This is a genomic window from Bradyrhizobium sp. HKCCYLRH3099 (assembly GCF_051167855.1).
In the GTDB taxonomy this organism is placed as follows: domain Bacteria; phylum Pseudomonadota; class Alphaproteobacteria; order Rhizobiales; family Xanthobacteraceae; genus Bradyrhizobium.
Genome location: NZ_JBNPTW010000021.1, coordinates 57,672 through 115,342, shown reverse-complemented (window position 1 = coordinate 115,342; position 57,671 = coordinate 57,672). Strand labels below are relative to the sequence as shown.

At 65.4% G+C, this 57,671-nt stretch carries 46 protein-coding genes and 1 tRNA gene (2 of these 47 cut by a window edge); 24 read left to right on the top strand and 23 right to left on the bottom strand.

Annotation, left to right across the window (positions count from 1 at the left end; all coding sequences use genetic code 11):
• Window positions 1–1,772, bottom strand: partial view of a 4-alpha-glucanotransferase gene (malQ, locus tag ACQR1Y_RS29885; protein WP_434860154.1) — the 5' portion only. It extends 181 nt beyond the left edge of the window; only the first 1,772 of its 1,953 coding nucleotides appear in the window; it begins with the start codon at window positions 1,770–1,772; its stop codon lies beyond the left edge, outside the window.
• A 373-nt stretch (window positions 1,773–2,145) separates the two neighbouring features.
• Between malQ and treS the strand changes: the two genes are divergently transcribed.
• Genes treS through treY form a run of 5 tightly spaced genes read left to right on the top strand, consistent with a single transcriptional unit; the run spans window position 2,146 to window position 14,233 of the window.
• Entirely contained in the window at window positions 2,146–5,448 is a 3,303-nt protein-coding gene (treS, locus tag ACQR1Y_RS29880) for a maltose alpha-D-glucosyltransferase (protein ID WP_434879158.1), read from the top strand.
• Window positions 5,445–7,583 carry a 1,4-alpha-glucan branching protein GlgB gene (gene glgB / locus ACQR1Y_RS29875; protein ID WP_434879159.1) on the top strand — a complete coding sequence of 713 codons (2,139 nt, stop codon included), beginning with the start codon at window positions 5,445–5,447 and terminating at the stop codon, window positions 7,581–7,583. Before treS ends, glgB begins: the two co-directional genes overlap by 4 nt.
• 4 nt (window positions 7,584–7,587) lie before the next feature.
• Window positions 7,588–9,663, top strand: coding sequence for a glycogen debranching protein GlgX (gene glgX, locus ACQR1Y_RS29870; protein WP_434879160.1), 2,076 nt, complete (start codon window positions 7,588–7,590; stop codon window positions 9,661–9,663).
• A complete protein-coding gene (treZ, locus tag ACQR1Y_RS29865; protein WP_434879161.1) occupies window positions 9,660–11,426 on the top strand; it encodes a malto-oligosyltrehalose trehalohydrolase in 1,767 nt (588 codons plus the stop codon). The genes glgX and treZ overlap by 4 nt, the downstream gene beginning before the upstream one ends.
• A gap of 2 nt (window positions 11,427–11,428) precedes the next feature.
• Complete coding sequence (treY, locus tag ACQR1Y_RS29860) at window positions 11,429–14,233, top strand: malto-oligosyltrehalose synthase (RefSeq protein WP_434879162.1); 2,805 nt, start codon at window positions 11,429–11,431, stop codon at window positions 14,231–14,233.
• On the opposite strand, the gene ACQR1Y_RS29855 is transcribed toward treY, so the two are convergent.
• Window positions 14,234–14,545 carry a polyhydroxyalkanoic acid system family protein gene (locus ACQR1Y_RS29855; protein ID WP_434879163.1) on the bottom strand — a complete coding sequence of 104 codons (312 nt, stop codon included), beginning with the start codon at window positions 14,543–14,545 and terminating at the stop codon, window positions 14,234–14,236.
• A gap of 171 nt (window positions 14,546–14,716) precedes the next feature.
• Between ACQR1Y_RS29855 and ACQR1Y_RS29850 the strand changes: the two genes are divergently transcribed.
• Complete coding sequence (locus tag ACQR1Y_RS29850; RefSeq protein ID WP_006614022.1) at window positions 14,717–14,881, top strand: DUF3309 family protein; 165 nt, start codon at window positions 14,717–14,719, stop codon at window positions 14,879–14,881.
• A gap of 67 nt (window positions 14,882–14,948) precedes the next feature.
• Here ACQR1Y_RS29850 and ligD read toward each other — a convergent pair whose 3' ends face one another.
• Window positions 14,949–17,678: a DNA ligase D gene (gene ligD, locus ACQR1Y_RS29845; RefSeq protein ID WP_434879164.1), complete on the bottom strand. Its 2,730-nt coding sequence runs from the start codon at window positions 17,676–17,678 to the stop codon at window positions 14,949–14,951.
• Between the two features lie 820 nt (window positions 17,679–18,498).
• On the opposite strand from ligD, the gene ACQR1Y_RS29840 reads away from it, so the two are divergent.
• Window positions 18,499–19,377, top strand: coding sequence for a Ku protein (locus ACQR1Y_RS29840; protein WP_434879165.1), 879 nt, complete (start codon window positions 18,499–18,501; stop codon window positions 19,375–19,377).
• A gap of 447 nt (window positions 19,378–19,824) precedes the next feature.
• On the opposite strand, the gene ACQR1Y_RS29835 is transcribed toward ACQR1Y_RS29840, so the two are convergent.
• From ACQR1Y_RS29835 to ACQR1Y_RS29800, 8 genes are all read right to left on the bottom strand, one after another.
• Window positions 19,825–20,127 carry a DUF6496 domain-containing protein gene (locus ACQR1Y_RS29835; protein ID WP_434860163.1) on the bottom strand — a complete coding sequence of 101 codons (303 nt, stop codon included), beginning with the start codon at window positions 20,125–20,127 and terminating at the stop codon, window positions 19,825–19,827.
• 250 nt (window positions 20,128–20,377) lie between these two features.
• On the bottom strand, window positions 20,378–21,067 hold the full coding sequence (locus ACQR1Y_RS29830) for a response regulator (protein ID WP_434860164.1): 690 nt from the start codon (window positions 21,065–21,067) through the stop codon (window positions 20,378–20,380).
• On the bottom strand, window positions 21,064–23,781 hold the full coding sequence (locus tag ACQR1Y_RS29825) for a DUF4118 domain-containing protein (RefSeq protein ID WP_434879166.1): 2,718 nt from the start codon (window positions 23,779–23,781) through the stop codon (window positions 21,064–21,066). Before ACQR1Y_RS29825 ends, ACQR1Y_RS29830 begins: the two co-directional genes overlap by 4 nt.
• Window positions 23,782–23,845: 64 nt before the next feature.
• Window positions 23,846–24,454 carry a K(+)-transporting ATPase subunit C gene (locus tag ACQR1Y_RS29820; RefSeq protein ID WP_434879167.1) on the bottom strand — a complete coding sequence of 203 codons (609 nt, stop codon included), beginning with the start codon at window positions 24,452–24,454 and terminating at the stop codon, window positions 23,846–23,848.
• A gap of 118 nt (window positions 24,455–24,572) precedes the next feature.
• Window positions 24,573–26,690 (bottom strand): potassium-transporting ATPase subunit KdpB, encoded by a 2,118-nt coding sequence (gene kdpB / locus ACQR1Y_RS29815; protein WP_434879168.1) that lies wholly within the window; start codon window positions 26,688–26,690, stop codon window positions 24,573–24,575.
• Window positions 26,691–26,706: 16 nt separating this feature from the next.
• Window positions 26,707–28,410 carry a potassium-transporting ATPase subunit KdpA gene (gene kdpA, locus ACQR1Y_RS29810; RefSeq protein WP_434879169.1) on the bottom strand — a complete coding sequence of 568 codons (1,704 nt, stop codon included), beginning with the start codon at window positions 28,408–28,410 and terminating at the stop codon, window positions 26,707–26,709.
• A 34-nt stretch (window positions 28,411–28,444) separates the two neighbouring features.
• A complete protein-coding gene (locus ACQR1Y_RS29805) occupies window positions 28,445–28,534 on the bottom strand; it encodes a K(+)-transporting ATPase subunit F (RefSeq protein ID WP_434860169.1) in 90 nt (29 codons plus the stop codon).
• Window positions 28,535–28,544: 10 nt separating this feature from the next.
• Complete coding sequence (locus tag ACQR1Y_RS29800; RefSeq protein ID WP_434879170.1) at window positions 28,545–28,709, bottom strand: hypothetical protein; 165 nt, start codon at window positions 28,707–28,709, stop codon at window positions 28,545–28,547.
• Between the two features lie 265 nt (window positions 28,710–28,974).
• On the opposite strand from ACQR1Y_RS29800, the gene ACQR1Y_RS29795 reads away from it, so the two are divergent.
• The 4 genes from ACQR1Y_RS29795 to dapA all read left to right on the top strand — a co-directional run bounded on the left by ACQR1Y_RS29795 (window position 28,975) and on the right by dapA (window position 31,077).
• Window positions 28,975–29,418, top strand: a complete 444-nt coding sequence (locus tag ACQR1Y_RS29795; protein WP_434860171.1) for a hypothetical protein — start codon at window positions 28,975–28,977, stop codon at window positions 29,416–29,418.
• Window positions 29,419–29,435: 17 nt separating this feature from the next.
• Window positions 29,436–29,720 (top strand): hypothetical protein, encoded by a 285-nt coding sequence (locus ACQR1Y_RS29790; RefSeq protein WP_434860172.1) that lies wholly within the window; start codon window positions 29,436–29,438, stop codon window positions 29,718–29,720.
• A gap of 140 nt (window positions 29,721–29,860) precedes the next feature.
• On the top strand, window positions 29,861–30,130 hold the full coding sequence (locus ACQR1Y_RS29785) for a hypothetical protein (RefSeq protein WP_434879171.1): 270 nt from the start codon (window positions 29,861–29,863) through the stop codon (window positions 30,128–30,130).
• Window positions 30,127–31,077 carry a 4-hydroxy-tetrahydrodipicolinate synthase gene (gene dapA / locus ACQR1Y_RS29780; protein ID WP_434879172.1) on the top strand — a complete coding sequence of 317 codons (951 nt, stop codon included), beginning with the start codon at window positions 30,127–30,129 and terminating at the stop codon, window positions 31,075–31,077. Before ACQR1Y_RS29785 ends, dapA begins: the two co-directional genes overlap by 4 nt.
• Before the next feature lie 34 nt (window positions 31,078–31,111).
• On the opposite strand, the gene ACQR1Y_RS29775 is transcribed toward dapA, so the two are convergent.
• From ACQR1Y_RS29775 to mobB, 4 genes are all read right to left on the bottom strand, one after another.
• On the bottom strand, window positions 31,112–31,357 hold the full coding sequence (locus tag ACQR1Y_RS29775; RefSeq protein ID WP_434860175.1) for a hypothetical protein: 246 nt from the start codon (window positions 31,355–31,357) through the stop codon (window positions 31,112–31,114).
• Window positions 31,358–31,533: 176 nt separating this feature from the next.
• Window positions 31,534–33,189 (bottom strand): OFA family MFS transporter, encoded by a 1,656-nt coding sequence (locus tag ACQR1Y_RS29770; RefSeq protein ID WP_434860176.1) that lies wholly within the window; start codon window positions 33,187–33,189, stop codon window positions 31,534–31,536.
• A gap of 737 nt (window positions 33,190–33,926) precedes the next feature.
• Complete coding sequence (locus ACQR1Y_RS29765) at window positions 33,927–34,160, bottom strand: sulfurtransferase TusA family protein (RefSeq protein WP_434860177.1); 234 nt, start codon at window positions 34,158–34,160, stop codon at window positions 33,927–33,929.
• A 131-nt stretch (window positions 34,161–34,291) separates the two neighbouring features.
• Window positions 34,292–34,819 (bottom strand): molybdopterin-guanine dinucleotide biosynthesis protein B, encoded by a 528-nt coding sequence (gene mobB / locus ACQR1Y_RS29760; protein ID WP_434879173.1) that lies wholly within the window; start codon window positions 34,817–34,819, stop codon window positions 34,292–34,294.
• 220 nt (window positions 34,820–35,039) lie between these two features.
• Between mobB and mobA the strand changes: the two genes are divergently transcribed.
• The 3 genes from mobA (at window position 35,040) to ACQR1Y_RS29745 (ending at window position 37,645) form a co-directional block, all read left to right on the top strand.
• Window positions 35,040–35,681: a molybdenum cofactor guanylyltransferase MobA gene (gene mobA / locus ACQR1Y_RS29755; protein ID WP_434879174.1), complete on the top strand. Its 642-nt coding sequence runs from the start codon at window positions 35,040–35,042 to the stop codon at window positions 35,679–35,681.
• Window positions 35,682–35,691: 10 nt separating this feature from the next.
• Complete coding sequence (locus ACQR1Y_RS29750) at window positions 35,692–36,282, top strand: cation transporter (RefSeq protein ID WP_434860179.1); 591 nt, start codon at window positions 35,692–35,694, stop codon at window positions 36,280–36,282.
• A gap of 157 nt (window positions 36,283–36,439) precedes the next feature.
• A complete protein-coding gene (locus ACQR1Y_RS29745) occupies window positions 36,440–37,645 on the top strand; it encodes an ABC transporter substrate-binding protein (protein WP_434879225.1) in 1,206 nt (401 codons plus the stop codon).
• A gap of 58 nt (window positions 37,646–37,703) precedes the next feature.
• Here ACQR1Y_RS29745 and ACQR1Y_RS29740 read toward each other — a convergent pair whose 3' ends face one another.
• Window positions 37,704–38,669: a TAXI family TRAP transporter solute-binding subunit gene (locus ACQR1Y_RS29740; protein ID WP_434879175.1), complete on the bottom strand. Its 966-nt coding sequence runs from the start codon at window positions 38,667–38,669 to the stop codon at window positions 37,704–37,706.
• A gap of 104 nt (window positions 38,670–38,773) precedes the next feature.
• Here ACQR1Y_RS29740 and ACQR1Y_RS29735 point away from each other — a divergent pair, with 104 nt between their 5' ends.
• Window positions 38,774–39,739, top strand: a complete 966-nt coding sequence (locus ACQR1Y_RS29735) for a Bug family tripartite tricarboxylate transporter substrate binding protein (protein WP_434879176.1) — start codon at window positions 38,774–38,776, stop codon at window positions 39,737–39,739.
• Between the two features lie 161 nt (window positions 39,740–39,900).
• Window positions 39,901–39,976: transfer RNA gene (locus ACQR1Y_RS29730), tRNA-Ile, on the top strand.
• A gap of 277 nt (window positions 39,977–40,253) precedes the next feature.
• Here the strand turns inward: ACQR1Y_RS29730 and ACQR1Y_RS29725 are convergent.
• From ACQR1Y_RS29725 to ACQR1Y_RS29705, 5 genes are all read right to left on the bottom strand, one after another.
• On the bottom strand, window positions 40,254–40,730 hold the full coding sequence (locus ACQR1Y_RS29725) for a response regulator (protein ID WP_434879177.1): 477 nt from the start codon (window positions 40,728–40,730) through the stop codon (window positions 40,254–40,256).
• A gap of 137 nt (window positions 40,731–40,867) precedes the next feature.
• Entirely contained in the window at window positions 40,868–41,584 is a 717-nt protein-coding gene (locus ACQR1Y_RS29720; protein ID WP_434879178.1) for a response regulator, read from the bottom strand.
• Entirely contained in the window at window positions 41,581–44,586 is a 3,006-nt protein-coding gene (locus tag ACQR1Y_RS29715) for an ATP-binding protein (protein WP_434879179.1), read from the bottom strand. The genes ACQR1Y_RS29720 and ACQR1Y_RS29715 overlap by 4 nt, the downstream gene beginning before the upstream one ends.
• 88 nt (window positions 44,587–44,674) lie before the next feature.
• Window positions 44,675–45,349, bottom strand: a complete 675-nt coding sequence (locus ACQR1Y_RS29710) for a LuxR C-terminal-related transcriptional regulator (RefSeq protein WP_434879180.1) — start codon at window positions 45,347–45,349, stop codon at window positions 44,675–44,677.
• Window positions 45,346–45,807 (bottom strand): response regulator, encoded by a 462-nt coding sequence (locus tag ACQR1Y_RS29705; protein WP_434879181.1) that lies wholly within the window; start codon window positions 45,805–45,807, stop codon window positions 45,346–45,348. Before ACQR1Y_RS29705 ends, ACQR1Y_RS29710 begins: the two co-directional genes overlap by 4 nt.
• Window positions 45,808–46,115: 308 nt before the next feature.
• On the opposite strand from ACQR1Y_RS29705, the gene ACQR1Y_RS29700 reads away from it, so the two are divergent.
• On the top strand, window positions 46,116–46,478 hold the full coding sequence (locus tag ACQR1Y_RS29700; protein ID WP_434860190.1) for a hypothetical protein: 363 nt from the start codon (window positions 46,116–46,118) through the stop codon (window positions 46,476–46,478).
• A 487-nt stretch (window positions 46,479–46,965) separates the two neighbouring features.
• Here the strand turns inward: ACQR1Y_RS29700 and ACQR1Y_RS29695 are convergent, their stop codons facing one another.
• Window positions 46,966–47,826 carry a response regulator gene (locus ACQR1Y_RS29695; protein WP_434879182.1) on the bottom strand — a complete coding sequence of 287 codons (861 nt, stop codon included), beginning with the start codon at window positions 47,824–47,826 and terminating at the stop codon, window positions 46,966–46,968.
• 545 nt (window positions 47,827–48,371) lie between these two features.
• Here ACQR1Y_RS29695 and ACQR1Y_RS29690 point away from each other — a divergent pair.
• The 6 genes from ACQR1Y_RS29690 (at window position 48,372) to ACQR1Y_RS29665 (ending at window position 56,097) form a co-directional block, all read left to right on the top strand.
• Window positions 48,372–48,764, top strand: coding sequence for a hypothetical protein (locus ACQR1Y_RS29690; protein WP_434879183.1), 393 nt, complete (start codon window positions 48,372–48,374; stop codon window positions 48,762–48,764).
• A gap of 158 nt (window positions 48,765–48,922) precedes the next feature.
• Window positions 48,923–50,887, top strand: a complete 1,965-nt coding sequence (locus ACQR1Y_RS29685) for a hypothetical protein (protein WP_434879184.1) — start codon at window positions 48,923–48,925, stop codon at window positions 50,885–50,887.
• 8 nt (window positions 50,888–50,895) lie between these two features.
• Complete coding sequence (locus ACQR1Y_RS29680) at window positions 50,896–52,770, top strand: glycosyltransferase family 2 protein (protein ID WP_434879185.1); 1,875 nt, start codon at window positions 50,896–50,898, stop codon at window positions 52,768–52,770.
• Entirely contained in the window at window positions 52,767–54,266 is a 1,500-nt protein-coding gene (locus ACQR1Y_RS29675; RefSeq protein WP_434879186.1) for a hypothetical protein, read from the top strand. Before ACQR1Y_RS29680 ends, ACQR1Y_RS29675 begins: the two co-directional genes overlap by 4 nt.
• Window positions 54,267–54,292: 26 nt before the next feature.
• On the top strand, window positions 54,293–55,252 hold the full coding sequence (locus tag ACQR1Y_RS29670) for a response regulator (protein ID WP_434879187.1): 960 nt from the start codon (window positions 54,293–54,295) through the stop codon (window positions 55,250–55,252).
• A gap of 98 nt (window positions 55,253–55,350) precedes the next feature.
• Complete coding sequence (locus ACQR1Y_RS29665) at window positions 55,351–56,097, top strand: hypothetical protein (RefSeq protein ID WP_434879188.1); 747 nt, start codon at window positions 55,351–55,353, stop codon at window positions 56,095–56,097.
• Between the two features lies 1 nt (window position 56,098).
• On the opposite strand, the gene ACQR1Y_RS29660 is transcribed toward ACQR1Y_RS29665, so the two are convergent.
• Complete coding sequence (locus ACQR1Y_RS29660) at window positions 56,099–57,085, bottom strand: glycoside hydrolase family 113 (RefSeq protein WP_434879189.1); 987 nt, start codon at window positions 57,083–57,085, stop codon at window positions 56,099–56,101.
• A gap of 417 nt (window positions 57,086–57,502) precedes the next feature.
• Between ACQR1Y_RS29660 and ACQR1Y_RS29655 the strand changes: the two genes are divergently transcribed.
• A protein-coding gene (locus ACQR1Y_RS29655) for a PAS domain S-box protein (RefSeq protein WP_434879190.1) crosses the window boundary here: on the top strand, window positions 57,503–57,671 show its start. It continues 2,573 nt past the right edge of the window; the window shows 169 of its 2,742 coding nt (coding positions 1–169); it begins with the start codon at window positions 57,503–57,505; its stop codon lies off the right edge, out of view.

The window sequence follows — 57,671 nt, the reverse complement described above, 5'->3', positions numbered from 1 at the left end:
AGCAGGCGCGACCGCGTCCGCGACAGGAAGCCGATCGCGGCATGCACGTCGTTGCTCTGAATCCCATTATGGCGCAGCACCTCGTCCCACAGTCCGAGCGCACGCCAGCGATCCTGGTCGGTCTCGCCGGGGTCGATGCCCAGACCACGCTTGGTGTTGAGATCGCCGAACGACCGCCAGCCGGCATAGGTCGAAAGATCATGCGTGTTCAGCGTCACCAGCGCGTTCGGGGGATAATAGTCGAGATCGCGGAAGCGGCCGCTGTCGTCGCGCTCGAAGATCATCACCTTGTAGGACCACAATCCCCAATCGGCCATCTGCTCGCGGAAACCTTCCGGGACGGTACCGAGATCCTCGCCGATGACGATGCACTGGTTGGCGACGCTTTCCATCGCGGTGGCGGCAAGCAGCGCATCGAACGGCATCAGGACATAGGCGCCCTGCTTGGCCGGAAAGCCGTGCGGGACCAGATAGAGCCGCTTCAGCCCGAGCACGTGATCGAGCCGGATCGCGCCGGCATGGCGCATCGAGGCCCGGATCATCTCCCGGAACGGCTCGAAATTCTTCAGCTCCAACCCCGGCGCGTTGAAGCCCGCCAGGCCCCAGTTCTGGCCGACCGTGTTCAGCGGATCGGGCGGCGCACCGACCGACAGCGTCCGCGAGATGGCGCCCTGCTCGTTCCAGGCATCGAAGCCGTCGGATTGAACGCCGACGGCGACGTCGAGATAGAGCCCGACCTTCATGCCGAGGCGATGCGCGAGATCCTTGCAATGGCGCAGCTGCCGCTCGGCGAGCCACTGCACATAGGCGACGAAATCGGCCTCGCGGCTATCAGGCCCGGCGAGCAGCGCCGCGCAGCGCGCCGGATCGGGTTGGCGCCATTCCTCGGGCCACTCCCACCACGGCGTCTGAAACCGGTGACGCAGCACCTCGAAGCAGGTGAAGCGCGCCAGGAGGTCGCCGCGCTCGGCGCGGTAGGCCTTGAACTCGGCGGCGTCAGCACTGCTCGGCGCGGCCATGAAAGCATCGAAGGCTGCGCGCAGCGCCGGCCATTTCAATGCAGCGACACCCTTGTAATCCACCAACTCGGCCTGCCGCAGCGGCTCGAGAGCCTTGCTGTCCGGCCCGTTGGCAAAACCCGGCGCCTGCTCGACGTCGACATAGAGCGCATTGAGAAACAGCCGGCTGTTCGGCGCATAGGGGCTGAAATCGCCGGGCCGGTCGTCGAACAGCGCGTGCAGCGGATTGAGGCCGACACCGTCGGCACCTAGCTTCGCACACTGCGTGATCAGATCCGCCAGGTCCGTGAAATCGCCCATGCCCCAGTTGCGGCGTGAGCGGATGCCATAAAGCTGAACCGCCAGCACCCAGACGCGATCGAAATCACCACTGAAGGCCTTGCCCGGCGTGACCAGCAGCGGCAGCTCATCGCGGCATGACGACGCATCGGTCAATTCGACCCGATAGCTGCCGACCGGAAGGTCGGCCGGCCATTCGAGCGAGAGCTCCTGCGCCTCGCCGCGCGCGACCACGACATCTCCGCGCTTGACCGCCCAGACCACCGGCAACTTGGCCGCCTCGTCCAATCGGCTGCGCGCCGGTTGCCCGGAGCGAATCACGACGGCGCCGTTCAGAAGCGGGTGCGGCGTGGCCCTTGGGAAGGCCTCGACGATGATTTTGAGGGCCGCCTCGTCGGTGACGCGGAGTTGTCCCTGACCATCGTAGAATTCTGTCAGGATTCCGAGACTGTGAGCTTCTTTGAAGAGATCCATTCGGCACGCGATTCTGGACGTGGCAATTGTCGCACGTCGTCAAATTGTTGTTGGAAGGCAACAGGATAGACCCCCAACGCGCCGCCCTCGCGCTCGTTCCCTGGGGAACAAAATCGCCCGTGGCAGCTTTGTTATGGGGTCGTCTCGGGTCCTAGCGAACCGGGACACTGTTTTCTTGTCAATGGCATCACCGTGAACAAATTCGCGCACACGTTCGAGAGCGTCCTCCGGCGAGACGCTTTCTCCCCTATTCTGCCCTCTTTTGAGGAGAGCCGCATCTCGCGGGGCCGATGCCATCACGACCAGAGCCGATGGGACCACACCCCGCGCGATTGCAGCCGCTTCGTTCTCCTCCTTCCCCGGTGAGGGCCTCATGAACCTGATGTCATCCCTGGACGCCCCGCTCCAGACCGAGACCGATGGCGACGGCCTCTGGTACAAGGACGCGATCATCTACCAGTTGCACGTCAAGGCATTCGCCGACAGCAACAATGACGGGATCGGCGATTTCGCCGGCCTCACCGAAAAGCTCGACTACCTGCAGGATCTCGGCGTCACCGCGCTGTGGCTGCTGCCGTTCTATCCCTCGCCCGGGCGCGACGACGGCTACGACATCGCCGACTACGGCAGCATCAATCCCGATTTCGGGACCATGAAGGATTTCAAGCGCTTCATCCAGGAAGCGCAGCGCCGGGGCCTGCGCGTGATCACGGAGCTCGTGGTCAACCACACCTCCGACCAGCATCATTGGTTCAAGCGGGCCCGCCGCAGTCCGCCCGGGTCGAGCGCGCGCAACTGGTATGTCTGGAGCGACACCGACCAGAAATATCTGGGCACGCGCATCATCTTCACCGACACCGAGAAGTCGAACTGGACCTGGGATCCGGAGGCCGGCCAGTTCTACTGGCACCGCTTCTTCTCGCATCAGCCGGACCTGAACTTCGACAATCCGCGGGTGGTCAGCGCGATCATCCAGGTGATGAAGCGCTGGCTCGACGCGGGCGTCGATGGCTTCCGTCTCGACGCGATCCCCTATCTCTGCGAGCGCGACGGCACCAACAACGAGAACCTGCCGGAGACGCACGCGATCATCAAGCGGCTGCGGGTCGAACTCGACAATTACGCCAAGGACAAGCTGCTGCTGGCCGAGGCCAATCAGTGGCCGGAGGACGTGCAGGAATATTTTGGCCAGGGCGACGAGTGCCACATGGCCTATCATTTCCCGCTGATGCCGCGCATCTACATGGCGATCGCGCAGGAAGACCGCTTTCCGATCACCGACATCCTGCGCCAGACTCCCGATATCCCCGCCACCTGCCAATGGGCGCTCTTCCTGCGCAACCACGATGAGCTGACCTTGGAGATGGTGACCGACGTCGAGCGCGACTATCTGTGGTCGACCTATGCCAACGATCCGCGCGCCCGCATCAATGTCGGCATCCGCCGGCGGCTCGCGCCGCTGATGGACAATGACCGGCGCAAGATCGAGCTGATGAACTCGCTCTTGATGTCGTTCCCGGGCACGCCGATCATCTATTACGGCGACGAGATCGGCATGGGCGACAACATCTATCTCGGCGACCGCAACGGCGTGCGTACGCCGATGCAATGGACTCCGGATCGCAACGGCGGCTTCTCGCGCGCCGACCCGGCCCGGCTCTACGCGCCGATGATCATGGACCCTGTCTATGGCTACGAGGCGGTCAACGTCGAGGCGCAATCGCGCAGCCAGTCGTCGCTGCTGCACGCGACCAAGAAGCTGATCTCGGTGCGCAAGTCGACACTCGCTTTCGGCCGGGGCACCATGACGTTCATCCGGCCGGCCAACCGGTCGGTGCTGGCGTATGTGCGACAGTACAAGGACGAGGTCATCCTCTGCGTCGCCAACCTGTCGCGTTCGGCGCAGGCCACTGAGCTCGATCTCTCGGCCTTCAAGGACCGCGTGCCGATCGAAATGCTCGGACGGTCGCGTTTCCCCGCGATCGGCGATCTTCCCTACATGATCACGCTCGCGCCCTACGGCTTCTATTGGTTCCAGCTCAAGGAGCGCGAGAAGTCCGAGCCCGTCATTCAACGTGCCGTTCCGGAATTCGAGACGCTGGTGGTGCCGCTCGGCTCGACCTGGGTCTCGCTGGCGCGCACCCGCAGCGTGTTCGAGCGCGACGTGCTGCCGGGGCATCTGGCGCGCACGCGCTGGTATCCCGAGCGCTCGGCCGACGCGATCCACCCGACGCTGACCTCGGCGATCCCGTTCTGCGACATCGGCGACAACCGTCCCTGGCTGATCTTCTTCAAGGCGTCCGAACGCGACGACAAGCTGCGCTACCTGTTGCCGATGCAGATCGAATGGGTGCGCTTCGATCGCGACCGTTATAATCCGCAGGCCCTTGCCGCCGTGCGCCAGGGCGCCCGTGAGGGCACCCTGCTCGACGCTGCCACCAGCCCGATCTTCCTCGCGCTGCTGCTGCACAATCTGCAGCGATCGCTGACCGTGGAGGAGAACGGCGTCCGCCTGGAATTCCGGCCGACCTCGAAATTCCCGGACAAGCAGATCCGTGAATCCGAGCAGGTGCGTGTGGTCGAGACCGACCGCTGCAGCAGCAAGGCGGTCGTCAACAACGAGTTCTTCGTCAAGATCCGCCGTGAGCTGGAGGCAGGTCCGCATCCCGAAGTCGACGTCGGCCGCTTCCTGACGGAGACGGTCGGCTTTGCCAACGTGCCGCCGCTGCTCGGCAGCGTCGAGGTGATTCAGGAGGGCGTGCGGCAGACCGTCGGCTGTGTCCACGGCTACATCGAGAACCAGGGCGACGGCTGGACCGTGAGCGCCGCCTATCTCGACCGCTTTGTCGACGATCAGCGCGTCTTTGCCGCCAGCGGCGACGAACGCCAGAGCGAGGAGCTCTCGCCCTATCTGCGCTACATGACCCAGGCCGGCCGCCGCTTCGGCGAGTTGCATGCCGCACTCGCGTCGCGCAGCGACCTGCCGGAGTTCGCCCCCGAACCGACCACGGCTGATGGTCTCGATCACTGGATCGACCGGCTGCGCGCCGAGGCCGGCCGGGTGGTGGCCGGGCTGGGCGAACGCCGCGACCACCTGAAGGATCCAGAGCGGGGACTGGCGGATCAGGTGCTCGCCAGACGCGGCGAATTGTCGGAACGGCTGAGCACCTTGATTCTGCACCAAATCGGCGGCTGCGACATCCGTCTGCATGGCGATTTCCATCTCGGCCAGATCCTGATCGTCAAGGACGACATCGTCATCATCGACTTCGATGGTGACGAGGGACTGCCGCTCGCCGAGCGCCGCCGCAAGGCCCCGCCGGCGCGCGACATCGCAGGCTTCCTGCGCTCGATCGATTGCTCGGCCCGCGTTGCACTCGAGCGCGCGTTGAAGGCAGGTCCTGACGATCACGGCCGGATCGCCGCCGCGTTGTCGGAGTGGCGCGATCAGGCGACTGCCGCATTCCTGGGCGGTTATCGCGAGGTCAAGGCCAACCAGCGCCTCTGGCCGGACGATCCGCACAGCGCGGAGGCGCTCCTTAACTTTTTCCTGCTGGAAAAAGCCCTCGGCGCGCTCGAATATGATCTGGCCCACCGGCCGGATTGGCTTCGCGTCGCGCTGGGCAATCTGCTTCGCGTCCTGTCCGTGCCAGCTCCTGCCAGCGAGTCTTCATGACACATCTTTCTCCCGAGGCGTTTGCGATCATCGAGGGCCGGCATGCCGACCCGTTTCGCTATCTCGGTCAGCACAATGTGGACGGCAAGACCGTCGTGCGCGCGTTCCTGCCGGAGGCTTCCCGGGTGGAGGTGGTCGGCGAGCATGGCGAAGTGGCACCGCTGGCGCGCATCCACGATGCCGGCCTGTTCACCGGGACGATGTCGTCGATGCAGCGCTATCGCCTGCGCGCCACCTTTGGCGATCAGGTCACCGACCTCGAGGACCCCTACCGCTTCCTGCCCATTCTCAGCGATTTCGACCTGCATCTGCTCGGCGAGGGCAACCACGAGCGGCTCTACGACAAGCTCGGCGCGCACCCGACGGTGATCGACGGCGTCGACGGCGTCGGCTTCATCGTGCTCGCGCCGAATGCGCGGCGCGTCAGCGTGGTCGGGGATTTCAACTTTTGGAATGCGCGGCGGCATCCGATGCGGGTGCGTGGCAACGGTTATTGGGAGCTGTTCATTCCGCGCGCCCGCGCCGGCGACCACTACAAGTTCGACATCATCGGCCCGCAGGGCGAGCACCTGCCGCTGAAGTCCGATCCGATGGCGTTCGCAGCCGAAGTGCGCCCGAAGACGGCCTCGATCGTCGTCGACGAAACGCGCCTGCCCCGGCCGCAACCGGCGCCGCACGACATCAACAAGCTGAACAGGCCGGTCTCGATCTACGAGGTGCATCTCGGCTCGTGGCGGCGCAAGGACGACAATCAATGGCTGACCTATCGCGAGCTGGCCGAACAGCTGCCGGCCTATGCGCGCGACATGGGCTTCACCCATATCGAATTTCTCCCTATCAACGAGCACCCGTTCGACGGCTCCTGGGGTTATCAGCCCACCGGCCTGTACGCGCCGACCAGCCGCTTCGGCAGCCCTGAGGATTTCTGCGCACTGATCGATGCCTGCCATCGCGAGGGCCTCGCGGTGTGGCTCGACTGGGTGCCGGGACATTTCCCGGACGATCCGCACGGCCTCGGCCATTTCGACGGCACCGCGCTGTACGAGCATGCCAACCCGATGCAGGGCCGGCACCTCGACTGGGGCACGCTGATCTACAATTATGGCCGCACGGAAGTCGCCAATTTCCTGCGCTCCAATGCGCTGTTCTGGCTCGAGCGCTACGGCATTGACGGCCTGCGCGTCGACGCCGTCGCCTCGATGCTCTATCTCGACTACAGCCGTCCCTCCGGCGGCTGGATCCCGAACAAGTTCGGCGGCCGCGAGAATCTCGAAGCCATCGAGTTTCTGCGCCGGACCAACATCGACGTGTTCGGGCATTTCCCGCAGGCCACGACCGCGGCCGAGGAATCCACCGCGTGGCCGCAGGTGTCGCGTCCGGTCGACATGGGCGGGCTCGGCTTCGGCTACAAGTGGAACATGGGCTGGATGCACGACACCTTGCGCTACATCAGCAAGGATCCGATCCACCGCAAATATCACCACGGCGAGATCCTGTTCGGCCTGCACTACGCCTTCTCGGAAAACTTCATCCTGCCGCTGTCGCACGACGAGGTCGTGCACGGCAAACGCTCCATCATCGGCCGCATGCCCGGCGACGACTGGCAGCGCTTTGCCAATCTGCGCGCCTATTACAGCTTCATGTTCGGCCATCCCGGCAAGAAGCTGCTGTTCATGGGCTGCGAGATCGCCCAGGAGCGGGAGTGGAATCACGACACCTCGCTCGATTGGCACCTGCTCGGCGACCGCAGATATGCCGGCATCCAGGCCCTGATCCGCGACCTCAATCATCTCTATCGCAACGTGCCGGCGCTGCATGAGCGCGATTGCGAGCCGGACGGGTTTGAGTGGCTGATCGCCGATGATTCCGACCGCAACGTCTTCGCCTGGGCGCGGAAAGGCTTTGATGATCACGCCCGCTGCGTCGTGGTCGTGAACTTTTCGCCCAACGTGTATTACAATTACCGGGTCCGCGTGCCGCTCGGCGGCACATGGAGGGAAGCTTTCAACTCCGACTCCCTCCATTATGGCGGCAGCAATGTCGGCAATGTCGGCCAGGTCCATGCCTCTGAAGATCAACACCTCAACCTCATCCTCCCGCCCATGGCAGCGGTATTTCTCGTCCCGGAAGCCTGATTCCATGCGCTTGGCCGCAGGAAGCCACGCCCGTCTCGGCGCCACCTGGGACGGACGGGGGACGAATTTTGCGTTGTTTTCCGCCAATGCCGAGAAGGTCGAGCTCTGCCTGTTCGACAGCCAGGGCCGGCGCGAGATCGAACGCATCGAGCTGCCGGAGCGGACCGAGGACGTCTGGCACGGCTACCTGAACGACGTCTCGCCGGGCCAGCTCTATGGCTACCGCGTCTATGGCCCGTACGAGCCGGAGCGCGGCCACCGCTTCAACGCCAACAAGCTGCTGCTCGACCCCTATGCCAAGCGCCTCGCCGGCCGGCTGGTCTGGAGCGACGCGCATTTCGCCTACCGCGCCGGCTCGCCGCGCGAGGACCTGTCGTTCGACCGCCGCGACAATGCGCGCGGCATGCCCAAGGCCGTCGTCATCGACGAGACCTTCAACTGGGGCCGGCGCGAGATGCGGCCGCAGATCCCATGGGAGGACACGATCATCTACGAGGCCCACGTCAAGGGCCTGACCAACAAGCGCGACGACGTGCCGCCGAACCTCCGCGGCACCTATGGCGGCCTGTCGTCGCCGGCGATGATCAAGCATCTGAAGCGGCTCGGCGTGACCACGGTCGAATTGCTTCCGATCCATGCCTTCATCGACGACCGCATGCTGGTCGAGAAGAAGCTGGTCAATTACTGGGGCTACAACACGATCTCGTTCTTCGCGCCGGAGCAGCGCTACGCGCAGGACAATCCGCTCGACGCATTCAGGACGACCATCGCGCGGCTGCACGACGCCGGCATCGAGGTCATGCTCGACGTCGTCTACAACCACACCGCCGAAGGCAACCATCTCGGGCCGACGCTGTGCTACCGCGGCATCGACAACGCCTCCTATTATTGGCTCAAGCCCGACAATCCGCGCTTCTATGACGACTTCACCGGATGCGGCTCGTCGGTGAATCTCACGCATCCGCGCGTGCTGCAAATGGTGATGGATTCCCTGCGCTATTGGGTCGAGGTCTGCCATGTCGACGGCTTCCGCTTCGATCTCGCCACGACCTTGGCGCGCGAGAAGCACGGCTTCGACCGGCGCAGCGGTTTCCTCACCGCGATCCGGCAGGACCCTGTTCTGGCCGGCGTCAAGCTGGTCGCCGAGCCCTGGGACGTCGGCCTCGGCGGCTACCAGGTCGGCGCCTTCCCGTCGCAATGGTCGGAGTGGAACGACCGCTATCGCAGCGCCATGCGGCGCTACTGGAGCGGCGAAGGCAGCCTGATCGGCGAAGTCTCGAGCCGCATGACCGGCTCGTCCGACATCTTCAACCATGACGGCCGCACCCAGCGCGCCAGCGTCAACCACGTCACGGTCCATGACGGTTTCACGCTCGCCGATCTGTTCGCCTACAACAGCAAGCACAACGAGGCCAATGGCGAGGACAATCGCGACGGCTCCAACGACAACCACAGCAACAATTTCGGTCACGAAGGGCCGACCGACGACGTCACGATCAATGCGCTGCGGCGGCAGTCGCGCAAGAACCAGCTCGCCTGTCTGTTCCTCGCACAAGGCCTGCCGCTGCTGCTCGCGGGCGATGAGGTCGGCAACTCGCAAGGCGGCAACAACAACGCCTATTGCCAGGACAACGAGGTCGGCTGGGTCGATTGGAGCGGCATGGGTCGCGAGGGCGACGACCTCACCGATTTCATCGCGCACATGACAGAATTGCGCCGTCGCTTCGGCCAGATCCGCGCGCGCCGCTGGTTGGATGGCCGCCGCTCCGACGGCAGCTTCGGCGTGTTGTGGCTGACGCCGGCGGCGGAGGAAATGACGCAGACCGACTGGACTTTTCCCGACGGACGATTTCTCGCCTATGTGCTCGGCCCGGTGGAACAGGAACAGGCTCCGATCTTTATCGTTCTGAACGCCGCCCCCGAAGAGATCGGATTCAAATTGCCCAAGCTCGCCGAAACCAAGATTTGGCAACAGGTTCTCGACACCACCCAAGCCCAGCAGAAGCAGGCCGACTTCGCAGCAGGGGCTGACCTGAAGGCACCACCCCGCTCTGTCCTGGCGTATGCGGGCCTGTCATGAGCGCGCGTCAATTCGGACCTCGCATCACCGCCAACGGCACGACCTTCCGGCTGTGGGCGCCCGCCGCCGAGCGGGTCGATCTGGTGCTCGACGGACGTCATGAGATGCAGGGCGGCGACGGCGGCTGGTACACGCTCGATGTCCCCGGCGTCGGCGGCGGCGCGCGCTACAAGTTTCGTATTGATGACGAGCTCGACGTTCCCGATCCCGGCTCCGACTTCCAGCCCGAGGATGTGTTCGGCCCGAGCGAGGTGATCGATCACAGCACCTACACCTGGCGCTCCAAGGAGTGGCGTGGACGGCCGTGGCAGGATGCGGTGTTCCTGGAAAGCCATGTCGGCACCTTCACCCAGGACGGCACTTACAGGGCGATGATCGACAAGCTCGATCACCTCGTCGAGACCGGCATCACCGCGCTCGAGTTGATGCCGCTGGCCGACTTCGCCGGCTCGCGCAACTGGGGCTATGACGGCGTACTGCTCTACGCGCCCGATCACGTCTACGGCCGTCCCGACGATCTGCGCGCGCTGATCGACGAGGCGCACCTGCGCGGTCTGATGGTGTTCCTCGACGTCGTCTACAATCATTTCGGTCCCGAGGGGAACTACATCGGCCGCTATGCCCCGACCTTCTTCACCGACGCCCACACGCCGTGGGGCAGCGCCATCGACTACCGCAAGCCGGAGGTACGCGCCTTCGCGATCGAGAACGCGCTGCATTGGCTGACCGACTATCGCTTCGACGGACTGCGCTTCGACGCCGTCAATCACATCCTCCACAACGAGGGTGAGATCCCGATGCTGCACGATCTCAGTGCGGCGGTCGGCAAGCTCGCCGCGCAGACGGGGCGACACATCCATCTCGTGCTGGAAAACGGCGACAACCGCGCCAGCATGCTCGACGCCGCTGAAGATCCGCCGCGCGGCAAGTTCCGCGCGCAGTGGAATGATGACTATCACCATGTCTGGCACGTGATGCTGACCGGCGAGACCGGCGGCTATTATGGCGACTACCAGCAATCGCCGCGCAGCGGGCTCGCGCGCGCCCTCGCGTCCGGCTTCGTCTATCAGGGCGAGCAGGCCGCCTTCTGGGGAGGCATTGCCAGGGGCGAACCGAGCGGTCATCTCGCCCCCGGCGCGTTCGTGAATTTCCTGCAGAACCACGACCAGATCGGCAACCGCGTGTTCGGCGACCGTCTCGAAGCGCTGGCCCCGCCCGAAGGCATCGCGGCCGCGCTCGCCGTGACCCTGCTCGCGCCGACCGTGCCGATGCTGTACATGGGCGAGGAATGGGGCTCGAAGCAGCCCTTCCCGTTCTTCTGCGACTTCAAGGGCGATCTTGCGAACGCCGTGCGCAAGGGACGCCGCAGGGAATATGAGTGGGCGTATGCCAAGTATGGCGACGAGGTGCCCGATCCGCTCGACATCGAGACGTTCAAGTCCGCGATCATCGATTGGGACGCGCGCAACGAGTCTCCTGGTCGCGAGCGACTGGCGCTGGTGCGCAATCTGCTCGTCGCGCGCCACCGGCATGTAGCGCCGCGACTGCCGGGCGCGAGCTTCGGCAAGGCCGACGTCACCGAAGATGGCCGCCTCAGCGCGCATTGGGTCATGGGCGACAGCACCACGCTGCGGCTGCTCGCCAACGTCTCCGACACGGAGATCGCGGGTGATGCGAGCCTGCTCACGAGCACGCCAATCTGGGGCGGCACGCCGGGCGATCGTCTTCCGCCCTGGTCGGTGTTCTGGAGCATTGGAGGATAGTCATGCCTCCAGCCATTCCGCTCGCGACCTATCGCCTGCAGCTCACCGCCGATTTCAACTTCGAGGCGGCGGCGCGCGTCGTGCCGTACCTGAAGGCGCTCGGCATCAGCCATGTCTACGCCTCGCCGTTCATGACGGCGCGCAAGGGATCGACGCATGGCTATGACATCACCGACCATACCAAGCTCAATCCGGAGCTCGGCGGCGAGGACGGATTTGCCAAGCTCAGCGCAGCGCTGAAGGCGTACGACCTCGGCCTGATCCTCGATTTCGTGCCCAACCATGTCGGCGTGCATTTCGACGACAATCCGTGGTGGCTCGACGTGCTTGAATGGGGCCAGGCCTCGCCGCACGCGGCCTCGTTCGACATCGACTGGGACCAGTTGCCGTATCGCGCCCGCGGCGGCGTGCTGCTGCCGATCATCGGCACCTCCTATGGCCATGCGCTCGAACACGGCGACATCGAGCTGCGCTACGATGCCGACGAAGGCTCGTTCTCGTGCTGGTACTTCGAGCACCGGCTGCCGGTCGCGCCCGAGCGCTATGGCGAGATGCTGCGCATCATCGTCAAGGACGCCGGCGAGGAGAGCAGCGAGGCTGGCAAGGCCATCCTGGAGCTCGCCTCGCGCTACACCGGCCTGCGCCATCCGAACCGCAAGGAAGCGCCGGGCTTCAAGGCCGCGCTCAAGGCCATTCCCGGTGCTGCCGACGTCATTGCTCGCGGCCTCTCGGCCTACAAGGCGGGTGAAGGCCGCCCTGCGCAGACACTGGCTCTGCACCATCTGCTGGAGCGGCAGCACTACAAGCTCGGCCATTGGCGGCTGGCATCCAGCGACATCAACTACCGCCGCTTCTTCGACGTGAACACGCTCGCCGGCCTGCGCGTCGAGGACGCCGGCACGTTCGAGGCGATCCATCGGCTCGTCAAGAAGCTGATCGCCGACGGCCAGTTGCAGGGGCTGCGGCTCGACCATATCGACGGCCTGCGCGACCCCGCGCAGTACTTCCAGCGGCTGCGCCGTCTCATTCGCGACGCGCGCGGACCGGCCGTCGGTCCGTTCTACGTGGTGATCGAGAAGATCCTCTGCGAGCACGAGAAGCTGCCGAGCTTTGCCGGCGTTCACGGCACCACCGGCTACGAGTGGATGAACGTCATCACGCAGCTCCTGATCGATGGCAAGGGGCTGGAGCCGCTCGACGAGATCTGGCGCCAGATCAGCAACAAGCCGCCGAAGCTTGCCCCCGTCATCAAGGAGGCCAAGCGGCGCGTGCTGGAGACGTTGCTGACCTCCGAGTTCACCGTGCTGACGCGCCTGCTCGCACGCATCGCCAACGGCCACTACTCCACGCGCGACTATTCCGAGTACAGCCTGCGCCAGGCACTCGAATTGTACGTGCTGCACTTCCCGGTCTACCGCACCTATCTCACCGGCGCCGGTCCGACCGAGGCCGACCGCAAGCTGATCGACCATGCCATCACCGGCGCCCGCGCCGAATGGTTCGCGTCCGACGGCTCGATCTTCGATTTCCTGCGCGACGCGCTGACGATGGACCTCATCAAGCGTGACCGCAACACCACCCACTCCGTCCCGCGCGTGCGCCGCTTTGCGCTGAAGGTGCAGCAGTTCACCGGGCCTGTCATGGCGAAGTCGCTGGAGGACACCGGCTTCTATCGCTTCCACCGGCTGCTCGCGCTCAACGAGGTCGGCGGCGATCCGTCGGCGCATGCGATGGCGATTTCCGACTTCCACGAGCTGATGCAGGATCGCGCCAAGCACTGGCCGCACGGCATGACGGCGACGGCCACCCACGACACCAAGCGCGGCGAGGACGCCCGCACGCGCCTTGCGGCGCTGACCGAGCTGCCCCACGACTGGACCTCGGCGGTGGCGCGCTGGAAGACAATGAATGCGCCGCATGTCGTCACCGACGGCTCCATGCGGGCGCCATCGGCGACGTTCGAATACATGCTCTACCAGACCCTGGTCGGCATCTGGCCCGCCACGGGCTGGGACGACAGCCTCCCCGAGCGCTTGCAGGCCTATGCGCTGAAGGCGGCGCGGGAGGGCAAGGAGGAGACCAGCTGGCTCAATCCGAACGAGGCGTATGAGGCCGGATTGCGCGCCTTCATCGAGCGCGTCCTGGACCGCCAGCATTCGGCGGAGTTCCTGCAGTCGCTGGAGATCGTCGCCAAACGCGTGGCGCTGCTCGGCGCACTCAATTCGCTGACGCAGGTCACGCTCAAGGCGACCATGCCGGGCGTGCCCGATTTCTACCAGGGCACGGAGTTCTGGGACCTGTCGATGGTCGATCCCGACAACCGCCGCCCGGTCGATTTTGCCGCGCGCGAGCAGGCGCTGCGCGAGAGCGAGGCCCCGGACTGGGCTGCCCTCGCCGACCACTGGCCGGACGGTCGCATCAAACTGGCCTGGACGCGGCAGCTCATCAAGCTCCGCAACGAGATGCCATCGATGTTCACCGACGGCGCCTACGAGCCGCTCGAGGTGAGCGGGCGTCATGCCGATCACATCATCGCCTTTGCGCGCCGCCGCGGCCGCGAGGCGGTGATCGTGGTCGCCGCTCGCACGCTGTCGCCGTTCACCGACGGCGGCCGCGTCTGGCCGCATGCGGATGCGTTCGACGCGACCGTGCATCTTCCCGGCTATTCCGCGCCTCAGATCCAGAACGGCGCCCTCCCCGTCTCCGCGCTGTTCACCCACCTCCCGGCTGCGGTGCTTGCGGCCCGCGTGGAAAGTTCCTCCGATCACAGTGCCAAGCCAGCGCCTGCATTGGCGCCGCAGAGCTGATCAGCTCTTCTTCGTCAGCAGCAACTGGCCGCGGCTGCGGATCGCGTTCTGCGCGGCTTCCGCAAAGCGCTGCAGCAGCCAGGGCAGCGTGACCTCGACCTGGACGCGATCCTCGGCCACCTCGACGTGCCCGGACGCCGCCTGCCCGAGCGCGCGAACGCGAAAGAACATCTTGTCGCCCTCCCAGCGCTCCTCGTCGACACTGAGCACGGGAATGCTGGTCGCAGCCCGACTCAGGCCGGATTGCAGCCGGCGCACGGCTTCGTCCTTGCCGAGGCGATGAGGAATGGAAACGACAAGCGGTCTTGACATCGCGATCTCCTGACTAACAACCGTCCTGATGTAGTCACGGCGGCTTACGACCGCAAAGCCACACCCCTTATTTTACCTGATCCACTTCCGGAACTTTCGAAGTTCCGACCAGTTTCCTCGGCGAAGGCAGAGTGACGCACCGCCCCGCTGCCGGGCTCTGGAGGGAAGTACATGTCCATCGGAACGATCATCCTCATCATTCTCATCATCGCCCTGCTCGGCGGCTTTTCCGGCATCGGCGGCGGTCCGTTCTACGGAACCGGTTACTACGGCGGCGGCGGCCTCGGCCTGATCATCGTCATCGTGCTGATCCTCGTCCTGCTCGGACGGATCTAATGAACTTCTGATCTTTCGCCGGGCAGACGTGGCACAGACCATGTCTGCCCGGCGAACTAACTGCCTCTCACAGTTTGTCCGTGAGCTTCTTGATCGCCGGCTTGATTGCTCCGGCCGCGTCGTCATAACCATCCCAAGCCTTCGTCTTTGCAAGCAGCGCGGGAACGCTGCGAACCGTGTAGCGCTTCGGATCGAGTCCGTTCTTCACCTGCGCCCAGGTGATCGGCATCGACACCGTCGCACCGTCGCGCGCCCGCGGCGACAGCACCGCGACCGCCGTCGACATCCGGTCGTTGCGCAGATAGTCGAGGAAGATCTTTCCCTTGCGCAGCTTCTTCGACATGTTGAGCAGGTAATCGTCGGGGCTGTCATTGGCCATCCACTGGCACACGCCCTGTGCAAACGCCTTGGCCTCCGGCCACGTCACCTTGTCGCGCGCGCCATGCAGCAGCGGCGTCACCACATGCAGGCCCTTGCCGCCGGTGGTCTTGCAGAAGCTCTCGAGGCCGAGCGTCTTCAGGCGCTGCCGCATCTCCTTGGCCGCGGCGATCACCTCCTCGAAGGCGACGTTCGGTGCGGGATCGAGATCGAACACCAGCCGTCCCGGCACATCGTAGGCGTCGGGCGCGCAATTCCACGGATGCAGCTCGACCGCGGCGACCTGCGCAACAGCGATGAGTCCCTCGACGCGATCGATCTGCAGATACGGTTTGCGGTCACCGGAGACCTTCACCAGCTCGAGCAGGTCCGACATGCCCTGCATGCCGTGCCGCTGGAAAAACCGCTCGCCGCCGATGCCGTCGGGCGCACGCACGATCGAGCACGGGCGCCCTTTGAGATGATCGATCATCCAGTCGCCGACGGCTTCGAGGTAGTTGGCGAGATCGAGCTTGGTCACCGGCTCGCCGTCACCTGCATCCGGCCACAGCGGCTTGTCAGGCTTGGAGATCGCGACGCCCATCACCGTCGCCGAACTCTTGGATCGCGACGGCGTCTTGTGCACCGTGGTGCCGCCGGTCGCGACCGTCGCCGCGGCACGCGCCACCGGCTTCGTCACCTTTGCCGTGACGACCGGCTCCTCGGCGACAACCTCATGCGCCGGCTTGTCCTGGCGCAGTCCCTTGAACGAGGCCTGCCTGACATTGTTGTCTGCGGTCCAGCCGGCGAACTCGATCTCGGCGACGAGCTCAGGCTTCAGCCAATGCACCTCGCGCGCCTTGCGCGGCGCATTCTTGCCGCTGAACGGGCTCTTGTCGGAGGCAGCCGCCTTCAACGCCGGCATGATCTCCTTCACCATATCCTGGCCGAAGCCGGTGCCGACGATGCCGACATAAGCGAGATGATCGTCCTTGTTGACGCCGACCATCAGCGAGCGGAATTTGCCGTTGGTCGTCTTCCAGCCGCCGATGACGACCTCGTGGCCGGGCCGGGTCTTGGCCTTGGTCCAGCTCTCGGTGCGTCCGGAGTGATAGGCGGAGTCGAGCTTCTTCGAGACGATGCCTTCGAGGTTCAGCTTGCGCGCCGAATCCAGCACGGCCTCGCCGTCGCTCTCGAAATGCTCGACATAGCGGATAACGGGCGTCCTGCCCTTCATGTTCGCCTTCAGCAGCTTCGCCAGGCGTGCCTTCCGCTCGCGCAGCGGCTGGCGGCGCAGGTCGAACTCCTCGACGAACATCAGGTCGAAGGCAAAGAACACCAGCTCATCCGTCTGCCCGGACGAAATCGCCGCCTGCAGCGCCGAGAAGTTCGGGTTGCCGTCCTTGTCGAGCGCGACGATCTCGCCATCGATGATCGCATCCGGCAGCTTGGCCGCGGCTTCCGCGATCGCGCCGAACTTGGCGGTCCAGTCGAGGCCCTTGCGCGTCTTCAACGTCGCCCGGCCATCCTCGACCCGGATCTGCACGCGATAGCCGTCGAACTTGATCTCGTGCGCCCAGCCCTCGCCGCTCGGCGGCGCCGCCACGGAAGTGCAGAGCTCGGGCGGAACGAAGTCGGGCAGCGACGCAACGGTTTTGGGCTCGATGGTCTTCGTCGCACGCTGGGCCTTCGCACCACTGGCCTTCGTCGCCTTGGCTCTTGTGGCTTTGGCTTTCGGCGACCGCGCCTTGGTCGATCCCTTGTTGATCTTCGTCTCGCTATCGCCGCGGTTGGAGTGCCACACCGCATCGGCGTTCATGCGCTGGCTCTCGGCCAGCATGAACGGCTTCGGCGCCTTGCCCTTGCCGGCGGCGATCTGCTCCATCGAACGTCCCGACGCGACCGACTTGTCGGCCTCGAGGATGTCGTTGGCCTCGCCTTCCCTGGCGTATTCGTCGCGATGCTTGATCAGCAGCCAATTGGTGCGCTTGCCGCCGGTGCGGTCGTGGCGCATCCGCACCAGCACCCAGCTGCCATGCAGCTTCTCGCCGTCCAGCGTGAACTTCAGATCGCCCTTCTTGAAGCCGCGCTCGGGATCGTCGCTCTCCCAAGTGCCGCGGTCCCACAGCATGACGGTGCCGCCGCCATACTCGCCTTCGGGAATGGTGCCTTCGAAATCGCCATAATCGAGCGGATGATCCTCGACCTCCACCGCGAGCCGCTTGTCGTGCGGATCGAGCGACGGCCCCTTGGTCACGGCCCAGGACTTGAAGACACCGCCGAATTCGAGCCTGAGGTCATAATGCAGCCGGGTGGCATCGTGCTTCTGGATGACAAAGCGCGGCCGCGAGGCCGGCGCCACCTTGGCCTCCCCGGACGGTTCTGCGGTTTTCTCGAAATCGCGCTTCTTGCGATAGGTGGAAAGCTTCTTGAGCGCCACGGTGATCCCTCGCGTTGAGCGGTAGCGTAGCAAAGCCGGGGGGCTCGTGGAACCGGCCGATCCTCATGATAACACCGGGCAAAGTTCCGCGTTCCCGGCGCTCGTGGAGCCCGGGTGCTGCTGCCGTCCGCCCTCCGCGACACGCGAGAGGGTGCAGGGAAGGCCGGGTGCTGACCGCGGCCCATGGCCCGCCTGCAACACAAAAAGCAGGCGGCAGTCACCACAGGTACGGCCCTCAACCGGCCTTCCCTGCGCGATGGTGTTAACGCTTACTCCGCGATCTCCCCGGTGTCCGGCTTGTTAGCCACCGTCGCCCGCGCGCCTCGTCAGCAGCACGGGCTTGACGCCAGCATCGGGGCGCCAGGACCACGCGACTTCACGTCCGAGAGGCCGCGCTCGTCCGCGCATGAAAGCGCACGCTGCCGTCTCGTCCATCGCCTCCCACACTCCACGTATCGTGACGACGCGTACGCCCTCTGCATGAGGCGGGATGCGCGGAAAGATCGAGCTGATTTGCCCGACGAGGCAAGAGATCCTTGGTGCGACATAGTAACCCGACGGGCATGCTCCATCGTAACGCCCCCTTTCGCTATGCAGAGCCGATCATACCCGCTACTTCCACGGCGTCATGGCCGGGCTTGTCCCGGCCATCCACGTCGTTCGGCGGATGCGGGTCGACGTGGATGCCCGGGACAAGCCCGGGCATGACGAGTAACAAACAGGCGGCGCATCCGGGGTAATTGCTCCAAGCCGCTGCACACGGAACCGCAACGACGACTTATCCGTTGCAACGCTGTCCTCACCGTTCACGGAGATCCCGATGGCCCCCCGCGCCTATTGGAAAGGCTCGCTCAAACTCTCGCTCGTCAGTTGTCCTGTCGTGCTCTATCCGGCGTCCACATCCGTGGAGAAGACGCGCTTCCACCTGATCAACCGCGAGACCGGCAATCGGCTGAAGCAGCAGATGATCGACGCCGAGACCGGCGACATCGTCGAGGGCGACCAGAAGGGCCGCGGCTATGAGCTGTCCAAGGGACAGTATGTCGAGATCGAACCGGAGGAGCTGGAGGCGGTCCAGATCGAGAGCAACCATACGATCGACATCGACAGCTTCGTGCCGCGCGAGGAGATCGACCAGCGCTATCTCAACCATCCCTATTATATCGCTCCTGACGGCAAGGCGGCGATCGATGCCTTCGCAGTGATCCGCGACGCCATGAAGGACCAGGACCGGGTCGCGCTGGCGCGCATCGTGCTGACGCATCGCGAGCACATCATCGCGATCGAGCCGATGGGCAAGGGCATGCTCGGCACAACGCTCCGCTTTCCCTATGAGCTGCGCGACGAGGCGGAGTTCTTCGACGATATCAAGTCGCCGAAGATCACCAAGGACATGGTGGAGCTGGCGGGCCACATCCTCCAGACCAAGGCCGCACACTTCAAGCCGTCGGAGTTCAAGGACCAGTACGAGACCGCGCTGAAGGCGCTGGTCAAGCGCAAGGCTTTGGGCAAGCCGATCAAGCTGCCGGAGCCGGAGGAGACGTCCGGCAACGTGGTCAGCCTGATGGACGCGCTGAAGCAGAGCCTGGGCAAGGGTGGGAAGAAGGCGTCACGGGCGCCATCGCGGCGCGCGCCTGCGCATCGGCGACCGGCGAAGAAGGCGCATCGCTCGGCGGCGCGGCAGAGGAAGGCGGGTTAGCGAGACCCTGGATCTTGGGGACAGCACGCAGGAGAGGCCCGCCTCGCGATCCTGGCCTCATGGTTCGAGACGCGCCGCCCTGTGCACCTTTGGTCTGGTTCGCAGGTCGGCTCGGCGCTCCTCACCATGAGGGTCTGGCACCGAAACGGGTCCCGCGCACCGACCATGAACATGCCGACCGGCGTGTTCATGGAGAGTTAAGCGCCACGGCGCTGCTTTCTACGCCTCAACTCTCCATTGAGACGCCGGCTGGCGTACTGATGGTCAATGTGCAGGACCGCCCTCGGTGCATGCCCCTTTCCATGAACACGCCTCTCAGCGTGTTCATGGTCGGTGTGCAAGACCCCTTTTGGGTGCCAGACCCTCATGGTGAGGAGCGCCGAGCACGAAAGCGGATCATGAAGGCGGTGTTCGTGGCGGCGCGTCTCGAACCATGAGGCCGAGGTCTCAGCTCGTCTTCGACGACTTCTTCTTCGTCGTTTTCTTGGTTGTCTTCTTCGTGCTCTTCTTGCTCGAACTTTTCGACGACTTCTTTGCGGTCTTCTTCGCCGACGATTTCGCGCTTTTCTTCGCGGGCACCTTCTTTCCTTCGCGGCGCGCCTCGGACAGGCCGATCGCGATCGCCTGCTTGCGGCTCTTGACCTTGCGCCCCGAGCCACCGCTCTTCAGCGTGCCGGCCTTGCGCTTCTTCATCGCGCGCTCGACGTCCTTCGACGCGCCCTTGGAGTATTTGCGTGCTGTCTTTGCCATCAACATGGTCTCCCTGTGACAGCACGGCAATCACGAGAGCAGAGGAAGGTTCCGATTTGGAGGAACTAACGCGGTTGGGAAAGTTCTCGCACGTCGGTCTACACTACCCGTGCGACTGCCCCTCACCCCAACCCTCTCCCCGTAAGGACGGGGAGAGGGAGCGCAGCGTGCTTGGGGCAAACAGCTCGGGATGCGTCGGCCAGACGGCGCGTCTCCATCGAGATCCGTGGCTCCTCATTGCAAGGAAGCACTAATCCGGTGCGCGCAGGCGATAGCCGATGCCGGTTTCCGTGAGCACGAAGTGCGGGCGCTCGGGATCGGTCTCGATCTTCTGGCGGAGCTGGCGGACGTAGACGCGGAGATATTGCGCGTCGGTCAGTTCGTCCCACAGCTCCTTCAGCAGGAAGCGATGCGTCAGGACCTTGCCGGCGTGCTGGACCAGCACGCGCAGCAGATCATATTCCTTCGGCGACAGCTTGATCTCGCGCTCGCCGAGCTTGACGATGCGGCGAACGAGATCGACGGAGAGATCGCCGGTGCGGAACACCGGGCGCTCGCCCTGGACCTGCAACTGATGGCGCAGCGCCGCGCGCAGGCGCGCCAGCAGCTCGTCCATGCCGAACGGCTTTGTGATGTAGTCGTCGGCGCCGAGATCGAGCGCCTTGACCTTGCCGGCCTCGTCGCCACGACTCGACAGCACCACGACCGGAATGCTGTCGTTGCGAGCCCGGATGGTGCGCAGCAGCTCGTGGCCGTCGATGTCCGGCAGGCCGAGATCGAGGATGATCAACGCCGGCTCCTCGGCGAGCTTCTCGAGCGCGACCTTCCCGCTCGGCGCCTCCAGGATCTCATAGCCCTGCGTCGCCAGGCCCATCCGCAGCAGTTTTCGGATCGGCGGCTCATCGTCGATCACGAGCACCTTGATCGGCGCACCGGTCATGCGGCGGTCTCCAGAGGTCTCACCTGCGCGGGCACCGGCAGGCGGATGGTGAGAACGGCGCCGCTGCGGTCGGTGCGATTGCCCGCGGTCATGCGGCCATGCATCGCCTCGACGAAGCCGCGCGAGATCGCGAGGCCGAGGCCGGTGCCGGGGCGCACCTGGTCGCCCTTCTGCACGCGATAGAACTTGTCGAACACGTGCTCGACCTCGTCGGGCGGAATGCCGTCGCCCTCGTCCCTGACGTCGAGCACCACCCAGGCGCCGTCACGCCGCGAGCGCAGCTCGATCGTCGTGCCGGCCGGCGCATATTTCGCGGCATTGTCGAGCAGGTTGAACAGCACCTGCTCGAACAGCACGGCGTCGAGCTCGAGCATCGGCAGGTCTGCGGCAAGCTCCAGCGCGATCGTGTGGCCCGACAGGATCTTGCCGGCGCGGCGCAGCGCGCTGCCGACGATCTCACCGAGGTCATGCAGCGCGCTGTTCGGCTTGATGGCCCCGGATTCGAGCTTGGTCATGTCGAGCAGGTTGGCGATGAACCGGTTCAGCCGCTCGGACTCGTCGATGACGGTGGCAAGCAGATCGAGCTTCTCGCGGTCGGACAACCGCGTCGCGAGGTCGCGCATGGTCGACGCCGCGCCGAGCACCGAAGCGAGCGGCGTCTTGAGGTCGTGCGAGATCGAGGTCAGCAGCGCCGAGCGCAGCCGGTCCTGCTCCATGCTGCGCTTGACCTTGTCCATGTCCTCGACCAGCAGCACGCGCTCGATCGCCAGCGCGCCCTGGTCGACCAGCGCATCGAGCAGCCGGCGCTGGTCGGGCGTCAGCAGCGGCCCGGTGCGGTCGTCGTCGATGCCGATGACGCCGATCAGCCCGCGCCCGGTGCGCATCGGCAGGAACAGGCGCTTGGCGCCGGGCAAGGTGTCGGAGCCGCGGCCCGCCGCGCGATCGTTGGCGAACGCCCAGCTCGCGGCGGCGAGATCGGCATCGTCGAGCTGATCCTCCGGCGGATAGCCGGCCATCACGGTGAGCTTGCCGTCCTGCGGCAGCAGCAGCACGACCCGGACCTTGAGCATCAGCGCGGCCTGATAGGCCGTCGCCCACAGCACGTCGTCGAGCGTCGCCGTCCCCGCGAGCTTGCGGCTGAAGGCATAGAGCTGCTCGGTGGTGCGGATGCGCTGGGTCGCCGCATCGGCCTGCACGCGCACGCGCGCGGCGACGTTCGACACCAGCATCGCGATGAGCATGAAGAAGAAGAAGGCCGCGACGTTGGTCGGGTCGGTGATCGTGAAGGTGTAGAGCGGCGGCAGGAAGAAGAAATTGTAGCAGAGCGAGGAGACGAAGCTCGCCAGCAGCGACGGCCCCAGACCGTAGCGCGCGGCAACGCTGACCACGGCGGTGAGGAAGACGAGGTCGACATTCTCGATGCCGAAAAACGGCTGGATCAGCTCGGCGAGACCGAGGCCGACGGCCGTGATCAGCAGCGCCATCAGATACGGCTTGGGCCGCAGCGGCTCGCTGCGCGCGCGGGTCTGCACCACGGGCTCTGCCGCGTCCGACGGCTCCTCGCCGGGAATGACGTGAATGCTGATATGGCCGGCGCGGCGCACGAGATCGTGCACCACCGAGCCCCTGACGATCTCGAACAGGCGCGAGCGCTGCGACTTGCCGATGACGATCTGGGTGACGTTGTGACCTTGCGCGAAGCTGATGAGATCGTCGGCGATGCGGCGGCCGACGCCGGGGATGGTCAGCGCTTCGCCGCCGAGCGATTCGGCCAGGCGCAGCGTATCGGCAAGGCGGTCGCGCTGCTTGTCCGAGAGCTGGAGATTGCGCCGCGTTTCGATCGTGACCGCTGTCCACGGCGCATGGACCCGGTCGGCGAGGCGCTTGGTGTAGCGCACGAGGCCCGCGGCGCGCGGATCCTCGGAGACGCAGACCAGAATGCGCTCGCCGGCCGCCCAGGGCCCGGCGATCGCGTTGGCCTGCATATGGTTGAGCAGCTGCTCGTCGACCCGCTCGGCGGTCCGGCGCAGCGCCAGCTCGCGCAAGGCGGTCAGATTGCCGGGCGAGAAATAGTGCTCCAGCGCGCGCTCGGCCTGCTTGGGCACATAGACCTTGCCCTCCTTCAGCCGCTGGATCAGGTCGTCGGGCGTGAGGTCGATCAGCTCGATCGCATCGGCGCGGTCGAAGATCGAATCCGGCACGGTCTCCCGCACCCGGACATGGGTGATCTGGGCGACGACGTCGTTGAGGCTCTCGATGTGCTGGACGTTGACGGCCGTATAGACGTCGATGCCCTGCGACAGCAGCTCCTCGACGTCAAGATAGCGCTTCGGGTGCCGGCTGCCGGCGACGTTGGTATGCGCGAGCTCGTCGACGATCGCGAGCTTCGGGCGGCGTGCGATGACGGCGTCCAGGTCCATCTCCTCGATGACCTGGTCCTTGTAGGCGATGCGCTTGCGCGGGATCACCTCGAGCCCGCGCACCAGCGCCTCGGTCTCCACCCGGCCGTGGGTCTCGACGAAGCCAATGACCACGTCGATGCCGGCCTTCATCCGGGCATGCGCGCTCGACAGCATCTCATAGGTCTTGCCGACGCCGGGGGCGGCGCCGACGAAGATCTTGAGCTTGCCGGCAGGACTCTCCTCCCGCCGGGCTGCCTCGAGCAGGGCTTCCGGCGAGGGACGTTGGTCAGGGTCGCGGCGTTGGCTGGCCATGCGGCATTATAGACGGAGGTCCCCCGAGGCCAAGACAAGGGCGCAAGGCGACCTCACTTGGCCGTTACTTGGTTGCCGTTGCGGCATCGAGCGCCAGATTGAGCGCAAGCACGTTAACGCGGGGTTCGCCGAGCAGCCCGATCAGCCGCCCGTCGGTGTTTTTCGCCACCAGCGCCTGCACGCGATCCTCAGGGATACCGCGCGCCTTGGCGACGCGCGGCACCTGGAACAGCGCCGCCTCCGGCGAGATGTCCGGATCGAGGCCGCTCGCCGAGGATGTCACCAGGTCGACCGGCACCGGCTGCGCGGGGTTCTCGGACCTGAGCCTGTCGACGTCCTCCTTGACGCGATCGGCCAGCGCCTTGCTGGTCGGGCCGAGATTGGAGCCGGAGGAGTTGGCGGCGTTATAGGGCGCCGGCACGGTCTTGGTGGCGTCGTTCGGGTCGGCGGCCGTCGTCGCCGAGAGCCGGCCGTGGAAATACTTGTCGTCCTTGAACTCCTGGCCGATCAGCGCCGAGCCGATCACCTCGCCGTTGCGCGTGATCAGGCTGCCCTCGGCCTGCGTCGGGAAGATGGTGCCGGCGACGACGGTCATGCCGAGCGGATAGAGCAGGCCCGTGATGAGCGTCAGTGCGAGCAGAACGAAGATGGCGGGACGGATTTCTTTGAGCATGATGAGCTCTCCTATGTGTCTGCCGTCATTGCGAGGAGCGAAGCGACGAAGCAATCCAGGGCGGCGTGTGAGAGTCTGGATTGCTTCGCTTCGCTCGCAATGACGGCGGGTGTGGTTGTCAGGCCAGATGCAAGGCGGTCACGATCAGGTCGATCGCCTTGATGCCGATGAAGGGGATGATGATGCCGCCTAGGCCATAGATCAGCAGGTTGCGGCCGAGCAGCGCGCCGGCGCCGATGGCGCGGTAGGCGACGCCCTTCAGCGCCAGCGGGATCAGCGCGATGATGATCAGCGCGTTGAAGATGATCGCCGACAGGATCGCGCTCTGCGGGCTCGCGAGGTGCATCACGTTCAGCACGTCGAGCTGCGGATAGAACGCCAGGAACATCGCCGGGATGATGGCGAAGTATTTGGCGACGTCGTTGGCGATCGAGAACGTGGTCAGCGCGCCGCGCGTCATCAACAGCTGCTTGCCGATCTCGACCACCTCGATCAGCTTGGTCGGGTTGGAGTCGAGATCGACCATGTTGCCGGCCTCGCGCGCCGCCTGCGTGCCCGTGTTCATGGCGACGCCGACATCGGCCTGCGCCAGCGCCGGCGCGTCGTTGGTGCCGTCGCCGCACATCGCCACCAGCTTGCCCTTGGCCTGCTCGTCGCGGATCAGCTTGAGCTTGTCCTCGGGGGTGGCCTGGGCCAGGAAGTCGTCGACCCCGGCTTCGGCCGCGATCGCCGCCGCCGTCATCGGATTGTCGCCGGTGATCATGATGGTGCGGATGCCCATGCGGCGCAGCTCGGCGAAGCGCTCGCGGATGCCGCCCTTGACGATGTCCTTGAGCTGGATGACGCCGAGCAGCCGGCCGTCTTTCGCCACGGCCAGCGGCGTACCGCCAGCCTTTGCGATCTCGTCGGCAATGGCGCGGATCTCGCGGGCCAGCTCGCTCTCCATCGGCTGGATCGCGCGCATCGTATTGCCCGAGGCGACCTGCATCGTGCCGCCGTTGATATAGTTGAGGATCGCGTCGACCGCGCCCTTCCGCACCGAGGAGCCGCCGGCATCGACACCGCTCATGCGGGTCTGCGCCGTGAACGGTACGAAGGTGGCGCCGAGCTCGGACATGTCGCGGCCGCGGATACCGTATTTCTCCTTGGCGAGCACGACGATCGAACGCCCTTCCGGCGTCTCGTCGGCGAGCGAGGCGAGTTGCGCCGCGTCGGCGAGCTCCTGCTCGCTGACGCCCCTGACGGGACGGAACGCGGTCGCCTGGCGGTTGCCGAGCGTGATGGTCCCGGTCTTGTCGAGCAGCAGCGTGTCGACATCGCCAGCGGCCTCGACGGCGCGGCCGGACATCGCCAGCACGTTGAAGCGCACCAGGCGGTCCATGCCGGCGATGCCGATGGCCGACAGCAGCGCGCCGATCGTGGTCGGGATCAGGGTCACGAACAGCGCCACCAGCACCACCACCGAGATCGAGCCGCCGGCATAGGCCGCGTAGCTCGGGATCGTGACGGTCGCGAACACGAAGATGATGGTCAGGCCGGCGAGCAGGATGTTGAGCGCGATCTCGTTCGGCGTCTTCTGCCGCTCGGCGCCCTCGACCAGTCTGATCATGCGGTCGATGAAGGTCGAGCCCTGGGCCGCCGTGATGCGCACGCGGATCCAGTCCGACAGCACCTGCGTGCCGCCGGTCACCGCCGAACGGTCACCGCCGGACTCGCGGATGACAGGTGCGGACTCGCCGGTGATGGCGGCCTCGTTGACCGAGGCGACGCCTTCGATCACCTCGCCGTCCGACGGGATGGTGTCCCCCGCCTCGACCAGCACGATGTCGCCGACCTTCAGGCTCGTGCCTGCCACCAGTCTGTAGCTGTGGTCGGTCGCGCTCGATCCGGTCAGCAGCTTGGCCTGGCTCTCGGTGCGGGTCTTGCGCAGTGAATCCGCCTGCGCCTTGCCGCGCCCTTCGGCGACGGCTTCGGCGAAATTGGCGAACAGCACGGTGAACCACAGCCAGAGAATGATCTGGAAGGTGAAGCCGAGATTGGCCCCGCCGGTGACGACGTCGCGCAGGAAGATCACCGTGGTGAGCGCCGCGACCACCTCGACGACGAACATCACGGGGTTCTTGATCATCAGCCGCGGGTCGAGCTTGACGAACGCCGCCTTGATGGCCGGCAGCAGGATCGCCGGATCGAGCATCGTCGACATCGACGAGCGCCTCGAGAGTTTGATGGTATCCATGGAGGTTGCTCCGAGATCAGAACACGGTGCCGGCGGTCATCGCGAGATGCTCGACGATCGGACCCAAGGCGAGTGCGGGGAAGAAGGTGAGGCCGCCGATGATCAGGATGACGCCGACGACGAGGCCGACGAACAGGCCGCCCGTCGTGGGCAGCGTGCCGGCGGAGGGCGGGATCGACTTCTTCTCGGCCAAGGAGCCTGCGATCGCCATCGCCGGGATGATCATGAAGAAGCGGCCGACGAACATCGAGCTTGCGAGCGTCAGATTGTAGAAGAAGGTGTTGCCGGTGAGGCCGCCGAACGCCGAGCCGTTGTTGGCGGTCGCCGAGGTGAAGGCGTAGAGCACCTCGGTGAAGCCGTGCGGTCCGGCATTGGCCATCGATGCCACGGCGGACGGCAGCACCACGGCGACGGCGGTCCAGCCGAGATACATCAGCGGCAGCACGAGAATCGCCAGCATCGCCATCTTGACCTCGCGGGCCTCGATCTTCTTGCCGACATATTCCGGCGTGCGTCCGACCATCAAGCCGGCGACGAAGATCGCGAGCACCACGAACAGCAGCATGCCGTAGAGGCCGGCGCCGACGCCGCCGACGATGATCTCGCCGAGCTGCATGTTGATCAGCGGGATCATGCCGCCGAGCGCGGTGAAGCTGTCATGCATCGCGTTGACGGCGCCGCACGACGCGGCGGTCGTGATCACGGCGAACAGCGAGGACGCGACGATGCCGAAGCGGACCTCCTTGCCCTCCATGTTGCCGCCGGTCAGTCCGAGCGCATTCAGCACATTGCTGCCGCTCGCTTCCGCCCAGTACGTCACGGCGACGCCCGCGATGAACAGCACGCCCATCACGGCGAGGATCGCCCAGCCCTGGCGCTGGTTGCCGACCATGCGGCCGAACACGTTGGTGAGCGCGGCGCCGAGCGCGAAGATCGAGATCATCTGGATGAAGTTCGACAGCGCGGTCGGATTCTCGAACGGATGCGCGGCATTGGCATTGAAGAAGCCGCCGCCATTGGTGCCGAGCATCTTGATCGCGACCTGCGAGGCCACCGGCCCGACCGCGATGGTCTGCTTGGCGCCTTCGAGCGTCGTTGCCTCGACGTAGGGCCCGAGCGTCTGCGGGATGCCCTGCCACACGAGGAAGAGCGTGTAGACGATGCACAGCGGCAGCAGGATGTAGAGCGTGCAGCGGGTGACATCCACCCAGAAATTGCCGACGGTGCGCGCGGAAGCCCGCGCGAAGCCGCGGATCAGCGCGATCGCCAGCACGATGCCGGTGGCGGCCGAGAGGAAGTTCTGGTGCGTCAGGCCGAGCATCTGCACGAGATAGGACAGCGTGCTCTCGCCGCCGTAGTTCTGCCAGTTGGTGTTGGTGAGGAAGCTGATCGCGGTGTTGAACGACAGATCCTCAGCGACGGCCGACTGGCCGGCGGGGTTGAACGGCAGCACGGCCTGCAGCCGCATCACGCCGTAGATAATGAGAAAGCCGCCGACATGGAACAGCAGCATCGCGACCGTGTAGGTCAGCCAATGCTGCTCGCGGCGCTCGTCGACGCCGCCGATCCAGTAGATCGCGGATTCGACAGGGCGCAGCACAGGCGAGAGGACGGTACGCTCGCCGTCGAAGACGCGCGTCATGTACCAGCCGAGCGGCCTGGCGAGCGCGACGATGACGGCGCAATAAAGCAGGATCTGGATCCAGCCGATGACGGTCATGGGGATTGTCCTTGGAGATGCTGATGCGCGCGGATCAGAACCGCTCGGGCCGCAGCAGCGCGTAGGTGAGATAGATGAGCAGCGCGATGGAAACGGCGCCGGCGAGCGAATAGTCGACTATCATGGCGCGTCTCCTACAGCCGCTCGCAGGCATAGGTGTAGCCGATCGCCAACGCGAAGAAGCCGGCGGCGAGCGCCAGCATCAGAAGGTCCAGCATGGTGTGCTCCTCATGTGCGCGACAGACGCGCAACGCGTGGAGCGGACGGCCGCGTGCATTGGCGGCCGCGGTCCGTTCCACGCTCCCAGGTGGCATCGGACCGCATAGGTTTTCGAGACAGCGCGGTCGGGAAAGTTATAGGAATCCCATAAAGACCGCGGGATTCCGCGGCCCGGATCGGCGGGCGCCGCGCTCGCGCGCATAGGAGCCGGCGCTGGCGGCCGGCGTTTATGCCGCGCCTATTTCTTCCCCGTCCCCGCCCTCTCGCATTCCTACGGCTTCTGCCGCCAGATTGCAGGGCGCGGCCCCGGTCGGGCCGCCGCTCACGGACGACGGAAACAACATCATGCCGCACACGATCACCCTGGATGCCGCGCAGCCCCAACTGGCCGCGCAGGAAGCCGCCACGCTGCTCACGGATCTTCTCGGCGAGGAGGAGGGGGTCTCGCCGCTGTCGGCGCGCGGACGGCGACGGGTGCGGATCGACCAATTGCTGCGCGCCGAGGCTCGCATCGACGCGGCGCTGGAGCTGATCGCCTTGCGGCTGCCGCGCTGGTCGCTGCGCCGCCTCGCTTATGATGACGGTGAATGGCATTGCGCGCTGTCGCAGCAGCGCGAGATGCCCGACTGGCTCGACCATTGCGCCGAGGCAACGCATAGCGACCTGTCGCTGGCGATCCTCCACGCCGCGGTCGAGGCGCAGCGTCTCGAGCCGCAGCCAGCCCCCGGCTCGGGACGCCACGCCGCCGAGCCCGACCTCGCGGCCCTGCTCTGCTGCGACAATTTCTAACGGCGAAGCGCTTTGCGATGATCGTCTCGGCCGACAATCCCGTGGAGCTCTCCGCGGCCCGTGTCCTGCTGCGCTTCGGCTTGCGCACCGCGATCCTCGTCGTGTTCGCGAGCTTCGGCAGCATCGGCTTCGGACGCAGCCTCGCAGCGCTGCTGTGGATGACCGTCATTCTCTGCGCCGTGCTCGCCACGCTGCGGCGCGAGCGCGTCTTCTCCGCCGGCCTGAACCATTGGGACGAGTTGGCCGGATACCTCGCGCTGTATTGCGCCGTGATGACGCTGACGACATCGGCGGGATCCTAGAGCACGCGCCCTTTATGCCGTGGCTATGAGGTCTCCCGCTGCGTCGCATCGATGTCCTATCCCGGCCACCCGATATCCGACCAACGACACCGACGCCCTGCCGTGCGGCAGCTCCGCGTCACATCAGAAGGACCATATCCATGAAGCTCGTCGAACCTCCCTCGTCGAACAAAGCTGCGGCCGCGCTCGTGCTGATCGGGCGCAACAGCCGCGGTCAATGGGTCGCGCAGGAGCAGAACGGTCTCTATGGCGGCCTGTTCGTCAGCCGCGCCGAGGCGATGAAATACGCGCTGTTCGAAAACGGGCATCACCCCGAAACGATCGTCGAGCTGTCGCGCACGATCGAGCTCGACACCGAGGGACGCCTCGCTCCCGTCGGCTTGTTGTACGGAAAACGGCCGGTCGCATGAGCCAGACCTCCCCGGCTCGACGCGAACCTGCAACACGCTGGCTGGCCGGCGCCATCGCGGACATTCCAACGCCATTCGCCGCCGATGGTGCGCTCGACACCCCAGCGCTCGACAGACTCTGCGCACGGCAGATCGAAGCCGGCGCAAGCGCAATCCTGGTGTGCGAGATCGCAGGCGAAGTATCCACGCTGACAGCGGCGGAGCGCGACGCCGTCATCCGCACGGCGGTGGCTGCGGCCCGCAACCGCGTTTTCGTCATCGCCGGAGCCGGCTCTAATTCGACGCTGCAAGCGGTGCAGAACACACGGCAGGCGGCTGCCGCGGGCGCCGACGCGGTGATGTCGGTGGTCCCCTACTACAACCGGCCGACCGCGGAGGGCATCTACGCGCATTTTCGTGCGGTCGGGGATGCCACTGCGCTGCCGATCATCCTGCACGACTGCCCGTCACGAACGGCCCGCGCGCTGCCCGACGAGATCCTGGTCCGGCTGGCACGATGGGCGCAGTTCGTCGGCCTGCGCGATGCCACCGGCGATGTCGCGCGCATCGTCCGCCTGCGCGCATTGGTGCCGCCCGGCTTCCGCCTGCTGGCGGGCGATGACACGGCAGCCGTGCCGCTGGCGGCAGCCGGGTGTGACGGCTGGTTCTCACTCGTCGCCAATGTCGCTCCGCAGCTCTGCAGCGCGATCCTCACCACCTGCCAGTGTGGACGCTGGTCCGCGGCGCGACGGCTGCATCGCCGGTTGCTGCCGCTGATCGAGCTGACGAACCGCGAGGTGCCCGCAGCCTTGAAGCAGGCCCTGAGCCTGCAGGGCCTCGCCGCCGCCGATGTCCGCCTGCCGCTGACGGAGCTGGACACGGCTGCGAAAGGCATGGTGGCCCACGCCATGGCGCGGATGAGCACCACGCTTTCCAAGACCGCTCCGGGCTCGCCCCATTTGCTCTGAGACCGAAGCCCGCACCCACCCGGTCGGCCGGGTCTCAGAAGTCCCACTTCTCACAAAGGAGCAATGGCACCTGCGGCCGGCGCGACATGTCGGACTCGATGCGCGCGATGGCGCCGCGGCGCAGCAGCAACTCGTTGCGCAGGCGTCGGAGCTTGGCTGCGGCGATCGCCGCGTGGATGGCCCTGAAGGTCCGACGCAATGCTCTGCCCAGGCGCGACAGCCGGGGTGCCCGGATGACGTCAGCACCGTGGAGGTCACGAAACGGCGTCACCGAACTCATGTCCATTCTCCGCAAAGCAGCCGGCACGAGATCGACCGGCGAAGCGAAGAATGCGGCGCCTCGGCGTAGGAATGCGAGACGGGCCGATCGGGCCTTTCATAGGAAAGCCATAAGGGCCGAAACGAAACGGGGCGGCCAGACCGGCCGCCCCGTTTGCTTCAATCCATTGAACCGGATCAGAAGATCTTGACGGCGCTCTCCAGTGTCTTCCAGACGCCCCAGGCCAGCGGCACGCCGACGAAGGCCCAGAACAGCGCGGCCTTGGCGTCGAGTCCGCCCTTGCCGATGCCGAACGATCCGTGCTGGATCGCCGACTCGTTCTTGGCGAGCTGCGCCTGATACTTGGCGACCTCGTCCGGGCTCATGTTCCACTTGTGATCGACGGGCTTGATCAGGAAGTTGCAGATCAGGCCGGCCAGGAGCATGGCACAGAGGATGTACATCGTCGTGTTGTACAGCTGGTCGCGCGGCACGCCGGCGGCGAGCTGGAACTCGCGGATGTAGTTCACCACCACCGGGCCGATGATGCCCGCGGTCGCCCAGGCCGTCAGCAGACGGCCGTGGATGGCGCCCACGAACTGGGTGCCGAACAGGTCGGCCAGATAGGCCGGCACCGTCGCGAAGCCGCCGCCATACATCGAGAGGATGATGGCGAAGGCGCCGACAAACAGCAGCTTCGATCCCATCGCCGCGAAGGTCGGAGCCAGCGCGTAGAGCACGATGCCGATCAGGAAGAAGCAGTAATAGGTCGCCTTGCGGCCGATATGGTCCGACATCGACGCCCAGAAGAAGCGACCGCCGATGTTGAACAGCGAGAGCAGGCCGGCAAAGCCTGCCGCGATCCCCGCGACGGTCGCCTTCTGCGTGGCGTCGAGCTGGTTGAAGCTGACGTCGGGCAGCCCGATCAGCTTGCCGGCGAAGATCTCCTGCAGCATCGGCGAGGCCATGCCGATGACGCCGATACCCGCCGACACGTTCAAGCACAGCACCCACCAGACCAGCCAGAACTGCGGCGTCTTGTGCGCGTTGTTCAGGTGGACATGATGGTCGGAGATCATCGCCTTCTTGACCGCGGGCGGCGTCCAGCCTTCGGGCTGCCAGCCGACCGGGGCGACGCGATAGGCGAAGGCGCCGATCATCATGAACACGAAGTAGATCACGCCCATGGTGACGAACGTCTCCCAGACGCCCACCGAGGTCGGCGTCTTGAAATAGTTCATCAGCAGATTGGCCAGAGGAGCGCCGATCATGGCGCCGCCGCCGAAGCCCATGATGGCCATGCCCGTCGCCATGCCGCGGCGGTCAGGGAACCATTTTACCAGCGTGGACACCGGCGAGATGTAGCCGAGACCGAGACCGATGCCGCCGATGACGCCGGCGCCGAGCCACATCATCCAGAGCTGGTGCACATAGATGCCGAGCGCCGCGATCAGCAGGCCGCCACCCCAGCAGCACGCCGCGACGGCGCCCGCCTTGCGCGGACCGGCGCGCTCGAGCCAGCCGCCCCAGATCGCCGCGGAGCCGCCGAGCAGCACGAAGAACAGCGTGTACATCCAGCCGAGGCTCGCGACCTTCCAGTCGCAGCTGGTGGTGAACAGCTCCTGCACCAGGGTCATGTCGGTGCAGACCTGGCTCTGCGTCACGCCGATGGCGCGCGACAGAGGCAGCCAGAACACCGAGAAGCCATAGGCCATGCCGATGCACAGATGGATGCAAAGTGCAGCCGGAGGAACCAGCCAGCGGTTGAACCCGGCCTTGGCGACCGTGTGCTCACGATCGAAGATGCCCGCTTGCGCGTTGGGGAGCGCCCCCGCGCTCTCAATGCTAGCCATGCTTTCCCCCTCTACGGACACCCGTCCAACGCAACGACCTCATGTTCTGTCCCCTTGATCAGAATCAATACGCTTACCCACCCTGCCCGCTATGGACGTACCAGAACATTTTCGCGACGCACAAACGCCAAAGACGGTTCCAACGGCATGACACCCCCCACCGGGCCTCATGCGGCTGCCATCGTTGTGCCGCGGTTCCGCCTGGCCCGATCCCCAACGGGCATGACGCGCCTCCCGCAACCTCTGCGGAAGCGCCCCAATTGGTGCAGAACCGAGGCAAATTGTCGATAGTAAAATGGTAATAATTGCTCAAACGTCGTGGATTGATTGCACCGCAACGCGGATGTGTTGCTAACAAACACAGAAATTCGCGTGCAACCGTCGTCACCGCCACTCCCAGCTGTAGTCCTGTTGCTGTCGATTACTTTAGAGCTCGACAACCATTCCTGAGAGAATCAACTAATGAGATGCCCGCTGGCAGAGAGGCGATCCATCGGATGCGCCACGCGCGGGCTCTCGAAAAAGTGATGCAGCAACAACCAGGCCTTGCCTTGCGGCGATGACGCAAGCTTGGACTGACAAGACGGCATTGTTATGTGCGCGCATGGGCGCTGCTGCGACGATAGGAAGCGGCATGCCTGCTTGACAGCCGTGCAACGCGAAGAGCGGCGCACGAACTACTTAGTTGGGACAACCTGCAGCATAGGCCGTGCCCACGCTCGCTCGCACCGATCGTGCTAGGGGTTCGCCGCCTTCTCGATCAGAAACGTGAGACGGCTCTCGCTGCGCTCGAGCAGCTCGACGTGATCACCGGTCTCGCGAATGAGGTTCGGGATATCGATGACCGCCAGTGGGTCGGTGCAGCACACCTCAAGCCGCTCTCCCGCCTTCAGCGATTGCAGCGCCTTGCGGGTCTTCAGCGCCGGCAGCGGACACTTCAGGCCCGTCAGATCCAGCCTCGTTCTCGTCATGCGCGGACCATGGCGAAGCCTGCCCGGCGCGTCAACGGTATCGTTGCAACAGCGGCGCGATCGTGGAACCGGGTTCCTGGAATGCCAGGCTCACGAGTTCCACGCGGATTCCGCAGCGCTCGCTCCTGCACTCACTCGCCGCCCCTCGAGAGCGCGAGCACGTCGGCCAGGGGCATCGCGAGTCGCCGAACCAACGCAGCCGCACCCGTGACATCGTCGAGGTCCACCCGCGGCAGAGCGGTTTCGACGGCCGCGTCGGTGACGAGGCCGACGATCCCCGGATCATTCGGGAACAGCAGCGGCTTGCCGTTGGCGACACGGTGCACCTCGATCCGGTGATGCGGTCCGGCCTTGTAGCCTTCGATGATGACGAGATCGACCGGAGACATTTTGGCGAGCAGGTCCGCAAGCGACGGCTCGGCCGCGCCGCGAAGCTCGTGCATCAGCGCCCAGCGCGTGCCCGACGCCACCAGCACCTCCGCGGCCCCGGCCTCGCGATGGCGCCAGGTATCCTTGCCGGGAACATCGACGTCGAACTTGTGGTGCGCGTGCTTGATGACGGAGACACGCAGCCCTTGCGCGATGAGATGGGGAATCAGCCGCGTCAGCAGCGTGGTCTTGCCGGCGCCGCTCCAGCCGGCGAGGCCGATGACGTTCATCGCGGTCTCCTGAGGGCGCCTGCTCCTGCAAGCGGCGCATGCAAACGATTGATCGACGGGCAAGGCCTCGCGCTGCTCCGTCGATGGACCAGCCCCTCATGCCAGCAGCCACGCGGGTTCCGCAAGGCTGCATCCCCGCGAGGGCAATCTCTCCCTGCTCCGACACGCCGGACGCATCACGCGCTGACGCAACGACAGCAGACGTGGTACGGAACCGGTGATGACGGCGACGATCTCTCCTTCGATTCCCGGCGTGGTGCTTGCCGGAGGCCTGGCGCAGCGAATGGGTGGCGGCGACAAGCCGTTGCGCCTGGTGGACGGCCGGACCATCCTCGCGCGTGTGATCGCCCGCCTGGCCCCGCAGTGCAGCCTTCTGGTCCTCAACGCCAACGGCGATCCCGCGCGATTCCCGGGCTTCGGTCTTCCCGTCGTGCCGGATGGCGTGGCCGGTTTTCCCGGCCCCCTCGCCGGCATCCTGGCCGGACTGGACTGGGTCGCGACGCATCTGCCGGCGGCGCCGTGGATGCTCAGCGCGCCCGGCGACTGTCCGTTCCTGCCGCGCGATCTCGCCGTCCGGCTGTCGGAAGCACGGGCCGCGGAGCATGCCGAACTGGCGCTGGCGGCGTCATCAGGCCAGACTCATCCGGTGATCGGCCTGTGGCCGGTGGCCCTGCGCGACGATCTCCGCCGCGCCCTGGTGGCGGAGGACATCCGCAAGGTGACCCGGTTCACGGCCCGCTACAAGGTCGCGACCGTGAGCTGGCCCGCCGCCCCGCGCGATCCCTTTTTCAATGCCAACACCATCGCCGATCTCGCCGAAGCGGAACGGCTCGCCGCCCTGGACGATGACCCCGACGGCTAGAGGACTCCCGATGGATGCGACGATTTCGGTTCGCCGCGCGGTGCTTGCGGTCGCCCTGCTCAATCTCGGCTATTTCGGCATCGAGTTCGCCGTCGCGCTGTCAATCGGCTCGGTGTCGCTGTTCGCCGATAGCGTCGACTTTCTCGAGGATGCCTCGGTCAACATCCTGATCGCGCTGGCGCTGCGCTGGAGCCCTGTGCGCCGCGCGCAACTCGGCAAGGTGCTGGCGCTGATCCTGCTGGCGCCGGCGCTCGCGGGACTGTGGACCGCCGGCGAGAAGCTGTTCGCGCCGGCCGTGCCGGCGCCGCTGCCGCTCACCCTCACCGGTTTCGGCGCGCTGATCGTCAATCTCAGCTGCGCGCTGATCCTGGCACGGGTCCGAGATCACCAGGGCAGCCTCACCCGGGCTGCCTTCCTGTCGGCGCGCAACGACGCCTTCGCCAACATCGCCATCATCGCCGTCGGTCTGGTCACGGCCTATGCATGGCGCTCGGTCTGGCCGGACCTGATCGTCGGCATCGGCATCGCGCTGATGAATGCGGATGCCGCGCGCGAGGTGTGGGAAGCCGCGCATGAGGAGCACGAGGCCGCCCGGGCGTGATCCCTGGCATTACGCTGGCGCTGCAGCGCACAGCATCGCTCCACCGCTCCGATGCCCGGCGTGATTGACGGCCGCACGCGATTGATTGCAGATAGGCGGAGCGGCCGGCAGAGCCGCGATGAACAACGGTGTCATGCCGGCATCCGTGGAGGACGCATTGCAACTGAGCTCCTTGAAAACGGCCGCATGGGCCGCCACCGCGCTGCTGGTCACGACGGCGGCGCAAGCCCAGATCTCCGACAACGTCGTCAAGATCGGCGTGCTCAGCGACATGAACGGACCGGCGTCGACGCCGACCGGCCAGGGCTCGGTCACCGCGGCGCAGATGGCGGTGGATGATTTCGGCGGCAAGGTGCTGGACAAGCCGATCAGCGTCATCGTCGGCGATCATCAGCTCAAGCCCGACATCGGCGCGGCGATCGCGCGACGCTGGTACGACACCGAGCAGGTCGATCTGATCGTCGACGTTCCGGTCTCCGCGGTCGGCTTGGCGGTGCAGACCATCGCCACCGAGAAGAAGAAGCTGTTCATCACCCAGTCGACCGGCGCGGCCGACTTCCATGGCAAGTTCTGCTCGCCTTACGCGATGCAGTGGGTGTTCGACACCCGGGCGCTCGCCACCGGCACCGCGAAGGAAGTGGTCAAGCGCGGCGGCGACAGCTGGTTCTTCATCACCGACGACTACGCCTTCGGCCATTCGCTGGAGCGCGACGCCTCCAGCGTCGTCACCGCCAATGGCGGCAAGGTGGTCGGCGCCGTCCGGCCGCCCTTCGCAACGGCGGATCTCTCATCCTTCATTCTGCAGGCGCAGGCCTCCAAGGCCAAGATCATCGGCATCGCCGCAGGCCCTCCGAACAACATGAACGAGATCAAGACGGCGGCCGAATTCGGCCTGCTCAAGGGCGGCCAACAGATGGCCGCGTTGCTGGCGCTGATCACCGACATCCACTCGCTCGGCCTGCCCGCGGCGCAGGGCCTGCTGCTGACGACCTCGTTCTACTGGGACATGGACGACAAGACGCGCGAATGGTCGAAGCGCTATTTCGCCAAGATGAACCGGATGCCGACGATGTGGCAGGCCGGCGTCTACTCCGCCGTCACGCACTATCTCAACGCGGTCAAGGCCGCCGGCAGCGACGATCCGCTGGCGGTCGCCGCCAAGATGCGGGAGACGCCGGTCGAGGATTTCTTCGCCCGTAACGGCAGGCTCCGCGCTGACCATCTGATGGTGCATGACCTCGTGCTGGCGCAGGTCAAGTCGCCGGAGGAGAGCAAATATCCGTGGGACTACTACAAGATCCTCGCGACCATCAAAGGCGATGACGCGTTCGGCCCGCCCGATCCGGCGTGTCCGATGAAATAGGCGAGTAGCGAGTGGCGAATGGGTCATTTTGATTCCCGCTATTCGCCATTCGCCCCTCTCATTTCGCCAACCCGACCTCCCGCAGATATTTCAGCACGCCCGGGTGAATGAGATCGAGGCTGGGCGCCGCCGCAACGGTGTTGGCGGCCGTGGTCTCGCACGCTTGTGCCAGGGTGGCACACAGCGTCGCTTCGGCGCCATGCAGCGTCTTCGCCAGTTGGTAGGCGACGTCGTCCGGCAGGTTTTCGCGCGCGAGCACGTAGCTCCAGGAGCCGATCGAATTGATGGCTTCACTCTGGCCCGGATAACTGTTCGCCGGCACGGTCAGCAGCTTGAGAAAATTGTGCTTCGCCCTGACCTGCGCGATCTCCTCGGCCGAAGGCGCGATGAAGCGCGCGCCGCCCGGCGCGCTCGCCATCGCGTGGAAACCCGGCCAGCCGATGCCGGCGCCCCACAGCGCCGCGGCCTGGCCATCCAGCACCATGGCCGGACCATCGCCGGCGCGATCGAGATAGATCGCATGGAAGTCGTCGTCCTGCTTCAGGCCGAGACCGTCGAGCATGTAGCGCGACATGATCGGCAGGCCCGAGCCCTTGGCGCCGAACACGACCATCTGGCCGACGAGGTCGCGGATGTTGCGATAGGAACTGTCGGCCCGGACCACGAACAGGCCGGGGCTCGAGAAGATCGCCGTCAGGATCTTCAGCCGTGTCTTCGGGCGATCGATGCCCATGAAGGCCTGGTAGGCCGGCTCGCCGGCGACGAGGCCGAGATCGAGCTCGCCCCGCTCCAGCAGCGGAATGTTCTCGTTGCTGCCCTTGGTGTTGCGCGGCACGATCGGCAGTCCCGGATCGGCCTCCGTCATGACCTTGGCGAACGCATCGCCATACAGCGGGAACCCGCCGCCCGGTGTCGCGGTCCCGAGGCTGAGCGTGCGCGTGGTGGTCACGGTCCCTCCCTGCTGTCCTGCGGCGCTTCCCGCGAGCAGCGCGACCGCAAGCCCGAGCCATCGCCATCCTGTCATTCGCCTGCCTTTCCGGCCTTTGTCCGGCACGCGCATGTAGGCAAGCGTGCGGATCTATGGAAGCATGTCGTCAACGACAATGACAACAGCTTCGGGAGGACAAGATGAGACTAGCGCGCGCGTTCCTGGCCGGCCTCGTGGCCGCGGCCTGCCTCATGAGCCAGCCGGCCGCAGCCGCCTATCCAGACCGCCCGATCCGCTGGCTGATCGGCTTTGCGCCCGGCGGACCGGTCGACATCGTCGCGCGCATCATGGCGCAGTGGCTGTCGGACCGTCTGGGCCAGCAGGTCGTGGTCGAGAACCGCACCGGCTCGGGCGGCAACATCGCCGCCGCCGCCGCGATCAACTCCGCCCCCGATGGCTACACGCTGCTGTTCGTGGCGCCGAACAATGCGATCAGCACCTCGCTGTACAAGAAGCTGCCCTACGACTTCATCCGCGATACCGTGCCGGTCGCGAGCATCATGCAGCTCACCAACATGCTGGTGGTCAGCAACGACGTGCCGGCCAAAACGGTGAAGGAGTTCATCGCCTATTGCCAAGCCAATCCCGGCAAGATCGCCTTCGCCTCGTCCGGCAACGGCACCTCGGTGCACATGGCGGCCGAGCTGTTCAAGGTGATGACCAAATGCGACATGCTGCACGTGCCCTATCGCGGCTCGGCGCTGGCCTTCCCGGACATCATCTCCAACAAGGTGCAACTGATCTTCGACAATTTGCCGACGGCGCTGGAGCAGGCGCGCGGCGGCAGCGTGCGCGCGCTCGGCGTGACCTCGCCGCAGCGCTGGCCGACGGTGCCGGACGTGCCGGCGATCGCCGAGGCCGTGCCGGGGTACGAATCAGTCGGCTTCTACGGCATCTCCGCCCCGAAGGGCACGCCGCCGGAGATCGTCGAGACCCTCAACAAGGCGGTCGGCGAGGCGCTGAAGGACCCCAAGCTGGTGGCGCGGCTGGCCGAGACCGGCGGCATCCCCCGCGCGATGACGCCGGCCGAGTTCGGCAAGCTGGTCGCCGACGAGACCGAGAAATGGCGCAAGGTGGTCGAATTCGCCGGCGTTTCGGTGGACTGACGCGCGGGCTCATGCCCCCCTGCCGGTCCGCGAAAGCGGCCGGCAATGGCATTGCCGGATCGCCGGTCAGGCTGTAAACGAAGCCCGCACCGTCGCCGGGCCCATCCGCGCCGCGCCGGACAGGTCCCCCTGCCCGCCGCCGCCAAGCCCACCGCGCCGCGGGGCCTGTAGCTCAATGGTTAGAGCCGGCCGCTCATAACGGTCTGGTTGCAGGTTCGAGTCCTGCCGGGCCCACCAGCGATTTCAACGGCTTGCTGGCAAGCGTGGCGACCCGGGCCGGATAATTTCGTGACACGACAACATCGATGTCGTCCGCTGGCGGCGCTCAGGACGGCGAGAGGTGTTGGTCCCGCGCGGGGTGCCACGCCTGGGCGCAGGCTCTGGGCCGTGATGGTCGGGACACGATACATCCGAAGCGGTGGTCGCAATTCCTAGATCGTCGTCACGGCGTAGAGCGCCTCGACGTCTTGCGTAGAACGCCTCGACACTTTCGGCGATCCTGCGACCTTGGCTGTTAGCAGGTCGTGCGCCGCATTCGACGGGCCATCCGAGGGTCCATGTCGAGCAATGCGGCGTCGAGGTCCTTCCAGAAATCGGGGCCTTTCCTGACGTGGCGGGTGCCCACGCGCTCGCATCTCTGCAGCGTATGCTGGTTGTTGCTGCCCGTGATGATGATCACGTTGGCCGGCGCGCGGTCGGCATCGAGAAGATGCCCGCAGACCGACAGGCCGTCCAGCTCGGGCATGTTGACGTCGATCACCAGGACGCTCGGCTTGCCCCGCGTCGCCTTCAGAAAGGCCTGAAGGCCGTCAGACGCCGTGTCCACCTCGAAGCCCAGGCGCGCGAAGTGATGTGAGAGGAGCCCGACCACCGCGGCGTCATCATCCGCAATCAGCAGGCTGGGCGCCTGGCCAAATGAGCTCGCCGCATCGAAACCGTCGACTGATCGCCGTCCTCTGAAAGCTTCGATCGGCTGCGCTGCCTGCCGCATGTCTTCGCTCCTGTCATCATTGCCGGATCCTGGTCAAACGCTCGTCCGACTTCCGGGATCGAGATGACAATGTTGAACCTAATGCTCCCTTAGCGGCCACCCAGGTATGACTACGCGGATCAACCGGGCCATCAACGCTAGGCCCGCTGCAAAGACCGCGCGGCGACAGGTGCCGGCCGTCCGCACCGCTGCATCTCCACCAGCAGCGCCTGCAGCAGACGATCCGTGTCCGCACGGGGCCCGTCGCCGCGGATCTCGGCCAAGACCGCATCCTCCAGATTCGCAGCCGCGTCGCTCAGCTCTGCAAAGCCGTAGATGCCGCTCGCGCCGGACAGCGCATGGGCGATCACTCTGATTTGATTCAGAACATCTGATGATCGCTCCACCGCCTCCAGCATCCTGCGGTGCTCCGAAAGTGTTTCGGCGTCACGCTCGACCCTGCGCCCGAACTCCGCCCGCAAATGCTCCAGCGGATCGTGGGACGGCCGGACATAGGTCCGGAGCGATGCGGCGAGCGTCATGGGATCGAACGGCTTCTGGATCACGCCCACGGCCCCGAGCGACCGTAGGCGATCCGTTTCCCGTGCCTGGGTCCGGGCCGTCATGAAGACCACGGGGACGTCGGCGGTCGCGGCGCTCTGACGCAATTGAGCCAGCGTCGCCGGCCCATCCAGCACCGGCATCATGACATCGAGCAGGATGATGTCCGGCGCCAGCTCGGCCGCTATGGCCACCGCCTCGCGGCCTGAGCCGCAACTCCGGACCGTGAAATCGGGATCCAGACCGAGTGACAGCTCGACGACTTCGCGGATATCCGGCTCATCGTCGACATGCAGAATGCGAATTTCGGTCATGCGACCTCCCTTACGGTCAATGGCGGGGACAGCCCCAGACGATCGCGCACGATGGAGCCCAGACGCTGGAGCGGGGACGTCTTCCTGGACAATGACAGTTGCAGCTGATCGTCATCCGGCCAATTCTGATCTGAGTTGGAGAAGATGATCACGGGGATGATCTTGCCGGCGGCGTCGCGCAGATGTGGCAACAGGTCCAGCCCGGGTTCGGCACCGAGCCGGACATCCACGATCGCAAGGTCGATGTGTTCCGTCGCCAATACGCGCCGCGCGGCCTCCGGGCTGCCGACCGATACCATGTCGGCCATCACCTCCAACTCATGCGCGACCGCGGCGAGCGTCTCCGGATCGTCGTCGACATGAAGAATGCGAGGCCTCGGTCGGAACGACGGCGCCGTTGCAGACAGATGCGACACGAGTTGCTCGACGTCGATCGGACGCCTGATCCATTGCAGGTCGCCCGTCTCCCGCAATCGGGCATCGGAGTGATCGCTTGAGGTGGCGTCGCAGGCGATGACGATCGCCGTGTTGCCATGATGGGGAATCTGGCGAATCTGCGCCGCCAGGTCGCGGCATGCGATCTCGTCGAGCGGAAGACCGATGACAACCGCCGCGTACCGGTTGGCGCTGGCGCGCAGCAGCGCGGCCTGGACCGAATGCGCGAAATCCACCGTGAGACCGGCCGGCGCCAATTTCATCCGCACCGCCTGCTTGACGACCGGATCGGTCTCGCACAGCAGGATCCGTGACGGAATGCCGGTGGTGGCGATCTCGATCGCACCTCCGACGGTATCGTCCCACATCGGCAGCTCGACGTAGAACAATGCGCCGCCGCCATCGGCATTTTCGAAACCTGCCTTGCCTCCGAGGCGCGCGACGATCTGCTTCACGATACTGAGGCCGAGACCGGTCCCGCCTTTCTGACGGGTATCTGTCGCATCCGCCTGGGCGAACCTCTCGAACAGATGCGGCTCGAAATCTTCCGATATGCCCGGCCCGTGATCGCGGACGGCAATCCGCAGGCTGTCCCCGTTGTCCTCCACCGTGACCTGCACGCTTCCGCCTGCCGAGGAGAACTTGATGGCATTCGAGAGCAGGTTCGCGACCGCTTGCGCCAATCTCTCCGGATCGGCATTGGCATAGACGTCCGCAACGCCCGCACCGAGTTCGACGCGAACGCCGACATTGTCCGCATGGCCGCGGCTCTCCTCGACGACACGCTTGACCAGCGACCTGACTTCGACCCGCCTGAGATGGAATGGGGTATGACCCGCCTCGATCCTTTCCATGTCGAGAATGTCGTTGACGAGACGGACCAGGCGCTCGCTGTTGGCGTGCGCGATGCTCAGCAACCGCGTCGCCGGCTCCGGGATCTTCTTGCTCCAGCATCCGACGAGCAGGCCCAACGAACCGGTGATCGATGTCAGCGGCGTGCGCAGTTCGTGGCTCACGGTCGCGACGAACTCGTCCTTCAGACGTTCGGCACGCCTGCGCTCGCTGACGTCGACGACGACGCTGAGGATCATGAGCTCCTGGCCGGCCCGGATCGGATTGAGGCCGACCTCGATGGGAAACTCTGTCCCGTTCTTTCTCCGTCCAGCGAGTTCACTGTCGGATTCCATCTGACGGGTTTCGGGCCGTAGCGTGAAAGGGTGCTGGAGCGCGGCGCTGCTCACGCGAGAACGCTCCGGCACCAGCATATTCACGGGTTGGCCGATCAGTTCCTGCCTGGTGTATCCGAACTGCCGTTCGATCTCGCTGTTGACCATCGAGATCCGGCCCTCAACATCGATCATCAACATCCCGTTCGGACAGGCCTCGACCGCGAGGCGGAACATCTCATCCGCGAGATTTCTTGCCGCCATGGCCATTTCAGCGTTGTCGCGTTCAAGCGTGCGCTGATGCAGCAAGCGGCGTGCCCGCTCGATCGCCAGCGCAACATCGTCGATTTCCTGGATGTGAGATCGCGCAACGGCGGTGGCGTCGTCCGGTGCCGAGGCCAGCGCCGCCGGCAAAAGGCCTCGCACGCCGCGCGCGATCCGCTTCGCCTCATACATCACCGCGATCAGCCCGACGAGGAGGACGCAGAAGATGCCGGTGATGCCGTACAGGAGAATGGAGTTCGGTTGACGATACAGATCGGCAAGCGGGATCCCGAGCGCGACCGTCCAGTTCGATCGCTCGGATCGGCCGAAGCCCACCAAGATCGGCGTCCCGTCCGCCCGGGTCGTGTCGACGACGCTCGGCTGCGACGATTTGATGTCGGCCAGCCTCACGGGGGCCGACCTGCCGATCAGTTCGGGATCGTGGGTCCGCGCAACGATGATGCCGGCCGAGTCGGTGACGGTCGCGATCCAACCGTCCGGCAGTTTCTGGTTCTCGAACAGGCCGTTCAGCCTCTCGATGCCCAGGCCCACACCGAGCGTGTATTTCACCTTGCCCTCTCGAAACACCGGGACATCGATGGAGAGAGCCGGCTTTTTCGAAACGGCGCCGATGAAGATGTCGGAGACCGACGGCTTGCCCGTTTCAAACACCTTCCTGTGGTTCACCAGATCTGCGCGCATGGGCAGCGGCGCGCCATAGGGCAACCCCGTGTTGACGACCTGCTGGCCGGCCGCATCCGCCACCACGACCGCAGAACCGTGCAGGTAGGGAAGGCTTGCCTTCGCCTCGTTGTAGAAGGTCGCCAGGTCGTCCGTCGCGAGAGCCGCCGACTCTGCCAGGACCTGCGCCGCCGAGGACGTTCCTGCCAGGTCCCTGTCGAGTGCTGCGACGAGAGCGCGGACTGTCGCCAACGCGCCCTGGGACGCCTGCTCGCGTTCGTGCTGGTACAGCCCCCATGCCAGCGCAGCCAGCCCGACGAAGGCAGGAACCGACAGCATGAGGATGATGCGGAACAGCCTTGACTGGATCGACTGACGCGCACGCCGCAAAACACTGTGCCTGCCGAATGCCGAGATCAATGTTGTCCCCGCCTCGCGTTGATCGATCGATGGCACGTGCCGGATCGCGCCTGCCTGCTTCGGTCAGCCTGGATTGGACGAGCGGCCAGCTCGGTGACGGAACGATCGATCTCGATCTCGCCGTTCAACTCCCGCATCTGAACTTCCCGCAACGCTCCGGCGGGGCCGCTCGACGCCGCCCGGCCTTCGCCGATTGCTGACCGTCGGCCGCATCCTGATCTTGAGCCGCCAAGCGAAGCAGGTCTGCGAGGTTCTTCGCTCCGGATTTCCGCATCAGGGCCGCCCGGTGACCTTCATAGGTTCGCGGGCTGATCTGCAGCCGCACCGCACCTTCCTTGTTCGAATATCCGTCCCGAACCAGACCGAGAACCTCCTGCTCGCGCGTGGTCAGCGAACGCAACCAGACTGCGTTTTGCGGACTCGGTCTGGCCTCATCGTGGGCGTTGCCGACCCGCAACCACCACCTGATGACGTCACGACTTTGCGCAAACGCGGTCTGCTGCCTGAGTGGCGCCTCGAACGTATCGCCAAGCCGTTGCACCAGTCTGCAGACGGCCTCGGCCTCGCGCAGCGCGTTCTCAGCGACTTCCCTCAGCGACACGCCATCATGTTCGATCTCAGGAAAGCGGCTGCCGCTCTGACAAAGGTCTTCGAGGTAGAGCAGCAGCGCAGTCAATGGTCCATTCAATTGGTGAGCGATCGCCGCGCCCACCTCGTTCGCGGCAATGGCACGATCGTCACGCGGCGATTTCGCCTCGGAGGGAGCCGCGTCCGTCATCTCGCCGCTGAACCGGCTCATCGCAGCAGAACTCCAGAATGCGCGTGAGGCGGCAAGCTCAGGTCGATGGCCTCGATCAGCTCATGGGAAGAGAACGGCTTGCGAAGATAGCGCGACGCGCCGCGTTGCAGAGCCGTCCGAAGATAGTCGACCGGCTCGAGCGAGCTACGCAGCCTGAAGCCGGACATGGCGACAATGGGCACCGCTGATCGTTGCCGGATATAGGCAATCGCGTCGAGTCCGCTCATTCCGGTCATGAAGAGATCGACCAGAACCACGTCGAAACTCGATTGCGCGAGCGCTTGAATACCTGCGTAGGCGCCCGACGCCAGCTCGGTCCGACATCTCCGGCGCGCCAGGAACACCTTGATCGCCGCTCCGACGCTCTCGTCGTCGTCGATGACGAGAACGCGCAAGAGCGGAGCAGCCGTAACGGCTGGTTCGACCGGGATATGGGCGACTTGCCCTGACGCGTACATGGCAGAACCCCAGCGGCGACAAGATCACAGCCTCGCAACGCCGCGATCGATGCAACCAGCGGCGCCACGCCTCGGCAAAGCTATTCAGCCATGTCTGACGGTGCGTTAATTTCGCTGCACGTAAAACTACCTGAAGCATCGGCCGCACCTGCCCCGGGGCGGCTCCGCCTGCGGTTTGCTCCGGCGAACCGTCGACGCGGGCTCGCCGGATCGACCATCTTCGCGATCGAACGCATTGATCCGTGTGCGATGACTTGAAATTAATTCTTCAGCGGGACGCTGCTGGAATGTAGCAGCAGGAGGACTGCATGACCGGCGACCAATTCGAGGCCCGCCTTGCCAAGGTGAGGCACCGCTTCGCAACCGCACTCGAAAGCAAGATCACGGCTACTCTCGTCTTCGCAGACCGCATGTCGCGCGGAGACGACGCCAGTGGCGCCCTCGTTTCAGAGTCGTATCGTCATCTGCACGGCATCTGCGGCATCGGTCCGACGGTCGGCTTCGCCGCCACCGGGCAGGCGGCGCGCACCGCCGAGACGGCGCTGCTGCGCGCGATGGCGGAGAAGCGCAAGCCGACCAGTCGCGAGATCTCGAACCTGAAGGAGGCGCTCGCTCATCTGCAATCGGCGGCAGCGTCGGAATTGCGGATGATGTATCAGCGCGGTGGATAGCAGATCCGCCCCCGGTGAGGACGCGCCTGATCACACGTCCTCGCGTCCGCCACGACGGGCTTCGACACGCTGAGACGCGCCGGCCTTTGCTGGCCTCTCTCCGCGCGCGGGCGGTGGCGCCTCGCTCATTCTCGCCAATGGGAAGCGGATCATGAGCGCCACTGGCGCCGCTCCCGGCGCCTGCGCTGTTCATCGGGACGATGGAACGCGGGGCACACCGAAGCGCGCGTCGAGGTGCGATCGCATGTGACGACATGCGTCAAGCGCGGATTGCCCTCGGCCAACAGTTCACTCCGTGCCAGGGCTTGTCGCGCCCGTGCGGCCGCAGCCGCTTCAGCGCGGCAAAGGCTCAGCCATCCATCGCATTTCGAGGGCCCTCGACGACGGAGATGGAAAAGACCGGGCGCAGCTGGAGGTCAGATGCGATGCCCCTGCGTGCCGCGAAGGCCGACGGAGGACCATCCCTGCGACGCGGGAATTGCTGCCATCAGCAGGCAGACAGCGCCTCTTCAGGCATTGCGGCGAATCCGCAATACCTTCGCAATACGTCCAGCAGCTCGGCGCCGTCAGTCGATTTATGCAGGACCCGGGCCGCGCCAGGATGACCGTCGATATCCTCCTGAAGCTTGCGCTTGATCGACCTGCTGAGATGCCGTCCCGACTGGACGATGACCGGAATGTCGCGGGTCTCTGACGCACTCCGCAGCTTCGCGAGAAGATAGTTGGCATCGCCGTACGGCATGGAGAAATCAGCGACGATGACACTCGGATGCTCACGCCGCGCTTTCCAGAATCCTCGGGTGGCATCGCTCGCATACAGAAGATCGGCTCCCAGCCTTTCGAACTGGTGCTCGAGCATCTTCTTCACGCTGACATCGTCATCGATGAGCAGCACGCGTGGACGTCGCCTGACGTCTGCCGCAGAAAATTGTCCGGCCGCTTGTGCGATCTCGGCATTTCGCTCGGGATAGATCTCGGCGAGGCTTGCCGCGAGCTCTTTCCAGAACAGACGGCCTTTGGGTATGAACGTCGCGGCAAGTCCGTCGCATAGCTCGACGGTCTTGTCATCCGCCCTCCCGGTCATCACGATGACATGAGGCGCTTTCTTGGCTGCGTCCGACAGATAGCCCAGGACGCTCAATCCATCGATCTCCGGCAGGTGCACGTCGATCAGGAGAACGTCAGGCCGGTGTTCGGCCGCCCTGATCAGAGCCTGCAATCCGGTCGTCGCTGTCAGGACGAAGAAGCCCATCCACGTACACCAGTCGGCGGTCGCCTTGAGGACCAGGGGATCATCGTCGACAATTAAAATTGTCGAGATCGCCCTGCTCACCTGTCGTGCATCCATCGCTTGCGCTCCCACTTCGGTCCGAGATCCCATTCTTGACGAGGGATTGCACCGTAGCTCCAGCCGACCCGCGCAATACCTCACCGACGGCATCCGGCGTTCGGCCACCGCGATCCGATCAAGGCAGCCTAAATGTCAGGATAAGACGATCGCAGGTAGAACTACGCGATTGCCGACCGGTGTGGGACCGCCGATGCGCCGCGATCGCGCCGGCATCGTCGCCGTGGAGCTCCCGGCGAATGTGCCGCCCGCAAGCGCGGTTTCGACGCAACGAAGCATCCGCGTCGTCAGCGAGCGTATTTCTACGCGAAAAAGTGTGCGTCCGAAAGTAACGAAAGTCGCTCAGCCTTTATCGACGCGCGGGAACGCCGCGCTGACGATTCATCCGGGATGCGGAGCGGTCATTCATGCACCACCATGTCACCATGCCATCGGAAGAATGCCAGTGATGGCCGCGCTCGCAGCATCTTGGCTTCGGCGTGCGTCCGTCGTGTTGCCTCATCTCTCCGCGGCGGCCGCGACGGTCGAACCGTAAGGAACGTCGGATGCTGGACGAGACGTCCCGATGCGCGGCGATGGACAAACAACTCGAGGCACGCCTCGCCGTCGTGCGCGGGCGCTTTTCGACAAGACTGACCGAACGGTTGGAGCAGGCCGCTATCGACCTGCCGCGAATGACAGGGGGTCAGGCCACCTCGGCGGAGCTGGTCGCGAAGACCTATTGCTGGATCCACGACATCTGCGGGATCGCCTCGACGATCGGCTTTGGGGCGATCGGTGAGGCGGCGCGAGCGTGCGACACCGTTCTGATCGGACCTTATCGCTCGCGGCGAGGATTGGAGACCGAAGAACTCAATGACTTGACTACTCATTTCGAACGGCTGCGACTTGCCGCTGAAGCCGCGCAATGCGGCACGGATGCGAGCCGGGGGACCTGATACTACAGTGACGGGGGAATATCGTGTCGTATGTCGTGCGTTTTGTCCTGGCTGCGGCTCTCGCAATCCAGGCGTCGTCAGTCCATGCCCAGCAACGCAAGCCGCCAGCCGCTCCGCCAGAGCCGGCGCGACCAGCCGCCTTCCAGCCGTCGCCGCTCATGGCCGCGCTCCCGGCGACGATCGTCGAGACAACACCCAAATCGCTGCGGGTCGGTATTCCCATCGCCGATGCCGGATTTCCCGAAGGGTTTCGTTTGTCGAATCTCGGCGGCCGGCGCGAACTCTATATTCGCGTTCCGCAGGGCGTCGAACTCAATCTGGCCGAACTCGTTCTGGCCTATGACGACGTGAGCGCCCACGAGGCGCGCCGCAGCCTGGAGATCCTGGCGAACGATCGTTCGATCGCCGCGCTGACCTTGGATGGGAAGGGTACGGGGCGCAGCGCCCGCATCTCGCTTGCGAATGCGTCGGCACGCGAAGGCTTTCTCAAGCTGTCGTTCGTGTATTCCGGCGCGGCGACGCAGGATCGCTGCATCGATGTCCGCTATGTCGGGGACAGCGTCACCATCCGCCCCGAAACCATGGTCGACTTTACCCTGGGACTTTCGGGCACACCGAACATTGCGGTGACCGCGGCGCTGATGCCCCGGGACGTCGGCATCCTGCTGTCCAGCGCATCGCCGCCTGCTGCCGATATCGCGACCGCGTTGACGATTGCCCGATCCCTGAAGGCCGGCGGCCGGACCGTCAGTTTTCATCACGGCAGGAACGCCATGCCGGACCTGGTCGACCAGGACAACAGGGGACGCTGGACGCGTGGCCTGATCGTCGTCGGATCGTTCGATGAGATCGCGGACCGGCTCGATGGACCGGCGGCAACATTGGTCAACTACGCACGCGGCGCGCGGGCCACCAACGCGCTTGCGGCGGGTCGGATCGGCGGCGTTCCGGTTCTTCTCGCCACGGATTCCGGCTCGTCTCAGATCGGAAGGCTGCTCGGCGATCCCTCGCTCCTGGCGCTCCGTGATACGCCGACGGCGTCGATCGGAACGATCTCGGTCGCCAGGAAGCCGACCGATCGAATCAGCTTCAACGACCTCGGTTTGACTGCGCCGCGCGTCGATGTGTTCGGCCGCGCCGAGCTTCCCATGACGATCGCGAGCCAGTCGCTGCCGGCAGGCACCCGCCCCTCGCGCCTCGTCCTCGATGTCATGGTCGCTCCCGACGGTGCCGGCGAAAAGGCCGTGGTCAGCGCCTTCGTCAACGAGCACCTGCTCGCCAGCACGGTCGCCGCGATCGGCGGACCGACTCGGCTCGATTTTGCTCTTCCGGACGGACTCGTCGGCACGATCGCCAATATCAGAACGGTGGTGCAGCGTCGCAGTTCGCAGGGCGACTGCCGGTTCGAGCCGCAGGGCTACCCTGCCGAGCTCCTCGGCTCCAGCCAGGTGATTCTGTCGCCGATCGGCCCGGCAGCACGCGACTTCTCCGACCTGGTGAGCTTGTGGGGCGACGGCATCCAGATTCACCTGCCGGCATCGACGGCTGACCGCCCACTCTCGGTGCTGGCATCGTTGTCCGGCGTGGTGAGCGGGTTGTCGAACAGGACGACGCCGATCGAGGTGACCTATGTCGACGCCAAGGCGGCGGCGTCACCGTCGGCGCCCTTCATTTCGGTCGGCAGCTCGCCTCCCGCCGGCGCCGATCAGCGTGTGCGGTTCGATCGCGGCCGCGTCGCCATTACCGATCGCAACGACCGCGTTCTGCTCGACCTCGGCGGGATGACCACCGGCGCCGTCGCGCAAATCGTGACTGCGAATGGATTTCCCGGACTATGGATTCGCCCGCTGAGCGGCGACGGATCATTGTCGGCGGCGCCCGCCATCAACCTCGACCGCGGCGACGTCGCAATTCTCGACCGGAGCGGCGTCGCCCTCGCGCTCTCCAGCTATCGCGACACCCTTCTGCGCGTCACCTATGCCGACCAGCAGTCGTGGACAGCCAACCTCGATCGCGGCTGGCCCTGGATCGTTGGCGTCACCTGGGTGATCGCGACCGTCGCGCTGCTGATGCTGGCCCAGCGCATGTACCGCCGCCGTGCAGCTCGCCGCGCCGGCGAATAGGTTCTGCCATGCAGCCATTGTCAGCTTCCGATCGCGCCCTCGGCGACATCCTCGTCGCCCGCCGCGTCCTCTCGCTCGGCCAGCTCGACGAGGCCATCGCCCTCGCCGAGGCCTGGCACGTCAGCCTCGGCAACGCCATCCTGTCGCGCAACTGGGCGGAGCCGGCGATCTACTATCAGGCCGTCGCCTACCATTACGAATTGCCGTTCGTCGACCTGATCCGCGATCCACCGGACCTCGCACTCCTTCGCGAGGGGGAGGCGGATATCTACGCCCGCATGCTGATCATGCCGTGGAAGCAGAGCGACGGGCGGTTGATGATTGCGACCGCCGAGCCCGGGCCCGAGACGCTGCTGTTTGCGAGAAAACGTTGGGGAGCGAACATCGGCTTCGTCGTCGCGACCAAGTTCGACATCGTCTGGGCGGTGCAGGCCGCGTTCGACGACGCATTGTCGGCGCGCGCCGTCTACGAACTCGCCGACCTCAATCCCGAGCTCTCGGCGCAGCGGGTCTTCACCCCGGGACAGGTCGTCTTCGGCTACGCGCTGCTCAGCCTGATCCTGCTCGGCCTGGCGCTATCGCCCCTCACGACGCTGATCGCCCTCAACGTCGTCATGAGCGTCTTCTATCTCGGCAATTTCGCCTTCAAGGGCCTGCTCGTGCTGTTTGGCGGCGTGCGCATGGCCGACGAGACCATCGCGATCGAAGCGCGCGCGCTCACGGACGACGAACTCCCGGTCTTCACGGTGCTGGTGCCGATGTACAAGGAGCCGGCCATGCTGCCGATGCTGGCCCAGGCGCTGCGCGACCTCGACTACCCCCTGGGAAAGCTCGACATCAAGCTGGTGCTGGAGGCCAGCGACCACGAGACGATCGAGGTCGCCAGCAAGCTCGGTCTCGAAGGCATGTTCGAGATCATCCGGGTCCCGCCATCGCTGCCGCAAACCAAGCCCAAGGCCTGCAATTTCGCGCTGCAGTTCGCGCGCGGCGAATTCCTCGTGATCTACGATGCCGAGGACCGGCCGGAGCCGGACCAGCTTCGCAAGGTGGTCGCGACGTTCCGGAAGTCCTCGGCCAATACGGCCTGCCTGCAATGCAGCCTGAGCTATTTCAACGCGAGCGAAAACTGGCTCACGCGCATGTTCACGCTGGACTATGGCCTGTGGTTCGACCAGATGCTGCCCGGGCTGGACCACCTCCGCATTCCGATCCCCTTGGGAGGAACGTCCAATCATTTCAAGATCGACGTGCTGCGCAAGCTGCACGGCTGGGATCCGTTCAACGTCACCGAGGACGCCGATCTCGGCGTACGCCTGACCCAGCATGGCTATCGCGTCGGCATCGTGGATTCCACCACGTTCGAGGAGGCAAGCTGCCACGCGGGCAACTGGATCAGGCAGCGCTCGCGCTGGATGAAGGGCTACATGCAGACCCTGCTGGTTCACACCAGGCGCCCGCTCCGCTTCATGCGCATGATCGGGCCGCTGGGTTTTCTCGGCTTCGTCTTCTTCATCGGCGGCACGGTGCTGTCAGGCCTGCTCAACCCGGTGTTCTGGCTGCTCTATCTCGCCTGGATGATCGCCGCGATCAGCGGGCTCGAGGCGGTCTTTCCGGAACCGCTGTTGTTCCTGGCCCTGTTCAACCTTCTCGCCGGCAATGGCGCGTTGATGTTCCTCAACATGCTGGCGCCGATCCGGCGCGGCTGGCTCAATCTCATTCCCTATAGCCTCACGGCGTTCGGCTACTGGGTCATGCTCTCGATCGCGACCTATCGCGGTCTGTGGCAGTTGCTGCGAAATCCGTTCTATTGGGAGAAGACGCACCACGGCGTGTCCAAGCATGTCGCTCGCGAACTGGCGCAGGCGCAGGAGGCCGCCGCATGAGCCGCCTGTTGCCGCTCGGGACGTTGATGGCCGTCGCCTGCGTGGCCGTCTTCGTCGTCTCGCTCAGCGCCGTAACGGCCGGCCTCGTTCCCAACGATGCCGTGACGTTGTGGGCAAGCGCGATGACCGCGGGCGAAGGGCAGATGCCGATCGGGCGCATTCTGGCGGCCTATCCCACCATTCCCTTCCTCGCCACGACGCTGCTGCAAGTCGTCACCCCGGCCGGGACGCCCACCCCCGTTCTCCTGACCGGAGTCGTCCTCGCGCTGCTCGCCGGCAGCTTGCTGACCTTTTTCCATCGCATCGGCATCGCCGCCGCCCTCGCGCCGTTGATCGTCGTTCTGATCGTGATGCATCCCGCGATCCTGCGTGCCGCGATGGCCGGGCCGTCCGAGATGATCTTCACGGTCTTTCTGTTCCTGCTCGGCTGCGCCTTGTTCAGACTGCGCGCCCGCACCGGCGCGCCCGAAGTGATGGCTGTCGCGCTGTCGCTGCTCGGATTGACCTTCTCGCATCCGATGGGCGCCGCAATCACTTGCGCCGCCGTGCCGTTTCTGGTTCTCGCGATCCAGCCCGAGCAGCTCTCCAGGACGGCGTTGAACCTGGTGCTCGCCTTGCTGTTTCCGACGGCGTTCTGCGTCGCGGCCTTCTCCTACATGTCCTGGATATTCCCCGGCAGCGGCTGGACCTTCCTGGTGGCGCCCGCAGAAGGGGTCGCCACCTGGGCGGCGGGATTCTTCACCCTGTTCGGCCGCGGAGTGTCCGGCTCCCTCTCGGTCGACGCCGGCCTTGCGATCATGGCGGCGATCCTGATCGGCGCGCCCATCGCGGGCTACGCGATCGTGTCGATATGGCGCCAGCGGCCTCTGCTCGCGCCCATGCTGATGTTCATCGCGACGGCCGTCGCGGCAGCCGTTCTCGCGGTCACGACCGGCCTGTTCGGTGATCCCGCGGCGCTTGCGGTGATGCCGCCGGTCCTGGCGGCGATCGTCATCATCCACATGCCGCCGGTGCGCAAGCGGTTGGAGATCGTGATGGCATTGCTCGCGCTCGGTTGGGTCGGCGGCGTCGCTGGCCTGGCGATCGCGGATCCCAGCGGAGCCGTCAATGTCGCCATCGCCCTGGAGGGTCGTCACGTCGACGCGGAGCGGAGCGCGGCGATCGATCTCGGCCAGGCCAGCGTCGGACGCGATGGAATTCTCGTCGACACGCTGAACGCGCCCGCGATCGTCATCGGGCGAGGCAGCGCGCGCGGATTGCTGTCGCCATCCGACGAGACATTCACGCTCGGGATTCTGTTCTCGCGGATCGACGCTCCGTTCGTGGCCGTTCCCGATCCGGACATCGGCAGCGGAGCGCAGGACCGGCTGAACAAGGCCTTCCCCCTGCTCTATCGGCGGGGAGCCGCGGGCTATGAGCTCATCTACGACAAGGCCGGCTGGCGACTGTTCGGGCGGACGAACGCCATGCCCGGACAAACCGCCAGCCGGCCCTGATGTGAGGACCATTCGAGGAGTTCACCATGCGTATTCTCGTTGTCGACGATTCCGAAGACGGGCGGGACATCACCGAGGCGATGCTGCTGGCCGCGGGCTATGAACAGGTCGTCACGGCGGGGTCGGCCCACGATGCCTACCGGGCGCTCGGGATCGGCGCATCGTCGGCAGAGCCGGTGACGGTCGATCTCGTGCTGCTCGACATCGTCATGCCCGAGGTCGACGGCATCGAGGCCTGCGCGCGAATCCGCAACGACCCGCGCTACGCCAGCGTGCCGATCATCATGGTGACGGCGCTCGGCGATACCGCGAGCCTCGGCAATGCGTTCATCGCCGGCGCGACCGACTACATCACCAAGCCGGTGGACAGGGTCGAACTGCTGGCCCGCGTGCGATCGGCGCTCAAGCTCAAGGCGGAATTCGACCGCCGCGAAGCCCGCGAGGCCGAGTTGACGCGACTGGCGTCGGGATCAGGCGACCGTCGCGCATCGAACTGGATCGATCGCAGCACGGGTCTGTTCGTCGGCGAAATGGCCGAGGCGTATCTACTCGCGGATGTGAACTTTCCGCCTGGCACAGAGACCTCCATCATCGCGCTCGCCGTCGATCGGCTTTGCGTGCAACTGGAGACCGGGAAGGCCGCGGAATCCGGCATCATGACGAAGGTCGCATCCGCGGTGCGCGCCGCCACGGCCTCTGTCGGGGTGGTCGCGGCCATCTACCGCGACGGGCTCATCGTCCTCATCCTCCCCGACCAGTCGCGCGCGTCCGCCATGAAGCTGGCCGAGACGTTGCGCGCCTCGATCGCAGGTCTCAGGATCTCCAATCCGGAAGCGATCGCGGCGCATCACGCGACCGCAAGCGTTGCCGTCGTGACCGAGCGCGTCAATGGCGCAGGCCGCATCCATCTGCTCACCCGCGCCATCGCGGCGGTGTCGGACATTGCCGCAACCGGCGGCGACCGTGTCGTGCCGCAATGCGCCTAGCTCTTTGCACGGCCCGAGCGTATGCCGCGACGTCGCTCAGCGCACTGGCCGGGCGCTGGAAGATCCTGTGCCTCATCGCCATGATCTCGGCGGGCTGCGTGAGCCAGGCGTGGGCCGGCGCCTGGACGCTCGATGCCGGGACAGGCGCCCTGGTGTTCACCGGCACGGCGATGCAGTCGACCCGCATTTTCGACAGCGGCAGCGCGCTGCGTCGCATCCCACGCTACAGCAAGGACGAAGCCCAGCTGCTGATCGAGTATGGCCTCACGGACTGGATCACCGCCATCGTCCAGCCCTCGCTGCAGCACATCGACATCGCCTCGCCCATCGGAGCGCAGCGCAGCGGCATCGGTTACACCGACCTCGGAGCCCGGGCCCGTGTCTGGTCCGACTCCTCCTGGGTGTTTTCCGTACAGGCGATCTTCCGCGTGCCCGGCACGTCCGACTCATCGAACCTGGCAGCGATTGGCCAGACCGACCGGCAGATCGAGCTGCGCGGCCTCGCGGGCTACAGTTTCAAGGCAGGAACGCTTCCCGCCTTCGTCGATCTCCAGATCGCGCAACGCTATCGCCTGAACGGCCCGCCGAGCGAATTCCGGACCGACATCACCTTCGGCATTCGCCCGACCGAACGCTGGCTGCTGCTCGCACAATCGTTCAACGTCCTGTCCGAGGGCGCCGGCACCACAGGCTTCGGCAGCTACGCCTATCACAAGGCCCAGCTCAGCGCCGTCTACGCGTTGACTCCGGCGCTGTCGCTGCAGATCGGCGGCTACTCCACCTATTGGGGGCGGAATGCGCTGCAAGAGAACGGCCTCGTGGTCGGAGCCTGGTACAGGTTCTGACTCAGGGTTTGCGGCAGACGCCGGCCCATGCGCAGGACAGCACGGCTTCCGCCGGCTTGCCCTGCACGGTGAAGTCGGTGTCGGCGGTCCCGCCGGCGGCCGGATCGGTAAACCAGCGCCAGACCAGCACGCCCGCAACCGCTGGGCGCTTGAGCACTCCGAGCCAGTCCGCGATCACGTCAGCCTGCAACTGCATGTCCACGGGCGCAGCCCTCTCTTCGGCGCTCTCCCAGGGTTTTGCGGCAGCGCCCTTGGCCGAACGCAATCCAATCTCGGCCACCAGCACCGGCTTGCCCCAACGCTCCGACAGCGCGTCGACACGCCTGGCCTCCGCTTCCATCGCAGCGATACGGCCGCCACGGTCGTCGTCGGGGCCAAGGGGCGGATACAGGGATACGCCGATGACATCCAGAAGCGGCCAGAAGCCGATCGCTTCGGCTTCGTCCGCATTGTGCGCGACGTAAAGCAGCGTTCGTGGAAACGCTGACCTCACGGTCTTGATCACGGCGCTCCATTCGGGACGCCGCGTGGTCTTTGCGAGCTCGGTGCCGATGGCGAGGACATCGGCACCTTCGTCGGCTGCAATTCGAGCCATGCGCTCAAGCTCGGCCTGGTACCGGACGAACCAGGTTTTCCAATCCTGCTCCGATGCCGGCTCAACGGCGCCGGCCCAGCTGTCCGGCACCCAGACATGCGGCTTGACGATCACCGTCAGACCGAGCCGGCGCGCCTGCCGGATCGCCGCGCGCAGCGCCTCGTCGGACATGGCGCTTCCCGCGACGATGTCCGGTGCCGACGGGGTCGACTGCCAGAGAAATGGAATCACGGCGACCGAATTGGCGCCAAGCCTCTTCGCCATCGACAAGGCCTGCTCCGCTGTCGCGGTGCCAAATGGATGATCTGGTGTCGCCACGACGTTGAAGCCATCCAGGCGCCGGCCAAGTGCCGGACCATGGAAGAGGCAGCCGGCGAACGCGCCCCAGACCACCGATCGAACTAAGAGCTGCATGAATCTGCTGCGCATTTGATTCGGCCTGTCGATATTCTGACAACGGTTCTCACATCAACGACTTCCTGCACAACTCGGAGTCGAAACTCGATGTCGGCCAAGCACCCGATACCGTCACGCTCCAGACCTCGATCGAAGCGCTTCTCTCTCGCCAATCGTTTTTGCACAGCCTGAACAAAGAACTCCGCAAAACTCCGGATAACGCCGACAACGACGGCTCAGCAACAGCATCAGCCTGCACTTAGCTGTTTATATTCGTGATGCAATCGTCTAAGTTACCGCTTTAGGTAGCATTACGCACGTCAGCGAAACTCACCTTTTATGCACGTCGTCTATTAGTTGAGAGTTATCATCGGCATCTGGTCCGATGGACAGCGTATTCACTTTCATCACTGGATGTTGGTCGACATCGACATGAATGTGCAATTCCAGCTGCGCTCAGTCGACGTATTGCATGTCGACGACGACGCCGACGCCCGGGAGATCGTCGGGACGGCCATCGCAGTCGACTCGAACTTCAATGTGCGGAGTTGCGCCTCCGGCGAGGAGGCACTTGCCGCAACCG

Excerpts from the sequence above, each read along its gene's own strand:
- ACQR1Y_RS29725 (WP_434879177.1), bottom strand. The coding sequence starts at position 40,730 with ATGCGGCAGGCAGCGCAGCCGATCGAAGCTTTCAGAGGACGGCGATCA.
- dapA (WP_434879172.1), top strand. The coding sequence starts at position 30,127 with ATGAGCCAGACCTCCCCGGCTCGACGCGAACCTGCAACACGCTGGCTG.
- ACQR1Y_RS29830 (WP_434860164.1), bottom strand. The coding sequence starts at position 21,067 with ATGACCGGTGCGCCGATCAAGGTGCTCGTGATCGACGATGAGCCGCCG.
- treS (WP_434879158.1), top strand. The coding sequence starts at position 2,146 with ATGAACCTGATGTCATCCCTGGACGCCCCGCTCCAGACCGAGACCGAT.
- ACQR1Y_RS29765 (WP_434860177.1), bottom strand. The coding sequence starts at position 34,160 with ATGACGAGAACGAGGCTGGATCTGACGGGCCTGAAGTGTCCGCTGCCG.
- ACQR1Y_RS29805 (WP_434860169.1), bottom strand. The coding sequence starts at position 28,534 with ATGATAGTCGACTATTCGCTCGCCGGCGCCGTTTCCATCGCGCTGCTC.
- ACQR1Y_RS29680 (WP_434879185.1), top strand. The coding sequence starts at position 50,896 with ATGCAGCCATTGTCAGCTTCCGATCGCGCCCTCGGCGACATCCTCGTC.
- ACQR1Y_RS29835 (WP_434860163.1), bottom strand. The coding sequence starts at position 20,127 with ATGGCAAAGACAGCACGCAAATACTCCAAGGGCGCGTCGAAGGACGTC.
- ACQR1Y_RS29775 (WP_434860175.1), bottom strand. The coding sequence starts at position 31,357 with ATGAGTTCGGTGACGCCGTTTCGTGACCTCCACGGTGCTGACGTCATC.
- ACQR1Y_RS29700 (WP_434860190.1), top strand. The coding sequence starts at position 46,116 with ATGACCGGCGACCAATTCGAGGCCCGCCTTGCCAAGGTGAGGCACCGC.
- kdpB (WP_434879168.1), bottom strand. The coding sequence starts at position 26,690 with ATGGATACCATCAAACTCTCGAGGCGCTCGTCGATGTCGACGATGCTC.
- ACQR1Y_RS29855 (WP_434879163.1), bottom strand. The coding sequence starts at position 14,545 with ATGTCAAGACCGCTTGTCGTTTCCATTCCTCATCGCCTCGGCAAGGAC.
- ACQR1Y_RS29735 (WP_434879176.1), top strand. The coding sequence starts at position 38,774 with ATGAGACTAGCGCGCGCGTTCCTGGCCGGCCTCGTGGCCGCGGCCTGC.
- ACQR1Y_RS29850 (WP_006614022.1), top strand. The coding sequence starts at position 14,717 with ATGTCCATCGGAACGATCATCCTCATCATTCTCATCATCGCCCTGCTC.
- ACQR1Y_RS29695 (WP_434879182.1), bottom strand. The coding sequence starts at position 47,826 with ATGGATGCACGACAGGTGAGCAGGGCGATCTCGACAATTTTAATTGTC.
- ACQR1Y_RS29785 (WP_434879171.1), top strand. The coding sequence starts at position 29,861 with ATGAAGCTCGTCGAACCTCCCTCGTCGAACAAAGCTGCGGCCGCGCTC.
- ACQR1Y_RS29825 (WP_434879166.1), bottom strand. The coding sequence starts at position 23,781 with ATGGCCAGCCAACGCCGCGACCCTGACCAACGTCCCTCGCCGGAAGCC.
- ACQR1Y_RS29750 (WP_434860179.1), top strand. The coding sequence starts at position 35,692 with ATGGATGCGACGATTTCGGTTCGCCGCGCGGTGCTTGCGGTCGCCCTG.
- ACQR1Y_RS29720 (WP_434879178.1), bottom strand. The coding sequence starts at position 41,584 with ATGACCGAAATTCGCATTCTGCATGTCGACGATGAGCCGGATATCCGC.
- ACQR1Y_RS29670 (WP_434879187.1), top strand. The coding sequence starts at position 54,293 with ATGCGTATTCTCGTTGTCGACGATTCCGAAGACGGGCGGGACATCACC.
- treZ (WP_434879161.1), top strand. The coding sequence starts at position 9,660 with ATGAGCGCGCGTCAATTCGGACCTCGCATCACCGCCAACGGCACGACC.
- glgB (WP_434879159.1), top strand. The coding sequence starts at position 5,445 with ATGACACATCTTTCTCCCGAGGCGTTTGCGATCATCGAGGGCCGGCAT.
- mobB (WP_434879173.1), bottom strand. The coding sequence starts at position 34,819 with ATGAACGTCATCGGCCTCGCCGGCTGGAGCGGCGCCGGCAAGACCACG.
- ACQR1Y_RS29790 (WP_434860172.1), top strand. The coding sequence starts at position 29,436 with ATGATCGTCTCGGCCGACAATCCCGTGGAGCTCTCCGCGGCCCGTGTC.
- ACQR1Y_RS29770 (WP_434860176.1), bottom strand. The coding sequence starts at position 33,189 with ATGGCTAGCATTGAGAGCGCGGGGGCGCTCCCCAACGCGCAAGCGGGC.
- ACQR1Y_RS29820 (WP_434879167.1), bottom strand. The coding sequence starts at position 24,454 with ATGCTCAAAGAAATCCGTCCCGCCATCTTCGTTCTGCTCGCACTGACG.
- ACQR1Y_RS29690 (WP_434879183.1), top strand. The coding sequence starts at position 48,372 with ATGCTGGACGAGACGTCCCGATGCGCGGCGATGGACAAACAACTCGAG.
- ACQR1Y_RS29685 (WP_434879184.1), top strand. The coding sequence starts at position 48,923 with ATGGCCGCGCTCCCGGCGACGATCGTCGAGACAACACCCAAATCGCTG.
- glgX (WP_434879160.1), top strand. The coding sequence starts at position 7,588 with ATGCGCTTGGCCGCAGGAAGCCACGCCCGTCTCGGCGCCACCTGGGAC.
- ACQR1Y_RS29740 (WP_434879175.1), bottom strand. The coding sequence starts at position 38,669 with ATGACAGGATGGCGATGGCTCGGGCTTGCGGTCGCGCTGCTCGCGGGA.
- treY (WP_434879162.1), top strand. The coding sequence starts at position 11,429 with ATGCCTCCAGCCATTCCGCTCGCGACCTATCGCCTGCAGCTCACCGCC.
- ACQR1Y_RS29840 (WP_434879165.1), top strand. The coding sequence starts at position 18,499 with ATGGCCCCCCGCGCCTATTGGAAAGGCTCGCTCAAACTCTCGCTCGTC.
- ACQR1Y_RS29710 (WP_434879180.1), bottom strand. The coding sequence starts at position 45,349 with ATGAGCCGGTTCAGCGGCGAGATGACGGACGCGGCTCCCTCCGAGGCG.
- mobA (WP_434879174.1), top strand. The coding sequence starts at position 35,040 with ATGACGGCGACGATCTCTCCTTCGATTCCCGGCGTGGTGCTTGCCGGA.
- ACQR1Y_RS29705 (WP_434879181.1), bottom strand. The coding sequence starts at position 45,807 with ATGTACGCGTCAGGGCAAGTCGCCCATATCCCGGTCGAACCAGCCGTT.
- ACQR1Y_RS29795 (WP_434860171.1), top strand. The coding sequence starts at position 28,975 with ATGCCGCACACGATCACCCTGGATGCCGCGCAGCCCCAACTGGCCGCG.
- ACQR1Y_RS29675 (WP_434879186.1), top strand. The coding sequence starts at position 52,767 with ATGAGCCGCCTGTTGCCGCTCGGGACGTTGATGGCCGTCGCCTGCGTG.
- kdpA (WP_434879169.1), bottom strand. The coding sequence starts at position 28,410 with ATGACCGTCATCGGCTGGATCCAGATCCTGCTTTATTGCGCCGTCATC.